The 57,526-nt window shown below is 53.8% G+C and carries 55 protein-coding genes, 1 pseudogene and 1 other annotated feature (2 of these 57 cut by a window edge); of the genes and pseudogenes, 14 read left to right on the forward strand and 42 right to left on the reverse strand.

Features of this window, described 5'->3' with window-relative positions; translation table 11 throughout:
• The 5 genes from ispH to ribF form a co-directional block, all read right to left on the reverse strand.
• Positions 1-682: the 5' portion of a 4-hydroxy-3-methylbut-2-enyl diphosphate reductase gene (gene ispH / locus O3S68_RS19465; protein ID WP_045509993.1), read on the reverse strand. The gene continues 269 nt to the left of window position 1, outside the view; the window shows 682 of its 951 coding nt (coding positions 1-682); it begins with the start codon at positions 680-682; the stop codon falls past the left edge of the window.
• Positions 663-1,133 (reverse strand): FKBP-type peptidyl-prolyl cis-trans isomerase, encoded by a 471-nt coding sequence (gene fkpB, locus O3S68_RS19470; RefSeq protein WP_017457878.1) that lies wholly within the window; start codon positions 1,131-1,133, stop codon positions 663-665. The genes ispH and fkpB overlap by 20 nt, the downstream gene beginning before the upstream one ends.
• A gap of 73 nt (positions 1,134-1,206) precedes the next feature.
• On the reverse strand, positions 1,207-1,707 hold the full coding sequence (lspA, locus tag O3S68_RS19475) for a signal peptidase II (protein WP_020456499.1): 501 nt from the start codon (positions 1,705-1,707) through the stop codon (positions 1,207-1,209).
• Entirely contained in the window at positions 1,707-4,523 is a 2,817-nt protein-coding gene (gene ileS / locus O3S68_RS19480) for an isoleucine--tRNA ligase (protein WP_097406959.1), read from the reverse strand. Before ileS ends, lspA begins: the two co-directional genes overlap by 1 nt.
• A gap of 45 nt (positions 4,524-4,568) precedes the next feature.
• A complete protein-coding gene (gene ribF / locus O3S68_RS19485; RefSeq protein WP_269232251.1) occupies positions 4,569-5,510 on the reverse strand; it encodes a bifunctional riboflavin kinase/FAD synthetase in 942 nt (313 codons plus the stop codon).
• A 326-nt stretch (positions 5,511-5,836) separates the two neighbouring features.
• Between ribF and rpsT the strand changes: the two genes are divergently transcribed.
• A complete protein-coding gene (gene rpsT / locus O3S68_RS19490; RefSeq protein WP_003856458.1) occupies positions 5,837-6,100 on the forward strand; it encodes a 30S ribosomal protein S20 in 264 nt (87 codons plus the stop codon).
• A gap of 47 nt (positions 6,101-6,147) precedes the next feature.
• On the opposite strand, the gene nhaR is transcribed toward rpsT, so the two are convergent.
• The 4 genes from nhaR to dnaK form a co-directional block, all read right to left on the reverse strand.
• On the reverse strand, positions 6,148-7,047 hold the full coding sequence (nhaR, locus tag O3S68_RS19495; protein ID WP_269232252.1) for a transcriptional activator NhaR: 900 nt from the start codon (positions 7,045-7,047) through the stop codon (positions 6,148-6,150).
• Positions 7,048-7,068: 21 nt separating this feature from the next.
• The gene (gene nhaA / locus O3S68_RS19500; RefSeq protein WP_269232253.1) at positions 7,069-8,232 is read right to left on the reverse strand and encodes a Na+/H+ antiporter NhaA; all 1,164 of its coding nucleotides are present in this window, start codon (positions 8,230-8,232) and stop codon (positions 7,069-7,071) included.
• A 165-nt stretch (positions 8,233-8,397) separates the two neighbouring features.
• On the reverse strand, positions 8,398-9,543 hold the full coding sequence (gene dnaJ / locus O3S68_RS19505; RefSeq protein ID WP_017457872.1) for a molecular chaperone DnaJ: 1,146 nt from the start codon (positions 9,541-9,543) through the stop codon (positions 8,398-8,400).
• Between the two features lie 85 nt (positions 9,544-9,628).
• The gene (dnaK, locus tag O3S68_RS19510) at positions 9,629-11,542 is read right to left on the reverse strand and encodes a molecular chaperone DnaK (RefSeq protein WP_097406957.1); all 1,914 of its coding nucleotides are present in this window, start codon (positions 11,540-11,542) and stop codon (positions 9,629-9,631) included.
• Positions 11,543-11,837: 295 nt separating this feature from the next.
• Between dnaK and satP the strand changes: the two genes are divergently transcribed.
• Positions 11,838-12,404 carry an acetate uptake transporter gene (satP, locus tag O3S68_RS19515; RefSeq protein WP_020456493.1) on the forward strand — a complete coding sequence of 189 codons (567 nt, stop codon included), beginning with the start codon at positions 11,838-11,840 and terminating at the stop codon, positions 12,402-12,404.
• 43 nt (positions 12,405-12,447) lie between these two features.
• Here the strand turns inward: satP and O3S68_RS19520 are convergent, their stop codons facing one another.
• The 3 genes from O3S68_RS19520 to tal all read right to left on the reverse strand — a co-directional run bounded on the left by O3S68_RS19520 (position 12,448) and on the right by tal (position 15,530).
• A complete protein-coding gene (locus tag O3S68_RS19520) occupies positions 12,448-13,755 on the reverse strand; it encodes an MFS transporter (protein WP_269232254.1) in 1,308 nt (435 codons plus the stop codon).
• Positions 13,756-13,881: 126 nt separating this feature from the next.
• Positions 13,882-14,469 carry a molybdopterin adenylyltransferase gene (gene mog, locus O3S68_RS19525; RefSeq protein WP_269232255.1) on the reverse strand — a complete coding sequence of 196 codons (588 nt, stop codon included), beginning with the start codon at positions 14,467-14,469 and terminating at the stop codon, positions 13,882-13,884.
• A 107-nt stretch (positions 14,470-14,576) separates the two neighbouring features.
• Positions 14,577-15,530 carry a transaldolase gene (gene tal / locus O3S68_RS19530; RefSeq protein WP_017457867.1) on the reverse strand — a complete coding sequence of 318 codons (954 nt, stop codon included), beginning with the start codon at positions 15,528-15,530 and terminating at the stop codon, positions 14,577-14,579.
• A 296-nt stretch (positions 15,531-15,826) separates the two neighbouring features.
• Between tal and O3S68_RS19535 the strand changes: the two genes are divergently transcribed.
• Positions 15,827-17,257, forward strand: coding sequence for an alanine/glycine:cation symporter family protein (locus O3S68_RS19535; protein WP_269232256.1), 1,431 nt, complete (start codon positions 15,827-15,829; stop codon positions 17,255-17,257).
• An 80-nt stretch (positions 17,258-17,337) separates the two neighbouring features.
• The gene (yaaA, locus tag O3S68_RS19540; protein WP_269232257.1) at positions 17,338-18,111 is read left to right on the forward strand and encodes a peroxide stress protein YaaA; all 774 of its coding nucleotides are present in this window, start codon (positions 17,338-17,340) and stop codon (positions 18,109-18,111) included.
• A gap of 42 nt (positions 18,112-18,153) precedes the next feature.
• Here the strand turns inward: yaaA and thrC are convergent, their stop codons facing one another.
• The 6 genes from thrC to yjjY all read right to left on the reverse strand — a co-directional run bounded on the left by thrC (position 18,154) and on the right by yjjY (position 24,422).
• Positions 18,154-19,440: a threonine synthase gene (gene thrC / locus O3S68_RS19545; RefSeq protein ID WP_269232258.1), complete on the reverse strand. Its 1,287-nt coding sequence runs from the start codon at positions 19,438-19,440 to the stop codon at positions 18,154-18,156.
• A gap of 3 nt (positions 19,441-19,443) precedes the next feature.
• Complete coding sequence (thrB, locus tag O3S68_RS19550) at positions 19,444-20,373, reverse strand: homoserine kinase (RefSeq protein ID WP_269232259.1); 930 nt, start codon at positions 20,371-20,373, stop codon at positions 19,444-19,446.
• A gap of 1 nt (position 20,374) precedes the next feature.
• Positions 20,375-22,837, reverse strand: coding sequence for a bifunctional aspartate kinase/homoserine dehydrogenase I (thrA, locus tag O3S68_RS19555; protein WP_020456486.1), 2,463 nt, complete (start codon positions 22,835-22,837; stop codon positions 20,375-20,377).
• Between the two features lie 23 nt (positions 22,838-22,860).
• Positions 22,861-22,978: a sequence feature (Thr leader region), on the reverse strand.
• Positions 22,917-22,985, reverse strand: coding sequence for a thr operon leader peptide (gene thrL / locus O3S68_RS19560; protein WP_110093700.1), 69 nt, complete (start codon positions 22,983-22,985; stop codon positions 22,917-22,919). It overlaps the preceding feature by 62 nt.
• Positions 22,986-23,196: 211 nt before the next feature.
• The gene (locus O3S68_RS19565) at positions 23,197-23,883 is read right to left on the reverse strand and encodes a tRNA/rRNA methyltransferase (RefSeq protein ID WP_097406953.1); all 687 of its coding nucleotides are present in this window, start codon (positions 23,881-23,883) and stop codon (positions 23,197-23,199) included.
• A 398-nt stretch (positions 23,884-24,281) separates the two neighbouring features.
• Positions 24,282-24,422, reverse strand: coding sequence for a protein YjjY (gene yjjY, locus O3S68_RS19570; protein WP_086870418.1), 141 nt, complete (start codon positions 24,420-24,422; stop codon positions 24,282-24,284).
• 94 nt (positions 24,423-24,516) lie between these two features.
• Between yjjY and arcA the strand changes: the two genes are divergently transcribed.
• Positions 24,517-25,233 carry a two-component system response regulator ArcA gene (gene arcA, locus O3S68_RS19575; RefSeq protein WP_003856501.1) on the forward strand — a complete coding sequence of 239 codons (717 nt, stop codon included), beginning with the start codon at positions 24,517-24,519 and terminating at the stop codon, positions 25,231-25,233.
• A gap of 41 nt (positions 25,234-25,274) precedes the next feature.
• On the opposite strand, the gene creD is transcribed toward arcA, so the two are convergent.
• From creD to creA, 4 genes are read right to left on the reverse strand one after another with little or no spacing between them, the layout of a single operon-like run.
• The gene (gene creD / locus O3S68_RS19580) at positions 25,275-26,648 is read right to left on the reverse strand and encodes a cell envelope integrity protein CreD (RefSeq protein ID WP_269232260.1); all 1,374 of its coding nucleotides are present in this window, start codon (positions 26,646-26,648) and stop codon (positions 25,275-25,277) included.
• A gap of 57 nt (positions 26,649-26,705) precedes the next feature.
• Entirely contained in the window at positions 26,706-28,130 is a 1,425-nt protein-coding gene (gene creC, locus O3S68_RS19585) for a two-component system sensor histidine kinase CreC (RefSeq protein ID WP_269232261.1), read from the reverse strand.
• Complete coding sequence (gene creB / locus O3S68_RS19590) at positions 28,130-28,825, reverse strand: two-component system response regulator CreB (RefSeq protein WP_020456482.1); 696 nt, start codon at positions 28,823-28,825, stop codon at positions 28,130-28,132. Before creB ends, creC begins: the two co-directional genes overlap by 1 nt.
• A gap of 5 nt (positions 28,826-28,830) precedes the next feature.
• Complete coding sequence (creA, locus tag O3S68_RS19595; protein WP_020456481.1) at positions 28,831-29,304, reverse strand: protein CreA; 474 nt, start codon at positions 29,302-29,304, stop codon at positions 28,831-28,833.
• 212 nt (positions 29,305-29,516) lie between these two features.
• Between creA and robA the strand changes: the two genes are divergently transcribed.
• Positions 29,517-30,392 carry an MDR efflux pump AcrAB transcriptional activator RobA gene (gene robA / locus O3S68_RS19600; RefSeq protein ID WP_097406950.1) on the forward strand — a complete coding sequence of 292 codons (876 nt, stop codon included), beginning with the start codon at positions 29,517-29,519 and terminating at the stop codon, positions 30,390-30,392.
• Here robA and gpmB read toward each other — a convergent pair.
• On the reverse strand, positions 30,389-31,036 hold the full coding sequence (gene gpmB, locus O3S68_RS19605; RefSeq protein WP_269232262.1) for a 2,3-diphosphoglycerate-dependent phosphoglycerate mutase GpmB: 648 nt from the start codon (positions 31,034-31,036) through the stop codon (positions 30,389-30,391). The genes robA and gpmB overlap by 4 nt on opposite strands.
• 98 nt (positions 31,037-31,134) lie before the next feature.
• Between gpmB and yjjX the strand changes: the two genes are divergently transcribed.
• A complete protein-coding gene (gene yjjX, locus O3S68_RS19610; RefSeq protein WP_269232263.1) occupies positions 31,135-31,650 on the forward strand; it encodes an inosine/xanthosine triphosphatase in 516 nt (171 codons plus the stop codon).
• Here yjjX and trpR read toward each other — a convergent pair.
• Positions 31,641-31,970 (reverse strand): trp operon repressor, encoded by a 330-nt coding sequence (gene trpR / locus O3S68_RS19615; RefSeq protein WP_017457853.1) that lies wholly within the window; start codon positions 31,968-31,970, stop codon positions 31,641-31,643. The genes yjjX and trpR overlap by 10 nt on opposite strands.
• A gap of 74 nt (positions 31,971-32,044) precedes the next feature.
• Positions 32,045-33,985, reverse strand: a complete 1,941-nt coding sequence (gene sltY / locus O3S68_RS19620) for a murein transglycosylase (RefSeq protein WP_045510038.1) — start codon at positions 33,983-33,985, stop codon at positions 32,045-32,047.
• A gap of 214 nt (positions 33,986-34,199) precedes the next feature.
• Between sltY and ettA the strand changes: the two genes are divergently transcribed.
• Both ettA and O3S68_RS19630 read left to right on the forward strand, forming a co-directional pair.
• A complete protein-coding gene (gene ettA, locus O3S68_RS19625) occupies positions 34,200-35,867 on the forward strand; it encodes an energy-dependent translational throttle protein EttA (RefSeq protein ID WP_071925297.1) in 1,668 nt (555 codons plus the stop codon).
• A 325-nt stretch (positions 35,868-36,192) separates the two neighbouring features.
• Positions 36,193-36,687: a hypothetical protein gene (locus O3S68_RS19630; RefSeq protein WP_097406946.1), complete on the forward strand. Its 495-nt coding sequence runs from the start codon at positions 36,193-36,195 to the stop codon at positions 36,685-36,687.
• 47 nt (positions 36,688-36,734) lie between these two features.
• Here the strand turns inward: O3S68_RS19630 and nadR are convergent, their stop codons facing one another.
• From nadR to serB, 3 genes are read right to left on the reverse strand one after another with little or no spacing between them, the layout of a single operon-like run.
• A complete protein-coding gene (nadR, locus tag O3S68_RS19635) occupies positions 36,735-37,961 on the reverse strand; it encodes a multifunctional transcriptional regulator/nicotinamide-nucleotide adenylyltransferase/ribosylnicotinamide kinase NadR (RefSeq protein ID WP_020456474.1) in 1,227 nt (408 codons plus the stop codon).
• Between the two features lie 30 nt (positions 37,962-37,991).
• Positions 37,992-39,374 carry a DNA repair protein RadA gene (gene radA, locus O3S68_RS19640; protein WP_020456473.1) on the reverse strand — a complete coding sequence of 461 codons (1,383 nt, stop codon included), beginning with the start codon at positions 39,372-39,374 and terminating at the stop codon, positions 37,992-37,994.
• Positions 39,375-39,382: 8 nt separating this feature from the next.
• Positions 39,383-40,354 (reverse strand): phosphoserine phosphatase, encoded by a 972-nt coding sequence (serB, locus tag O3S68_RS19645; RefSeq protein ID WP_017457847.1) that lies wholly within the window; start codon positions 40,352-40,354, stop codon positions 39,383-39,385.
• A 118-nt stretch (positions 40,355-40,472) separates the two neighbouring features.
• Here serB and O3S68_RS19650 point away from each other — a divergent pair, with 118 nt between their 5' ends.
• Together O3S68_RS19650 and lplA are read left to right on the forward strand one after the other, a co-directional pair.
• Positions 40,473-41,123, forward strand: a complete 651-nt coding sequence (locus O3S68_RS19650) for a YtjB family periplasmic protein (protein WP_020456472.1) — start codon at positions 40,473-40,475, stop codon at positions 41,121-41,123.
• Positions 41,124-41,166: 43 nt separating this feature from the next.
• A complete protein-coding gene (gene lplA / locus O3S68_RS19655) occupies positions 41,167-42,183 on the forward strand; it encodes a lipoate--protein ligase LplA (protein WP_269232264.1) in 1,017 nt (338 codons plus the stop codon).
• A 15-nt stretch (positions 42,184-42,198) separates the two neighbouring features.
• Here lplA and O3S68_RS19660 read toward each other — a convergent pair whose 3' ends face one another.
• The 6 genes and pseudogenes from O3S68_RS19660 to deoC all read right to left on the reverse strand — a co-directional run bounded on the left by O3S68_RS19660 (position 42,199) and on the right by deoC (position 47,193).
• The gene (locus tag O3S68_RS19660; RefSeq protein WP_269232265.1) at positions 42,199-42,441 is read right to left on the reverse strand and encodes a hypothetical protein; all 243 of its coding nucleotides are present in this window, start codon (positions 42,439-42,441) and stop codon (positions 42,199-42,201) included.
• Positions 42,434-42,778: pseudogene (locus O3S68_RS24225) on the reverse strand (type II toxin-antitoxin system HipA family toxin YjjJ); the annotation flags it as partial. The pseudogene O3S68_RS24225 and the gene O3S68_RS19660, both read right to left, overlap by 8 nt.
• Positions 42,779-42,959: 181 nt before the next feature.
• A complete protein-coding gene (gene deoD / locus O3S68_RS19665; protein WP_017457844.1) occupies positions 42,960-43,679 on the reverse strand; it encodes a purine-nucleoside phosphorylase in 720 nt (239 codons plus the stop codon).
• 63 nt (positions 43,680-43,742) lie between these two features.
• A complete protein-coding gene (gene deoB / locus O3S68_RS19670) occupies positions 43,743-44,966 on the reverse strand; it encodes a phosphopentomutase (RefSeq protein WP_020456469.1) in 1,224 nt (407 codons plus the stop codon).
• A 51-nt stretch (positions 44,967-45,017) separates the two neighbouring features.
• Positions 45,018-46,340: a thymidine phosphorylase gene (gene deoA / locus O3S68_RS19675; protein ID WP_097406942.1), complete on the reverse strand. Its 1,323-nt coding sequence runs from the start codon at positions 46,338-46,340 to the stop codon at positions 45,018-45,020.
• A gap of 73 nt (positions 46,341-46,413) precedes the next feature.
• A complete protein-coding gene (deoC, locus tag O3S68_RS19680) occupies positions 46,414-47,193 on the reverse strand; it encodes a deoxyribose-phosphate aldolase (RefSeq protein WP_269232266.1) in 780 nt (259 codons plus the stop codon).
• A 255-nt stretch (positions 47,194-47,448) separates the two neighbouring features.
• Between deoC and O3S68_RS19685 the strand changes: the two genes are divergently transcribed.
• On the forward strand, positions 47,449-48,999 hold the full coding sequence (locus O3S68_RS19685; RefSeq protein WP_269232332.1) for a YjjI family glycine radical enzyme: 1,551 nt from the start codon (positions 47,449-47,451) through the stop codon (positions 48,997-48,999).
• Positions 48,971-49,834: a YjjW family glycine radical enzyme activase gene (locus O3S68_RS19690; RefSeq protein ID WP_269232267.1), complete on the forward strand. Its 864-nt coding sequence runs from the start codon at positions 48,971-48,973 to the stop codon at positions 49,832-49,834. The genes O3S68_RS19685 and O3S68_RS19690 overlap by 29 nt, the downstream gene beginning before the upstream one ends.
• Here O3S68_RS19690 and O3S68_RS19695 read toward each other — a convergent pair.
• From O3S68_RS19695 to O3S68_RS19730, 8 genes are all read right to left on the reverse strand, one after another.
• The gene (locus O3S68_RS19695) at positions 49,823-50,605 is read right to left on the reverse strand and encodes a TatD family hydrolase (protein WP_269232268.1); all 783 of its coding nucleotides are present in this window, start codon (positions 50,603-50,605) and stop codon (positions 49,823-49,825) included. The two genes, O3S68_RS19690 and O3S68_RS19695, sit on opposite strands and share 12 nt — an antisense overlap.
• A complete protein-coding gene (locus O3S68_RS19700) occupies positions 50,602-51,672 on the reverse strand; it encodes a patatin-like phospholipase family protein (RefSeq protein WP_269232269.1) in 1,071 nt (356 codons plus the stop codon). Before O3S68_RS19700 ends, O3S68_RS19695 begins: the two co-directional genes overlap by 4 nt.
• A 121-nt stretch (positions 51,673-51,793) precedes the next feature.
• Positions 51,794-51,955, reverse strand: coding sequence for a DUF1328 domain-containing protein (locus O3S68_RS19705; RefSeq protein WP_007373037.1), 162 nt, complete (start codon positions 51,953-51,955; stop codon positions 51,794-51,796).
• Positions 51,956-52,085: 130 nt separating this feature from the next.
• Entirely contained in the window at positions 52,086-52,703 is a 618-nt protein-coding gene (osmY, locus tag O3S68_RS19710; protein ID WP_269232270.1) for a molecular chaperone OsmY, read from the reverse strand.
• A gap of 384 nt (positions 52,704-53,087) precedes the next feature.
• Positions 53,088-54,677, reverse strand: a complete 1,590-nt coding sequence (gene prfC / locus O3S68_RS19715) for a peptide chain release factor 3 (protein WP_020456461.1) — start codon at positions 54,675-54,677, stop codon at positions 53,088-53,090.
• A gap of 91 nt (positions 54,678-54,768) precedes the next feature.
• Entirely contained in the window at positions 54,769-55,446 is a 678-nt protein-coding gene (yjjG, locus tag O3S68_RS19720; RefSeq protein WP_269232271.1) for a pyrimidine 5'-nucleotidase, read from the reverse strand.
• 12 nt (positions 55,447-55,458) lie between these two features.
• Positions 55,459-55,899, reverse strand: coding sequence for a ribosomal protein S18-alanine N-acetyltransferase (rimI, locus tag O3S68_RS19725; RefSeq protein ID WP_020456459.1), 441 nt, complete (start codon positions 55,897-55,899; stop codon positions 55,459-55,461).
• Positions 55,868-56,281: a DNA polymerase III subunit psi gene (locus O3S68_RS19730; protein WP_269232272.1), complete on the reverse strand. Its 414-nt coding sequence runs from the start codon at positions 56,279-56,281 to the stop codon at positions 55,868-55,870. The genes rimI and O3S68_RS19730 overlap by 32 nt, the downstream gene beginning before the upstream one ends.
• A 245-nt stretch (positions 56,282-56,526) precedes the next feature.
• Here O3S68_RS19730 and rsmC point away from each other — a divergent pair, with 245 nt between their 5' ends.
• Positions 56,527-57,526: the 5' portion of a 16S rRNA (guanine(1207)-N(2))-methyltransferase RsmC gene (rsmC, locus tag O3S68_RS19735; RefSeq protein ID WP_097406935.1), read on the forward strand. Its footprint extends 29 nt past the window's final position; the window shows 1,000 of its 1,029 coding nt (coding positions 1-1,000); its start codon is at positions 56,527-56,529; the stop codon falls past the right edge of the window.

The raw sequence follows: 57,526 nt of genomic DNA on the forward strand, positions 1-57,526 counted from the left end.
AGTTAGAGGAATTTTTCGAACCGACCACCAGCACCACTTCCGCCTGCTCCGCCAGCGCACGCACAGCTTCCTGCCGGTTGGTAGTGGCGTAGCAAATATCGTCTTTGCGCGGGCCGACAATCTGCGGGAAGCGCGCGCGCAGCGCGTCAATCACATCTGACGTATCGTCCACGGAGAGCGTGGTTTGCGTCATAAACGACAGTTTACCCGCGTCTTTGATATCCAGCGTGTCGACATCTTCCGGCGATTCAACCAGGTACATTCCCCCTTTCGGGTTGCTGTACTGGCCCATGGTGCCTTCTACTTCCGGGTGACCGGCGTGACCAATCAGAATCGCTTCTTCGCCACGACGGCTGGCGCGTGCCACTTCCATATGCACTTTGGTGACCAGCGGGCAGGTAGCGTCAAAGACAGTCAAATCGCGGCTTTTCGCTTCGTTACGCACCGCCTGAGAGACGCCGTGGGCGGAGAAAATCAGGATCGCGCCATCCGGCACTTCGCTGATTTGCTCAATAAAGATTGCGCCACGTTCACGCAGGCTATCGACAACATAGCGGTTATGCACCACTTCATGGCGCACATAAATCGGTGCGCCGTAGAGAGCCAGCGCGTTTTCAACAATGCTGATAGCGCGGTCAACGCCGGCGCAAAAACCGCGCGGGTTAGCCAACAGGATCTGCATTTGTCTCCTCCAGTACCGGATCAACTTCCAGCACGTCGATATCAAAATGAACCGTTCTGCCCGCCAGCGGATGGTTGAAATCGACGGTAATCGAATCGCCGTTGACTTCACGGATCACGCCCGGCATTTCGCTGCCGTCCATTGCGGTAAAGAGCATAATCGCACCGACTTCCGGCTCACCGGCATCCATAAATTCACGGCGCGAGAAGTACTGAATCAGATCCGGGCTCGGCGTGCCGAATGCGGCGTCTGGCTCCAGAGAAAAGACTTTTTTCTCCCCGGCTTTCAGGCCAAGCAGATGTTGTTCCAGTCCTTCGGAGAGTGAACCGTCGCCAAGGCGAAACAGCGCCGGTTTGCCATTGTTGCGGGTTGACTCGGCAAGAGAGCCATCTTCGAGCTTAAGCGTGAAGTGCACCAGCACCGCGCTATCGCTCTGTACGGATTTAGACATGCAGGTTGCTCTTTATGTTTTCGTATTGTATTGCCCGGCAGCCTTAGCTTACCGGGCCTACAAAGCGGTTGGCTTATGCTTGTTTCTTCGCGACCGTTGAGGGCAGGAAACCTTCCAGCACAATCAGCGCCGCGCCAATACAAATTGCGGTATCGGCAAGGTTAAAGGTAGCAAAATGCCAGTCGCCCATATAAAAATCGATCATATCGACGACAAAGCCATGCCACAGACGATCAAACAGATTACCCAGCGCGCCGCCAATAATCAGCGCATAGGCGATATTGTTCAGTTTTTGCGAGGCTTTAGCGCGATACATCAGCACCGCCAGCACCACGCAGATACCGATAGCGATACCCGCGAAGAACCAGCGCTGCCAGCCGCCGCTGTCCGCCAGAAAACTGAATGCCGCGCCATAATTACGCGCGTAGTGCAAATTAAGCGACGGGAACAGCGACACCGTATCCCCCAGAGCAAAGTTCTGGAGGATCAGGTATTTGCTGCCCAGATCGATAATCAGCACGACCACCACCAGCCACAGCCAGCGCAGCCCTGTTGAAGAGATCGATTTACTCATCAGGCAAACTTACGTTTTTCGCCGTCACCGGCGACGTTGCTTACACAGCGTCCGCAAATATCTGCGTGTTCCGCCACCTGACCGACATCGGTGGTGTAATGCCAGCAGCGCGGGCATTTCTCACCTTCGGCTTTGCTCAATGCGACTTTCAGCCCTTTGAGCAGCTCGCTCTGCTGTGCATCCGCAGAAGCGCTGGCATAATCCGCAACTTTTGCGCCGGAGGTCAACAGGACAAATCGCAATTCCGTGCCCAACGCCGTCAGCTTCGCTGCCAGTTCCGGCTCGGCAAACAGCGTCACCGCCGCTTCCAGCGACCCACCAACTTTCTTGTCGGCGCGCGCCTGCTCGATAACCTTGTTCACTTCGCCACGCACTTTCAGCAGCTCATCCCAGAAGGCATCATTCATCGCTTCGCTGTCAGCCAGGCCAAACAAACCTTCATACCATTCACCGGTGAACACATATTTCTCGCGGGAACCTGGCAGATAACCCCAGATCTCATCAGCGGTGAAAGACATGATCGGCGCCATCCAGCGCACCAGTGCTTCACAGATGTGATACAGCGCGGTCTGGCAGCTACGGCGCGCCACGCTGTCCGCTTTCGCGGTGTACTGGCGGTCTTTGATGATGTCGAGATAGAACGAACCCATTTCGATAGAGCAGAAGCGCATCAGGCGCTGTACTACTTCATGGAAGTCATAGGATTCGTAGGCTTTAACGATGTCTTCTTGTGCTGCTTTCGCGCAGCCAACGGCCCAGCGATCCAGCACCACCATCTCTTCCGGTTTCACCATATCTTTTGCCGGATCGAAACCGTTCAGGTTCGCCAGCAGGAAACGCGCGGTGTTACGGATACGGCGATAGCTGTCGGCAGCACGTTTCAGGATCTCATCGGAAACCGCCATCTCACCGGTATAGTCAGTAGAGGCCACCCACAGACGCAGAATATCCGCGCCGAGTTTGTTCATCACTTCCTGCGGTGAAACGGTGTTGCCGATGGATTTGGACATTTTGCGTCCCTGACCATCAACGGTGAAGCCGTGCGTTAACACCTGGCGGTACGGCGCTTTGCCTTTCATCGCTGTGGAGATCATCAGCGAGGACATAAACCAGCCGCGATGCTGATCCGAACCTTCCAGATACATATCTGCTGCATGGCCGGCGAATTCCGGGCGCACATCGACAACAGAGGCGTGGGTTGAGCCGGAGTCAAACCAGACGTCCAGCGTATCCGGCACTTTCACATAATTGTCGGCATCGTCACCCATGATGTCGCGCGGGTCGAGATCCCACCATGCCTGAATACCGTCAACTTCAACGCGTTTGGCGACGGCTTCAATCAATTCCAGCGTGCGCGGGTGCAGCTCTTCGGTATCTTTATGCACGAACAGCGACATCGGTACACCCCAGGTGCGCTGGCGAGAAATACACCAGTCCGGGCGGTTAGCAACCATCGATTCGATACGCGCCTGGCCCCAGTCCGGGATCCACTGTACGCTTTTGATTTCACTCAGCGACTGCGCGCGCAGCCCTTTCTGATCCATGCTAACGAACCACTGCGGCGTCGCGCGGAAGATGATCGGCGACTTGTGACGCCAGCAGCACGGGTAGCTGTGCTGCATTTTTTCAACGTGCAGCAGCGCGCCTTTTTCAGTCAGCAGCGCCACGATGAGATCGTTCGCTTTAAAGACGTTAACGCCATCCAGCGTCGGATAAGTCCCCGGCAGATATGTACCATCCGGGCCAACCGGGTTGGCGATCTCCAGACCGTATTTCAGGCTAATGGTATAGTCATCCGGGCCGTGACCACCTGCGGTATGCACCGCGCCGGTACCGGCTTCCAGCGTGACGTGATCGCCAAGGATCGCCGGAACGTCGAAGTCGAGGAACGGGTGCTTAAAGCGCATCAGTTCCAGTTCGGAACCTTTTACCGTACCCAGCACCGAATAATCAGCAACGCCGATACGTTTCATCACGCTATCGACCAGATCTTTCGCCAGGATAAGCGCCTGACCGTCAATCTGCACCAGCGCATAGTCAAACTCCGGAGAAAGAGAAATGGCGCGGTTCGCAGGCAGCGTCCATGGCGTGGTGGTCCAGATAACCAGTGAGATTGGACCATTAACGGTAGCGGCACCAAATTTAGCTTTCACTGCGTCCTGGTCGACCGCGTGGAACGCGACATCAATAGACGGGGAGGTTTTGTCGTAGTACTCCACTTCCGCTTCCGCCAGTGCGGAACGGCAGTCGACGCACCAGTGCACCGGTTTGGCACCTTTCAGCAGATGACCGTTGCCGATGATTTTACCGAGCGCGCGAATGATATTGGCTTCGGTTTTGAAATCCATGGTCAGGTAAGGGTGCGACCAGTCGCCCAATACGCCAAGGCGGATAAAGTCTTTACGCTGGCCATCAACCTGCGTGGCGGCGTACTCGCGGCATTTAGCGCGGAATTCGGCGGCGGTAAACTTCTCACCCGGTTTGCCATATTCCTGCTCTACTTTCAGCTCGATCGGCAGACCGTGGCAATCCCACCCCGGAACATAAGGCGAGTCAAATCCTGCGAGTCCTTTGGACTTCACAATAATGTCTTTGAGAATTTTGTTAACCGAGTGACCAATATGAATGCTGCCATTCGCATATGGAGGGCCATCATGCAGAATGAAGGTTTTTTTGCCTTTTTTCGCCGCACGGATGATGCCGTACAGGTCATCATCAGTCCAACGCGCCAGCATTCCCGGTTCGCGCTTGGCGAGATCGCCGCGCATCGGGAACCCTGTTTCCGGCAAATTCAGGGTAGATTTATAGTCACTCATCAGATTCTCGGTTCCGTATTTCGGTTTGATTAATACCACCAGGCCTTAAGAAGCCGGTTTAGATAGCCCAAAAAAGTCGCGGGCCGCTACCTCATCTCGGGCGATTTGCGCTTTCAGTTCGTCAAGCGAGGCAAATCGCTGTTCGTTGCGTAATTTTTTACGCAGTACTACATCTATATGGCGCCCGTAGAGGTCCATTACAACGTCAAGCAAATGCACTTCCAGCTGCTGGCGCACACCCGCGACCGTTGGGCGAGTACCAATATTGGCAACGCCGGGAAGGACAGCATCGCCCAGTCCAGCCACTTCGACCGCATATACCCCTTTGACCGGGGAGACCTGACGGCGCAGCGGTAAATTCGCCGTCGGGAAACCAATGGTGCGCCCCAGTTCATCACCGTGCACAACGCGCCCGGAAATGGTAAAGGGGTGACCCAGTAAATTTGCAGCCAGTTCCAGGTTATCTTCCGCCAGCGCCTGACGCACTGCCGTGCTGCTAACACGCACGCCGCCCTGGCAGAAAGTTTGCGTGCTGGTGACGCTGAAACCATACTTTTCACCGGCCTTCTGTAATAACAAGAAATCCCCCTGGCGACCAGCGCCAAAACGGAAATCATCGCCGACTGCGAGGAATTTCACTCCAAGGCGTTCAACCAGCAAATCGCTGACAAACGTTTGTGCGGTGAGCGCCGCAAAACGGCGATCGAAGCGCACGCAGAGTACGTAGTCCACACCGCAATCGGCCAGCAAACGCAGCTTTTCACGCAGGCGGGTCAGCCGCGCAGGGGCTTTTTCCCCGGCGAACAATTCCAGCGGCTGCGGCTCAAAAATCATCACGACCACCGGCAGGCCAAGGGCGCGCCCTTCGGCGCCAAGCCCTTGCAATAGCGCCTGATGGCCACGATGCACACCATCGAAATTACCAATAGTCAGCACACACCCATGCGGTGCCTGGCTGAGATTATGTATGCCGCGTATCAGCTTCATGTCTGGCTCAAAACAGTGAAAATCGTCGGATTATACCTTGTACAGCGGGCGACGTTAACCGACGATTGCCTTAACAACGCAGAAAGGGGAAGGATTTCATCAGGCTGTCTACCTGTGCCATGAAAATCTGCCTTAGATAACGATTTTTCTGGCGGAAAAGCTGTATTCGCGACACGCAAGCTGTTAGAATCCTGCGCCATCAATACGTAACGAGCGTTGTACTTTAACGGCGCTTATTTGCACAAATCCATTGACAAAAGAAGGCGAAAAGGGCATATTCCCCGGCCTTTGAATTGTCCATATAGATCATATTTGGGAGTTGGACCTTGGCTAATATCAAATCAGCTAAGAAGCGCGCCGTTCAGTCTGAAAAGGCTCGCAAGCACAACGCTAGCCGCCGTTCAATGATGCGTACTTTCATCAAGAAAGTATACGCAGCAATTGAAGCTGGCGACAAAGCCGCTGCGCAGAATGCATTTAACGAAATGCAACCGATCGTGGATCGTCAGGCCGCTAAAGGTCTGATCCACAAAAACAAAGCAGCGCGTCATAAGGCTAACCTGACCGCGCAGATCAACAAACTGGCTTAATCGCTACGTTGTTGGCTTTGTGAAAAAACCCGCTTCGGCGGGTTTTTTTATTTCTGCGCTGGCGTAAAAAGCGCGGCGTAATCCCGATTGCAGATGCGTTGTACCGCCGGATGCTGAATCATCCGTTCTGCGAAAATGGCGTGGTACTCCTCCATCACGTTTTCCACCCGACCGATTTCTACCATGCGATCGTCAGCATAGAAGTCATCCGCATATAACGTCGGTGCAACAAAAATGGCGTTATGCGCCGCGCCAAAGGCTTTCATCAGGGCCGCATCATCAAACTCACCCAATATTTCTACCTGCAATCCCTGCGCGTTAAACCAATTCAGCAGCTTACGACCAAGCATTGAACGTCGACCAGGTATTAACAGGCGTCTTTCTTCCAGGCAAGCCGGAAACGGTTTTTTGAGCGTCGAATCACTGCACCAGAAACTGACGCTACACTCGCCAATTTTTACTGAAAACAGCCCTTCCTGCTGCGTGGAATCGATAGGACAGTCGGAGATAATCATATCAAGCTTATGCTGGCTCAACTGTTCCAGCAGCAATTCATGGGTAGATTCAAAACAGCGTAAGTGAATCTGCTCCCCTTCCTGTACAACCGCATCGAGAATACCGCTTACCAGCCTTTTCGAGAGCGCATCGGCGACGCCGACATCAAACAGCAGGTTCGACTCTTTGCGGTAGTTAATGATGTCGAGCATCTCCTGGCTCAGGGTAAACATTTTGTCGGCGTAACGGAAAACCAGCGCGCCCAGCTCGGTGGGTTCCAGTCCCCTTCCTTTACGCTTGAAAAGCTTGCCCTGTAAGCGATCTTCGAGCGCTTTGATCTGCCCGGTGATAGTTTGTGGCGTCAGGAAGAGCGCCTCCGCCGCACCAACGACGGAGCCTTCCCGATAGACATGCCAGAAGTAATAGAGATGATTGTAATTTATGTACGACATCGCCCTTTGTCCTGCTCGCCGTCAGGTACGGATAATGCGTGTACGCAGCAGACAATAACCGGTTACCGCAGAGAGAATCGAACCCGTCAGGATCCCAAGCTTGCTCCAGGCAACCATCTCCGCATGCGCGTCGCCAAAGGCCAGCGAAGAGATAAATATCGACATGGTAAAGCCGATACCGCACAGCACGCCGACCGCCATAATCTGTTTGAACACTGCGCCTTGCGGTAACCTCGCCAGTTTCAAACGCAGCGCCAGCCAGCAAAACAGCGAGATCCCAAGCGGTTTGCCAATAACAAGACCGGCAATAATGCCCAACGGCAACACATCTCCCAGCCCGGACAGCGACATTCCATGTAATGAAACACCCGCGTTCGCAAACGCGAACAACGGCAGGATCAGCCAGCCAACCCACGGGTTAATCGCGTCCACAAGTTGATGGAGCGGAGAGACACCTTTTTCTTCACGCAGTGGGACAAAGAAACCGACAACCACACCCGCGAGGGTCGCATGCACACCGGATTTCAGCACCGCTGTCCACAAGACAACGCCGACCAGCATGTAAAGGCCAATACGTCGGATATTCAACGCATTCATGATAGCAAGGACAACAATCGCGCCAGCGGCAACGCCCAGCGCCAGTGTTGAGAGGTCGCTGGTATAGAACAACGCGATAATAATAATCGCGCCCAGATCATCAATGATCGCCAGCGCCATCAAAAACACTTTCAGCACGGGCGGAACCTGGTTGCCTAATAACGCCAGCACCCCGAGAGCAAAGGCGATATCGGTTGCGGTTGGAATGGCCCAACCATGGCTCGCCAGGGGGTTATCGTGGTTAAACAGCAAAAAGATCAGCGCCGGAGCCACCATGCCGCCGAGTGCAGCAATTACCGGGAATACAGCCTGCTGGCGGCTGGCGAGCGTGCCCTGAACCAGTTCATATTTCACCTCCAGACCGACCATCAGGAAAAAGATTGCCATCAACGCATCGTTGATCCACAGCAGCATATCTTTTTTGATCTCCAGCGAGCCGACTTTCAGCTCAACAGGTGTTTGCAGAAAAGAGCTGTATAAATCCTGCGTAGCACCGAGGTTGGCGCAGAGCATCGCCAGCGCCGCCGCAATGATCAGCACAATGCCACCCGAGGCATCGCTGCTAAAGAAGCGTTGCAATAATTTCATCTTGTTCTCCGATCCCTGTAACGTCGTGGCGGCTATCTTACTCCGCTCTAATCCTCGACAAAATCAGATTATTGTTGCTGATAAACTCTCTTTTTCCGAGCAATTGAAAAGCGGATAAAAAAAGCCCGGCAGAAGCCGGGCCTGATAACGCATCATGAAGAAGGCTTAACGGGTTAAATCGTCAAAGAATTTCTTCACGCCGTCGAAGAAGCTCTTGGAGCGCGGGCTATTATTTTCGCCTGTCGGGCCGCCAAAGCTATCCTGCAGATCTTTCAGCAGCTGTTTCTGCTTGTCGTTCAGGCCGACCGGCGTTTCTACAACCACGCGACACAGCAAATCGCCCTGTGCGCCGCCGCGAACGGATTTCACCCCTTTGCCGCGCATACGGAACAGTTTGCCCGTCTGGGTTTCGGTCGGTACTTTCAGCTTCACGCGACCATCCAGCGTCGGCACTTCGATTTCACCGCCCAGCGCCGCCATGGCAAAGTTGATCGGCACTTCGCAGTACAAGTTGTTGCCTTCACGTTCAAAGATCGGGTGCTGTTTTACTTGCACCTGAACGTACAGATCACCTGCCGGTGCACCGTGTTCACCCGCTTCGCCTTCACCACTCAGACGAATGCGATCGCCGGTATCCACGCCTGCCGGGATTTTAACGGACAGGGTTTTGGATTTTTCGACGCGGCCATGACCGTGACATTTGTTGCATGGATCTTTAATCAGCGTACCCCGGCCCTGACAGTGCGGACAGGTCTGCTGCACGGCAAAAAAGCCCTGGCGCATCTGTACCTGGCCAGAACCGTGACAGGTCGGACAGGTCTGCGGCTGCGTACCCGCTTTCGCGCCGCTGCCGTGGCACACGTCGCACTCTTCAAGCGTAGGAATACGGATCTCTTTCGTGACGCCGCGAACGGCTTCTTCCAGCGTCAAATCCATGTTGTAGCGCAAATCCGCGCCGCGCGCCGCGCGCTGACGACCACGGCCACCGCCGAAAATATCGCCAAACACGTCGCCGAAAATATCGCTGAAGTCCGCGCCGCCGCCAAAACCGCCGCCGCCGAACCCACCACCGCCCATGCCGCCTTGTTCAAACGCCGCATGACCGTACTGATCGTAAGCCGCACGTTTTTGGGCATCGGTCAGGACTTCGTAGGCTTCTTTAATTTCTTTGAATTTGGCTTCGGCCTCTTTATCGCCCTGGTTGCGGTCCGGGTGATATTTCATGGCCAGGCGTTTGTACGCCTTTTTGATTTCACGCTCTTCCGCTGTTTTCGGAACGCCTAAAATCTCGTAATAGTCTTGCTTCGCCATCGGTTTATCTGCCCCTTAACATACGAGCACGGGCGTGGAGAAAACCCCGACGCCCGTGCTGGTTATCTACCCTGCATCAGGGCGATTATTTTTTGTCTTTTACTTCTTCAAACTCGGCATCAACAACATCGTCGTCTTTCGCGTTGTTCGCAGAAGCATCAGCCCCCGCCTGCTGTTGCGCGTGCTGTTGCTGTGCGATTTCCAGCAGTTTCTGGGAAGCCTGCGCCAGCGCCTGCATTTTCGCTTCGATGTCAGCCTTGTCTTCGCCTTTCAGCGCCGTTTCCAGCTCGCTCAGCGCAGCGTCGATAGCAGTTTTGTCTTCCGCCGGCAGTTTATCGCCTGCTTCTTCAACCTGCTTACGGGTGCTGTGCAGCAGATGGTCTGCCTGGTTACGGGTCTGCACCAGTTCTTCAAATTTACGGTCAGCTTCAGCGTTTGCTTCAGCATCGCGTACCATTTTCTGGATTTCATCTTCGTTCAGACCAGAAGAAGCCTTGATGGTGATCTTCTGCTCGCGGTTGGTATTTTTGTCTTTTGCAGACACGTGCAAAATACCATCGGCGTCGATGTCGAAGGTAACTTCAATCTGCGGCATACCGCGCGGTGCCGGGTTGATACCATCGAGGTTGAACTGACCCAGCGATTTGTTATCAGACGCACGTTTACGCTCACCCTGCAGCACATGGATGGTTACCGCAGACTGGTTGTCTTCCGCAGTAGAGAACACCTGGCTGTGCTTGGTCGGGATAGTGGTGTTTTTGTTGATCAGCGCAGTCATCACGCCGCCCATGGTTTCGATACCCAGCGACAGCGGGGTAACGTCCAGCAGCAGAACGTCTTTCACTTCACCAGTCAGAACACCGCCCTGCACCGCAGCACCGATAGCAACGGCTTCGTCCGGGTTAACGTCTTTACGCGGCTCTTTACCGAAGAACTCGGCCACTTTTTTCTGCACCATCGGCATACGCGTCTGGCCACCGACCAGGATCACGTCGTTGATGTCAGATACGGACAGACCCGCATCCTGCAGCGCAACTTTCAGCGGCTCGATGGAACGGTTAACCAGGTCTTCAACCAGGCTTTCCAGTTTCGCGCGAGTCACTTTGATGTTCATGTGTTTCGGGCCGGTCGCATCTGCAGTGATATACGGCAGGTTCACGTCAGTCTGCTGCGCGGAAGAGAGCTCAATTTTCGCTTTTTCTGCCGCTTCTTTCAGACGCTGCATCGCCAGCGGATCGTTACGCAGATCAATACCCTGATCTTTCTTGAACTCTTCTACCAGGTAGTTGATCAGACGGCTGTCGAAGTCTTCACCACCCAGGTGGGTATCACCGTTGGTTGCCAGAACTTCGAAGGTTTTTTCGCCATCAACTTCATCGATTTCGATGATAGAGATATCGAAAGTACCGCCACCCAGGTCATATACCGCGATAGTACGGTTGCCGGTTTCTTTATCCAGACCGTACGCCAGCGCTGCCGCTGTCGGTTCGTTGATAATACGTTTAACTTCCAGACCTGCGATACGACCGGCGTCTTTGGTTGCCTGACGCTGCGCATCGTTAAAGTAAGCCGGAACGGTGATAACAGCTTCAGTTACCGGTTCACCCAGGTAATCTTCAGCGGTTTTCTTCATTTTTTTCAGCACTTCCGCAGAAATCTGCGGCGGCGCCATTTTGGTGCCTTTTACATCAATCCACGCATCGCCGTTGTCGGCTGCGATGATTTTGTACGGCATGATAGATTCGTCACGCTGGACTTCCTCGTCCTGGAAGCGACGGCCAATCAGGCGTTTGATCGCAAACAAAGTGTTTTGCGGGTTCGTCACTGCCTGACGTTTAGCCGGCTGACCTACCAGAGTTTCGCCATCCTGTGTATAAGCGATAATAGAAGGCGTGGTGCGATCGCCTTCGGCGTTCTCCAGCACACGAGCCTGAGCGCCATCCATAATGGCTACACAAGAGTTGGTTGTCCCAAGGTCGATACCAATAATTTTACCCATCTAAACGTCTCCACTAAAAATTCGTCATCATGTGGTTGTGAACCTGTAATAAGGGCGAAACGTGCGGTTTCAACTACCCTGTATTGTTTTTTTTCAGGCTCACACACTGCGGTTGACTACAAGATGGGGTCGCAAGCTCGCGCATCAAGGGGGAGCGGTAAAAAATTTTTTAATTTACACCTGTTCAGATCATAGACAGGTTCAATGGCGCTATTTATGATGCCGCGCCCCGCCTCCTCAATACCGACGCGGGGCTTTCATTTTCCCTTTTCATATTGATTTATTTTGAGGAATTATGGGCAACACTAAGTTGGCTAATCCGGCTCCGCTGGGCTTAATGGGCTTCGGCATGACCACTATTCTGCTTAACCTGCACAATATTGGTTTGTTCCCGATGGATGTCATTATCCTGGCGATGGGCATTTTCTATGGTGGTATCGCACAAATTTTTGCCGGTCTGCTTGAGTATAAAAAAGGCAACACCTTCGGTTTAACTGCGTTCACCTCCTACGGCTCTTTCTGGTTGACGCTGGTAGCGATTCTGCTGTTCCCGAAAATGGGGCTGGCAGAAGCAACCAACGGCCATTTCCTGGGCGTTTATTTAGGCATCTGGGGCGTATTCACACTGTTTATGTTCTTCGGCACGCTGAAAGGCGCACGCGCACTGCAATTCGTCTTCCTGAGTCTGACGGTGCTGTTCGCGCTGCTGGCAATTGGCCACCTGGCTGATAACGAAGGCATTGTTCACGTTGCAGGCTGGATCGGTCTGGTATGTGGTGCCAGCGCAATCTATCTGGCGATGGGCGAAGTGCTGAACGAACAGTTCGAACGCACTGTGCTGCCAATTGGCGAGAAGCACTAATTTCTATGGATAAAACAAAACGGAGCCATTTGGCTCCGTTTTTTTATGATTGCTGTACCGCGCCTTCAGTCACGTTATCCTGGTAATGAAGATCCTGACGCAGCAAAATCCCCAATCCCAGGCCAAGCAGCGACAGCGCCAGCACATACCATGCGGGAGCCATCGGCGAAACGCCCATCAGCATCGTAACGGCAATCGGCGTCAGTCCACCGAAAATGGCATACGACACGTTATACGAGAATGAAATACCGGTGAAACGCACCTCTGCCGGGAAGGCGCGCACCATTACGTAGGGCACCGCGCCCACCACGCCAACGCACAGCCCCACTACGCCATACAAAAGAAACAGCTGCTCAGGGTGGCTGCCGACCAGGTGATAGAAAAACCAGCTGGAACAGGCCAGCAGAATGCTGCCAACAATAAAAGTACGACTGGCACCAAATTTGTCCACCAGCAGTCCGGCAGCAAGACAACCCAAACAGAGCATCACAGTGGCGATACTGTTCGCCTGCAGCGTCAGCGCTGGCGCGAAACCATACTGTTTTTGTAGCCAAACCGGCGACATCAGGATCACCACCACAATCCCGGCGGACAACAGCCAGGTCAGCAGCATCGAAACCACCACCGCTTTTTTATGTTTCATTACCACGGATTTGACCGGCAACTCCTGCGCCAACGCTTTTCGCTGCTGGAGCTCAAGGAAAATCGGCGTTTCCTCTAACCAGCGACGCAAGTACATGGCCACCAGACCAAACGCCCCGCCCAACAGGAACGGAATACGCCAGCCGCCATCGTGAATAGCCTGCTGCGTCATGCTGGTGTTCACCAGCGTGGCGACTACAGAGCCGAGCAAAATGCCTACCGTCAGCCCCGCGGTTAACGTCCCACAGGCAATACCAATGCGGCGAGCCGGAACATGTTCGGCCACAAAAACCCAGGCGCCAGGCACTTCACCACCAATCGCCGCGCCTTGCAGCACACGCATTAACAGCAGCAGCAACGGCGCAACAATGCCCATCGAGGCATAGGTCGGCAGCAAACCAATCGCCAGCGTCGGCAGCGCCATTAGCAGGATACTGAGCGTAAACATCTTCTTGCGCCCGACCAAATCGCCAAAGTGCGCCATCACAATGCCGCCGAGCGGACGAGCCAAGTAACCTGCGGCAAAAATGCCAAAGGTCTGCACCTGGCGCAGCCATTCCGGGATATCAGCAGGGAAAAAGAGTTCACCGACAACGGCGGCAAAGAAGACGAAAATGATGAAATCATAAAACTCCAGCGCGCCACCCAGCGCGGCTAGCGTCAGCGTTTTATAGTCTTGTCTGTTCAGAGGGCGTGTATAAGTTGACATAGCAAACCGTTTGTAAAGAGGAAGTGTTAATTTAATTATTACGGATACTGTAAATTAAAAATTACTATACCGTAAATAAATTAACACTCCATAGACGGCACTGCTTATCTCAGAAAAGAATCTTTTTTAGGATAAAACTTCACGCCTCGCGCTCTTAGGCCTAAAAGATGCTACAACTTGCGGATCTGTCTCGACGTATGGGCCGTCCAGCAACTGTACACAATACGGTACACTGGCAAAAATACCCGGCACTTTCACTGTACCATCTTCATCTTTAAGCCCTTCCAGTGTCTCTTTTATCGATTTCGGCTGGCCGGGCAAATTGAGGATCAGCGCCTGCTTGCGGATCACACCGACCTGGCGGGAAAGGATCGCGGTCGGCACAAAATTGAGGCTGATTTGCCGCATCTGTTCGCCAAACCCGGGCATTTCGCGATCGGCTACCGCCAGCGTTGCATCCGGCGTTACATCGCGGCGCGCAGGCCCGGTTCCGCCAGTGGTCAGCACCAGATGGCAACTCATTTCATCCACCAGCTCGCACAGGGTTTGTTCGATAATGCTTTGCTCATCCGGGATCAGGCGAGTTTCAATCTGAAAAGGGGTTGTCAGGGCGCTCGCCAGCCACGCTTCCAGTGCGGGCAAACCTTTGTCCTGATAAACGCCGCTGGAGGCGCGATCGGAAACCGAAACTAAACCAATGCGTAGTGTGTCCATATTCATTCCGTGCAAAAAAACAATTTAACGAAATGATACACGCTGAGGGGAAAGGCAAACAGAGCAGAGAGAAGAAGCGTGACCGGGAACCCGGCCACGCCTTGTGATTACAGCAGATCGCCGATCATTTTTTCCAGTTTTTCCTGGTCAACGGCAAACTTACGGATACCGTCCGCCAGTTTATCAACCGCCATCGGATCCTGGTTGTGCTGCCACAGGAATTCCGCTTCGGTGATGCGCTCAGGACGCGCTTTCACTTCGCCGGTGTAAGCGAGTTTACGTTCAATGGTGCCCGCGCTTTCAGACAGCTCTTTCAGCAGTGCCGGCGCGATGGTCAGACGGTCGCAGCCCGCCAGTTCAATAATTTCGCCGGTGTTACGGAAACTTGCGCCCATTACCACGGTTTCGTAACCGTGCTGTTTGTAGTACTGGTATATTTCCGTAACGGAAACCACACCCGGATCTTCTGCCGGTGCGTACTCTTTCTTGTCGGTATTGGCTTTGTACCAGTCGAGAATACGGCCAACGAACGGAGAGATCAGGAACACGCCCGCTTCAGCACATGCGCGCGCCTGTGCAAAGGAGAACAGCAGCGTCAGGTTACAGTTGATACCTTCTTTTTCCAGCTGTTCTGCAGCGCGGATGCCCTGCCAGGTGGACGCCAGCTTGATCAGGATACGATCGTTGCTGATACCCGCATCGTTGTACATTTTGATCAGGCGTTTTGCTTTCGCGATAGACGCGTCGGTGTCGTAAGAGAGACGCGCATCCACTTCGGTGGAGATACGGCCAGGGATCAGTTTGAGGATTTCCAGACCGATATTCACTGCCAGTCGGTCTGTTGCATCAACAACCTGCTGCGCACGATCGCTGCTCTGGCTACGCGCCCAGGTCACGGCGTCGTCAATCAGTTTGCGGTATTCAGGGATTTGGGCAGCCCCAAGAATCAGAGAAGGGTTAGTTGTTGCATCCTGCGGCTGGTACAGCTTCATTGCCGCGATATCTCCGGTATCAGCCACGACTGTGGTGTACTGACGCAGGGAGGTCAATTTATCCGTCATGATAATATTTCTCTTTAAACGATACCCTAATACTCCACGCTAAGACCGACGACGCGTTGCTGCGCCTGGCGCATTAACGCAGCCAGCGCACCTGAACGAGAAGTATGACGAGTATACTTGTTAGGGGGATGTAACCGGTCTGCCCATGATGATAACACGACGCCTTGCCAGCGCAACCGCAGACAATGCTCTGAAAATTGTATGGTAAACTCACTTAATTAATTGCCTGCGAAGTGATGCATACACTCCTGTAGCCACGCCCCAGGCCCCCCCCGGCATCAACAAGAGGAATGTTAATGCCTGAATTTTTCTCATTCATCAGTGAAATCCTTTGGGGTTCATTGATGGTTTACCTGCTGGCGGCGGCAGGTATCTGGTTTGCTTTCCGCAGCCGGTTTGTCCCCTTCCGTTTCATTCGCGATTTTGGCCAAAGTCTGAAAAGCAGCCGAGTTGCACAGCCTGGTGCGCTCTCGTCGTATCAGGCGTTATGCCTGAGCCTTGCGACAAGGCTCGGCAGCGGTAACCTGGCGGGCGTGGCGTTTGCACTGACCACCGGCGGCCCTGGAGCGATTTTCTGGATGTGGGTTTCCGCCATTATTGGCATGGTCATTAGCTTTGCCGAATGTTCGCTGGCGCAATTGTACAAAGAGCGTGATGACAATCAGCAGCTGCGCGGCGGTCCGGCATGGTATATGGAACGCGGGCTGGGCATGCGCTGGATGGGTGTGCTGTTCTCCATCTTTCTGTTGCTCACCTACGGTCTGGTGTTTAACACCATTCAATCCACGGCGATGGCACAAGCCGCGCGTTATGCGTGGAACGTGCCCGGGTTTATCAGTGGGATCGTGCTTGCTGCGTGTGCTTTTCTGTTCATGCTCAAAGGGCTTAACAACGTTGCGCGCTTGATGCAGTGGATGGTGCCGGTAATGGCACTGGCCTGGATTGTCGTGAGTTTTGGCGTCAGCCTGTGGCATGCCAATCTGCTGCCTGCGGTTCTTGTGAACATTGTCAAAAGCGCTTTTGGCTGGCAGGAAGCGGCAACCGGAACCATGGCTTACACCCTTAGCCAGGCCATCACCAGCGGTTTTCAACGTAGCATGCTCGCGAATGAAGCGGGTATGGGATCGTCCCCCAACGCCGCCGCCACTGCCGCATCATGGCCACCACACCCTGTCGCCCAGGGTTTTGTGCAGATGATTGGCGTCGTGACAGATACTTTTCTGGTCTGTACCGCCAGCGCGTTTATTCTGCTGCTCGCGGGAAATGCGCCAGCTACAGGCGCGATCGGCGGAACACAATTGATGCAGCAGGCGATGGTGTCGCTGACAGGAAGCTGGGGCGCGGGGTTCGTTGCCGCCATCGTGGCGCTGTTTGCATTTACGTCGATTGTGGCGAACTACACCTACGCGGAAAACAACCTGATCTTTTTGCGCCGTAATAGCGCAAGGAATATCTGGTTACTGCGCACAGCTGTTTTGCTGATGGTGCTAATGGGCTCGTTTTTCAGCCTGCCGATAATCTGGCACGTCGCCGACGTGATGATGGCGTTGATGGCTATTACCAACCTGACCGCGATCCTGTTGCTTTCGCCAGTAGTGAGACTGCTGGCGCGTGATTACCAGCGCCAGCGTAAACTTGGCGTCATGCCGGTCTTTGATCCGAAGCGCTACCCGGAGATCAAACGCCAGCTGGCGCCGGGGAGCTGGGATGACATTCCCCGTTCGTAGCGCTAATCGCAACTATCGATCAAGTCTGTTGGTTTTTTTGCTAAAGTCAGCGGAAATTTCTCGCACAGCAAGGACTGAGTATGCTGATTTTGATTTCACCTGCTAAAACACTCGATTACCAAAGCCCGCTGGCGACCACGCGCTTCACCCAGCCGGAACTGCTGGATCACGCCCAGCAATTGATTAAGACCGCGCGAAAACTTTCTGCGCCGCAAATCAAAGCGCTGATGGGCATCAGCGATAAGCTCGCCGATCTTAACGCGACCCGCTTTCACGACTGGCAACCTGATTTCACCCCGGAAAATGCGCGCCAGGCGATTCTGGCCTTCAAAGGCGACGTCTACACCGGTCTGCAGGCGGAAACCTTCAGCGAGGCGGATTTCGACTTTGCGCAGCAGCATCTGCGCATGCTTTCCGGGTTATACGGCGTGCTGCGCCCGCTGGATCTGATGCAACCTTACCGGCTGGAGATGGGCATCCGGCTGGAGAACGCCAAAGGTAAGGATCTGTATCAATTCTGGGGCGATATCATTACCCACAAACTCAACGACGCCATTCCCGCCCAGGGCGACGATATTGTTATCAATCTGGCCTCCGACGAATATTTCCGCTCGGTCAAAACCCAGAAACTGAAAGCCAGGGTAATCAAACCTGTGTTCCTTGATGAGAAGAATGGCAAGTTTAAGGTCATCAGCTTCTACGCCAAAAAAGCGCGTGGGTTGATGAGCCGCTACATCATTGAGCAGCGTTTGACGAAACCGGAGCAGTTAGCGGGGTTTGATAGCGAAGGGTATTTCTTTGATGAAGAAGCGTCCGCGCAGGACGAAATGGTGTTTAAGCGTCACGAGCAGTAAGCGTTATGTTTCCCCTGCCAGCAGGCAGGGGAAACAGAGACATTACGCTTTGCTCATCATCAACTGACGCAGGGCGGAGAAATCCGCAGGCAACTGATGCGAAAGCAGTGGTAAGTCGGCGCGATCGGCCAGCTCTTTTGGCAGCGGCAAGGTTTCTCCCAGAATCTCCTCAACACTCTCTTTGAACTTCGCCGGATGCGCGGTGCCGAGGAACAGGCCGTACTCGCCCGGTTGCAGTTGATCGCGCAGCGCACGGTAAGCGATGGCAGCATGCGGTTCAGAAATGTAGCCCTTGCCTTTCAACTCGCGGATCGTGGCTTTCGTGGTTTCGTCATCCACCGCTGCATAACCCAACTCGTTTAAGCGCCAGATCTTACGACGGAACAACTCTTCAACACGCGGCCAGTTATTCGGCTGGCTCACATCCATCGCATTCGACAATGTCGCCTGCGTCGCTTTAGGCTGCCATTGCCCCTCTTTCAAGAAGCGCGGAACCGTGTCATTGGCGTTGGTGGCGGCGATAAAACGCTTGATCGGCAGCCCCAGAGATTTCGCCAGCAAACCGGCGGTCAGATCACCGAAGTTACCGCTCGGCACGGAAACCACCAGTTGATTGCGTGCTTCCTGCGGCAGTTGTGCAACCGCTTCAAAGTAATAACAAATCTGTGCCAGCAGACGGCTGATGTTGATCGAGTTTGCCGAGTTCAAGCCCAGTACCGTTTTCAGCTCTTCATCATCGAATGCCTGTTTAACCAGTGCCTGGCAGGCATCGAAATCCGCATCGATAGCGACAGTTTCGATATTACCGCCCAATGTACAGAACAGTTTTTCCTGCAGCGGGCTGATTTTGCCCTGCGGATAGAGGATCACCACACGCACGTTCTTCATTCCGTAGAAGGCATGTGCCACCGCAGCGCCCGTATCGCCAGACGTCGCCGTCAGAATGGTCACCGGTTTGTCGCCGCTGATAGCACTCAGCATTTGCGCCATAAAACGCCCGCCGAAATCTTTAAACGCCAGCGTAGGTCCGTGGAAAAGCTCCAGGCAGCCAACGTCGCTCTCCACCGGTTTTACCGGCGCAGGGAAAGCAAACGCGGCACGCACGCGGGCTTCCAGCGCATCCTCAGGAATTTCATCGCCAATAAACGCCGCAAGGATTTTCGCACTGCGGGTGACGAAATCCTGCGCCAGCATCTCATCGACCTCGGTCAGGTTAAATTCCGGCAGATCGTGCGGGAAGAACAGCCCCTGATTTTTGCCAAGCCCCTGGGTGACGGCCTGCGCAAAGCTGACCTGTTCGTTATGATCTTTTAAGTTGTAAAGTTTCATTGGTTATCCCACTACGCGAGCGCCCGCCGTGTCCAGCCGGCAAATATGAACGAAGCCTTCCTGATTTTGCAGATAGTGCTTGCCGAGCCAGTCGGCAACGCGCTGAGCGGTATCCGGCTTGTCGCACAAGGCAAACAGCGTTGGTCCGGAACCCGAGATCCCGCAGGCCAGCGCGCCAATATCCGCCACTGCTTTACGTGCTTCCGCAAACCCCGGCAGCAATTTCATGCGGTACGGTTCGGCAATCACATCTTTCATTAATTTTGCTGCCAGCGCAGGCTGACGGCTGTAGCAAGCATGGATAAAGCCCGCCAGGTGGCGACCATGAGCAATGCAATCCTGGCGGCGATATTGCGCTGGCAGGATCGCGCGCGCTTCGGCTGTCGAGACTTTAATGCCTGGATACGCCAAAACCCACAGCCACTCATCAAAGCCTGGCACCTGCTGGCTGATAATGCCGCTTTCCTCGATCATCAATTGCATGCCGCCGAGGTAGCAAGGCGCGACGTTATCGTAATGCACGCTACCGGAAATACGCCCTTCCAGCTCGCCCATCAGCGCCAGCATGCGTGTTTCGTTCAGCGGCTTACCGCAGAACTCATTCATGGCGACCAGCGCCGCGACCACCGAACAAGCGCTGGAGCCGAGCCCCGAGCCTATCGGCATGTTTTTTTCCAGCGTCATCGCGACGGGAACCTGCTTGCCGATCTCCTGACAAAACAGTTCCCAGCACTGATAAACGATATTTTCTTTCGGCTCAGTCGGTAATTTACTGGCGAAGCGGCCCACATTCTTCAGGCTGAAATGATCGGCTGCTTCCACACTGACATTATCGCCCAACAATGTGCCATCCACAGGCGTAACCGCCGCGCCGAGCACATCAAAACCCACGCTCATATTGGCACTGGAGGCCGGAGCATACACCTTCACCATCTCAGACTCCTAACTTCCAGGACAGGGTGCGCAGCAGGTCGGCGAACACGCCCGCTGCCGTCACATCATTACCCGCGCCATATCCGCGCAGCACCAGCGGTAACGGCTGGTAATAGTGGCTGTAGAACGCCAGCGCGTTCTCGCCGTTTTTCACTTTGAACAGCGGATCGTTGCCATCAACAGCCGCGATTTTCACCCGGCAAGTGCCATCTTCTTCAATGTTGCCGACATAACGCAGCACCTTACCTTCATCGCGCGCTTTTGCGACTCGTGCGGCAAAATCATCATCCAGCTCCGGCAGACGCGCCATAAAACTCTCAACATCGCCTGAATCGTCAAAACTCGCCGGCAACACCGGTTCGATGACGATATCCGACAACTCCAGTTCACGACCGGTTTCGCGCGCCAGAATCAGCAGCTTACGCGCCACATCCATACCGGAGAGATCATCCCGCGGATCCGGCTCGGTGTAGCCCATTTCACGAGCAAGATGCGTTGCCGCCGACAGGCTCACCCCTTCATCCAGCTTGCCGAAAATAAACGACAAGGAACCGGAAAGAATACCGGAGAAATGCTGCAGCTCGTCCCCGGCGTTCAGCAGGTTTTGCAGGTTTTCAATCACCGGCAAGCCCGCACCAACGTTAGTGTCGTACAGGAATTTACGCCGCGATTTTTCCGCCGCGCGACGCAACTGGTGGTAATAATCCAGCGATGAGGTGTTGGCTTTTTTGTTCGGCGTCACAACGTGGAAACCTTCCCGCAGGAAATCCGCATACTGGTCAGCCACCGCCTGGCTGGAAGTACAGTCAACAATCACCGGGTTCAGCAGGTGATACTCTTTCACCAGGCGAATCAGGCGGCCCAGGTTAAACGGCTCTTTGGCTTGTGCCATTTCCGCTTGCCAGTTATCCAGATTCAGGCCGTGAACATTAGTCAGCAGCGCTTTCGAGTTCGCCACACCACAAACACGCAGATCAATATGTTTGTTTTTCAGCCATGTTTGCTGGCGCTTAAGCTGTTCCAGCAGCGCACCGCCGACACCGCCGACGCCAATCACAAACACCTCTATCACCTGGTCGGTGTTAAACAGCATCTGGTGCGTGACGCGCACGCCAGTGGTGGCATCATCGTTGCTAACGACTACGGAGATCGAGCGTTCGGAGGAGCCCTGAGCAATCGCCACAATATTAATATTTGCGCGCGCCAGCGCCGCAAAAAACTTCGCCGAAATCCCGCGCAATGTGCGCATACCGTCGCCGACAACAGAGATGATCGCCAGACGCTCCATTACCGCCAGCGGTTCCAGCAGGCCTTCTTTCAATTCCAGATAGAACTCTTCGCTCATGGCACGCTGGGCACGGGCGCAATCGGATTGCGGCACACAGAAGCTGATGCTGTATTCCGAGGACGACTGGGTGATCAGCACAACGGAAATGCCGTTGCGCGACATCGCGGCAAACACACGTGCCGCCATGCCGACCATGCCCTTCATCCCCGGACCGGAGACGCTGAACATCGCCATGTTATTCAGATTCGAAATGCCTTTTACCGGCAGACCATCTTCATCAGAGGTCGCGCCAATCAGCGTACCCGGTGCTTGCGGGTTGCCGGTGTTTTTGATCAGGCAAGGAATTTGAAACTGTGCGATGGGGGTGATGGTACGGGGGTGAAGAACTTTGGCGCCGAAGTAGGAAAGCTCCATGGCTTCCTGGTACGACATCGACTTGAGCAACCTGGCGTCTGGCACCTGGCGCGGGTCGCAAGTATAAACGCCGTCGACATCGGTCCAGATCTCACAACAATCTGCGCGCAGACAGGCCGCGAGTACGGCAGCAGAATAGTCGGAACCGTTACGCCCAAGCACCACCAGTTCACCCTTTTCATTCCCGGCGGTGAAACCAGCCATCAGCACCATATGATCCGCAGGAATACGGCTGGCGGCGATACGGCGAGTAGATTCAGCGATATCGACCGTTGATTCAAGGTAATGGCCGACCGCGAGCAATTTCTCAACCGGATCGATAACGCTGACTTTATGACCGCGCGCTTCCAGTAACCCCGCCATGATGGCGATGGAGAGTTTCTCACCACGGCAAATTAACGCCGCGTTAATGCTGTCCGGGCACTGGCCGAGCAGGCTGATACCATGCAGAACGTGTTTGATCTGCGCGAACTCTTGTTCAACAAAAGCTTTTAATTGTGCGAGTGGAAAGCCCGGTTGCGCATCCGCCAGCCCTTGCAGCAGGTCGGCGAAGATACGCTCGGCGTCGCTAATGTTCGGAATCGCATCCTGGCCGCCGATCGTTTTTTCGATCATTGCCACCAGATGGTTAGTAATTTTCGCCGGGGCAGAAAGCACGGTGGCCACCTGCCCCTGCCTGGCATTACTTTCCAGGATATCGGCAACACGCAGAAAACGCTCCGCATTTGCCACTGATGTACCGCCGAACTTCAACACTCGCATGGTTTACCCCTTAATCTCCGGTCGAAAAAAAAGCCCGCACTGTTCAGGTGCGGGCTTTTTTCTGTGTTTCCTGTACGCGTCAGCCCGCACCGTTACCTGTGGTAATGGTGATGGTTGTAATTGTGGTAATGGTGCTGATGCGTTTCATGGATGTTGTGTGCTCTGTAATCATTATCTGTCTGTGCTGTATGCCTATATTGGTTAAAGTATCTGCCTGCTCAAGTCAATTTATTTTTATTTTTCGCCCTTTTGCCGTTATTCCCGGCTGCGCTGGAACAGACGTCACTTTCAACCTATTAGGATCATTCTCGTCATATATCGCAGTGACTTTAACTATAAAAAAACGTTATGTCAGCGATTTACTCGGCGAGTTTTTTTTCGATATCGTGCAGCAAACGATGCAACATTGCAGTGTCACGCTGTTCCAGCAGACCAAGACGCTGATCGAGCCAGTCGGCCATTTTAATGTCATCCGCCACGCCTAATTTTTCCAGTAATCCGCGAGTTCGCAAACGCAGCGCCTGCAACTGATTACCGTCAACCGGGGCTGCCTCTTTCGGAGTATGTTGCATTAAAGATGCTAATTGATAGCAGAAAACCATCACCGCCTGGCCGAGATTAAGTGAAGGATAATCCGCTACCATCGGAACACCCGTTAAAATATCTGCCAACGCCAGCTCTTCATTGGTAAGCCCGGAATCCTCACGGCCAAACACCAGCGCAGCACTACTCAACCACGTGCTTTTCTCTTGTAACAAGGGAACCAGTTCCGCTGGTGTCGCGTAGTAATGGAATTTCGCCCGGCTGCGCGCCGTGGTGGCGATGGTAAAGGGGATATCCACCAGCGCATCGGCAAGGGTTGCATAAGTTTTAATATTATCAAGGATATCGCCCGAACCGTGCGCCACGCGGCGCGCGCCTTCTTGCAAGTGCGCTTCGCTATCAACGATACGCAAATCACTAAACCCCATGGTCTTCATAGCGCGGGCAGCGGCACCGACATTTTCCGCTCGCGCGGGGGACACAAGAACAACAGCCAATTGCATTTTACTTTCTCTTCTTCCTGAGACCACGGGGAAATGTGACCTTTGTCATCATACTACGCGGTGCGAATTTACAATTGTGTAACACAAATCACTGATTTAGCCCTTGTCTACGATTAAAAAAAGCTAAACTATTTATCAGCGATATTACCTGCTAAGATGTTAACAGAAGGGACTTATCCCTATGTTTATTCATGGCATTTTAATACAGAATTTCCCACTTGTATTGGATTCGCCCTGTTTATCAATTAATATGCGCAACTAGTTGGTTTATTGAAAAATTGTAAGAAACGCTAGCATTTGGCTATCAAGATTTCTCCAAACTGTTAACGTGCTACAATTGAACTTGATATATGTCAACGAAGCGTAGTTTTATTGGGTGTCATTTACGTCTTAGCCTGTTATGTTGCTGTTAAAATGGTTAGGATGACAGCCGTTTTTGACACTGTCGGGTTCAGAGGGAAAGTGCCCACGACCAAGCTAATGATGTTGTTGACGTTGATGGAAAGTGCATCAAGAACGCAATTACGTACTTTAGTCATGTTACGCCGTCATGTTAATTTTCGACATGCACCAGGCTGGTCAGGGACTTTTGTACTTCCTGTTTCGATTTAGTTGGCAATTTAGGTAGCAAACATGCAGACCCCGCACATTCTTATTGTTGAAGACGAGTTGGTAACACGCAACACGTTAAAAAGCATTTTCGAAGCAGAAGGCTACGATGTATTTGAAGCGACAGATGGCGCTGAAATGCATCAAATTCTTTCTGAAAATGATATCAACCTGGTGATCATGGATATCAATCTGCCGGGTAAAAACGGTCTTTTGCTGGCGCGTGAATTACGTGAGCAGGCGAATGTCGCGCTGATGTTCCTGACGGGCCGTGATAACGAAGTCGATAAGATTCTGGGCCTTGAAATTGGTGCCGACGACTACATCACCAAACCGTTTAACCCACGCGAACTGACTATCCGCGCGCGCAACCTGCTGTCCCGTACCATGAATCTGGGCACGGTCAGCGAAGAACGCCGCAGCGTTGACAGCTACAAATTCAACGGCTGGGAACTGGATATCAATAGCCGTTCACTGATTAGCCCGAACGGCGAGCAGTATAAGCTGCCGCGCAGCGAATTCCGCGCGATGCTGCACTTCTGCGAAAATCCAGGCAAAATCCAGTCTCGTGCGGAGTTGCTGAAAAAAATGACCGGCCGTGAACTGAAGCCACACGATCGTACGGTCGATGTGACTATCCGCCGTATTCGTAAACATTTCGAATCGACGCCGGATACCCCGGAAATCATCGCCACCATTCACGGTGAAGGTTACCGCTTCTGCGGTGATTTGCAGGAATAAGCCAGAATAATGATGAAAAAGCGGCGCAAAGCGCCGCTTTTTTATTTCCAGATGCGTAATTCTTCGTCACGCACTGATTGCGGTATTTTCTTCACCGAACCAGAAAGCGCATACCAGTCGATCTTGCGCGTCAGCATCATCACAGCGCTCAAGGCGATAAACAGAACACCGGTGCCGAGCAACAGCGCATTATCTTCGGAGTTCAACAGGCTCCACATCACCGCATCAAGCACTAACAGCGCGATACTAAACGACAAACCCGCACGCCAGCTTTTCAATACGCCCTGTAAATAGACACCGTTCAGCAGTGCACCGAGCAGGCTGGCAACCCCCCAGGCAATGGTGAAGCCGGTATGTTCAGAAAGCGCCAGCAACACCAGGTAGAACATCACCAGCGATAACCCCACCAGCAAATATTGCATCGGATGCATCTGCCGCGCAGTTAAACTCTCAAAAACGAAAAACGCCAGATAAGTCAGTACGATCAGCAAAATCGCGTATTTAACCGCTCTGTCGGTCAACTGGTACTGATCGGCAGGTGTGGCGATGTTGACGCTGAAAGCAGGCAATTCCCAACTTTTGCTGGCAGACAGCACCCCGGCAGTACGCATTTTGCTGTCCAGATTGTTGGCAAACCAGCTACTTTGCCAGTGCGCCTGAAAACCACTGGCACTCACCGTGCGTTTTTCCGGCAGAAAATCGCCCATAAAACCCGGATGCGGCCAGTCGCCATTCAGTGTCATCTCGCTATTCCGCCCCAGCGGCACCACGGAAAAATCACCCGTTCCGCTCAAACTAAACGCCATAGTCAGCTTTAGCGATTGCTGCAAATTCGCCGTCGACAACGGCATATGCACACCCTGTAGATCGCTTGCCAGTCCGGTTCCTGGTTCAACGCTGAGTGTCTCGCCATTCAACCTGGTGGTACGCAACTGGCCAATACCGCGCGAATCACTCAACGCTAAAACTAGAAATGGCTCGCCAAGGGAGATATTTTCATCGGCTTTGATATCCAGCCGCTTTGGGTCGAATTCCGCGTTGATCTCAATGTCGTTGTGCCAGATTTGTCCATCATAAATGCCGATCTTGCGGGTTTCGACCTGCTGTTTGCCGTTAACCATCAGTGATTCTGGTAACCAAAAACGAAGATAACTTTGTTTACGCCGCACCTCTTTGGGGGCCTCGTTGTCGTTGGCTTTTTCCAGGGAAACCACCGTTTCAGTCACCGGGATGGCGATCAACGGCCCGACCAATTTTTGACTGCCAGCGCTGCTCTGGCGCAGCGTATCCGTCACATCGTTACGATAATTCGCGCGTTCGCCAATTAAGCCGCTCAGCAGCGTCAGCGGGATAAGCAGAACACAAAGACAACCTGACAGCGTTACCATTTTCCAGAACAGGGGGGATTTCAACATAGCCTTCTCCTTAGTGATACGCGCAGAGTAGTGAGGCTATGTGTGAAGGATTTGAAGTTATGTGAAGTGTGGGTGAAGTGTCAGCCGGGCTTCGCAACCCCCTTGCGGGCGGTTCAGAACGCGAATATCACCATGATGCAACCGCGCGACTTCCTGGACAAACGCCAGCCCCAGCCCACTGCTTTTTTGCCCGTCGGCTCGCGGCAGCGAGTAGAAGCGTTCAAAAACGCGCTGCAGTGCATAATCCGGGATACCTGAACCGCTGTCGCTGACCGTTAACACCAGCGCGTCAGCTTCCTGGCTGGCGCATAACGCCACCACACCGCCAGGCGGCGTAAAATCAATGGCGTTATCGAGTAAATTACCCAACGCCTGGGTCAGCAGTTCACTATCCCCTGCTGCCACAGCATCAGCAGCGTCAATCTGCAGAGTTAAGCCTTTCGCCGACAACACCACACTGCGTTGCTCCTGTAGCTGGCGAAAAAGCATACCGACATCCACTGCCGCAAACGCAATTTCCAGCCGGTTTTCCAGTTTCGCCTGGTGTAACAACTTCTCAACCAGATTCTGCATGCGGCTATTTTGCGTAAGAATGTTGTCGGTAAAACGCGCCACGGCCTCTGGCGGCGGCCCTTCACGCAGGATCTCCGCCGCGCCGCGAATGGCTGCCAGCGGGCTTTTCAGTTCATGCGTCAGGGCGTAAACATACTGTTCGATATAATTTTTGCCTTCCAGTTTCACACGCATACTTTCCAGCGCCTGCGCCAGTTTACGCAGCTCACTGCTTCCTAAATCGGGTAAAGGAACCGGACGGTTTTCGGTAACGGAATCAGCGTAGCGCGCCAGCTTGCCAATGGAGCGATTGATCCACCAGACCATGACTGCACCAATGAGCAACGCAATGCCCAGCAGCGCGCCGCCGGCCCATAAGATGCGTCGCTCGCTGCGTTTAATCACCGGATCCATCGCGCTGTTTGGCTTACCCACGCTGATTACACCGATAATGCGGCCTTGATCGGTCACCGGGGCGGCAACATACATCACCGTACTCTGGGGGTTACTGGCATCCGCCAGCGAGCTACGTGCACCGTAATTCCCGCGCAGTGTCAGCCAGACATCATTCCAGCGTGAGTAATCCTGACCCAGCGCCTTTCCTGACGAATCAAACACCACGCGCCCGGTGCTGTCGGTCATGTAGACGTGATACTCATTGCGAACTTTATGGATCCCGCTGATATGCGCATTGATTGGCTGGTGATTTAATGTCGAGAAAGCCTGCGCCAGGCGCCCATCCTGCGCGTGACCAGAGCGTAAATCTTCGCGAGCCAGCTCCGCCAGCAGCGTCGCGGTATCAATAAGTGTCCCTTCGGTGGCGCGTCGTACACCGGGTTTGATCTCCTGAACAAAGATCGACAGCACGAACCATGCGGCAACCGCCACGATCAGGAAATACCCCAGCAACAGGCGCATGCCAATGCGCATCAGCGGATCCCCAGGCTGTAGCCCATACCGCGATGCGTATTGATAGGAGTAAGTTCAGCATTGATGGCGCGTAGCTTGGCGCGCAAGGTCTTGATATGAGTATCGACGGTGCGGTCGAAACTCTCCTGAGCATCGCTCCAGACTTGATCCATCAATTGCTGGCGAGAAAAAACACGTCCTGGCGCCAACAGTAAGGTTTTCAACAACAGAAATTCGTAGCGGGTCAGCAGCAGCGTTTCGCCGCACCAGCGAATAATCGCGGCATCCTCGTCCAACTCAAACTGGCCGATTCGCCGCATCTCGTTGTGAAGAGATGCCTTTTGCAACCTGCGCAACACCGTGCGCACCCTGGCGCATACTTCACGCGGTGAGAAGGGCTTGGCAATGTAATCATCCGCGCCCATCTCCAGCCCCAGCAGCTTGTCGACTTCATCGCTGCGCGCGGTAAGAAACAGCACCGGCAACGCGGGCGCGCGCGCCAGTAGCCGACGACAAAGTTCAAAACCGCTGATATCCGGCAGGCCGACGTCCAGAATCGCCAGCTCAGGCAGACGATGCTGCGCCGCATCCAGCACCGGCAACCCCCGCTCAAACGCGGTGACGGCAAAGCCGTCTTGCTGCAACATGTAAATCAACGTTTCAGCGATGCTGGCTTCATCCTCTACCAGCCAGATCTGCGGTTGCGGCGTAGACATTGGGCTTATTTACTCCAGGGAATAATGGGTACCGCGCTTAAGGCGTTTTTCGGCGATCCTTCGACCACTTTATCGGAATAAGCTAAATATGCCAGTGTGTTACGTTTCGCGTCATAGAAACGCACCACCTGCAATTTCTTGAAGACTAATGAGGTTCGTTTCTGAAAAACCACATCGCCCTGCGCCTTACCGTTTTTGATTTTATCGCTCAACTCAACCGGACCAACCTGCTGGCAAGAGATAGCCGCATCAGACGTATCTTCCGCCAGCCCCAGCCCACCCTTGATACCACCGGTTTTCGCCCGGCTGATGTAACAGGTGACATTTTTCACATCAGGATCATCAAACGCTTCGACCACAATTTTGTGATCCGGCCCAAACATTTTAAACACGGTATCCACGGAACCAATTTGTTCTGCATGTGCAGAGCCCAGCGTGGCCAACACTAATGCAGGAAGGATTAACTTTGTATATTTCATATTGTTACCATTTTTGAATATTACGTTGAGCAACTATTCAGCTTTCAAATGAGAAACTGTTTGCAGATCACTAATTTACAAAATTTATGATGAAAATCAGTCACAATGCGTATTTGTGCAAAAAAAACACCGAATGCTAAACACCTCAAAACCCGTTATTATCCGTTGCCTGGTATCAGGCGTTAATGCTGTTTTAAGGAAGAGGATATTGTATGGATCAGGCTGGGATCATTCGCGACTTACTTTCCTGGCTGGAAAGCCATCTGGATCAGCCGCTCGCTTTGGATAATGTGGCGGCAAAAGCGGGCTATTCCAAGTGGCACCTGCAAAGGATGTTTAAAGACGTGACCGGTCATGCCATCGGCGCTTACATTCGCGCGCGTCGTCTGTCAAAATCCGCCGTTGCTCTGCGCCTGACTGCCCGTCCCATTCTGGATATTGCACTGCAATACCGCTTTGATTCGCAACAGACCTTCACCCGCGCTTTCAAAAAACAGTTTGCTGTCACCCCTGCGCTCTATCGCCGTTCACCAGACTGGAGCGCGTTTGGCATTCGCCCGCCGATGCGTCTTGGCGAATTTACCATGCCAAAACATGATTTTGTCACCCTGCCACCAATGCATCTTATTGGCACCACCCAGAGCTACACCTGTGCGCTGGAGGAGATCTCCGATTTCCGTAATCAAATGCGCATTCAGTTCTGGCGGGAATTTTTGAGCAATTCACCGAAAATTCCACCGGAAATGTATGGCCTACACGAGCCGCGTCCGAGTCTGGAAAAAGATGACGAACAGGAAGTGTTTTACACCACAGCGCTAACGCCGGAGATGGCGAACGGCTATCTGAGCAACGCGCAGCCGGTGTTGCTGGAAGGCGGCGACTACATCTCCTTCGCCTATGAAGGTTCACCGCACGGTTTTCAGGATTTCATCCTGACCGTTTACGGAACGTGCATGCCGATGCTTAATCTCACGCGCCGTAAAGGCCAGGATATTGAGCATTTTTACCCGCAGCATGAAGAGCCGCGCGAAGACGGCGAGCCGCCAGCGCACATCCGCTGCGAGTATCTGGTGCCCATTCGCCGTTAACGCTGCAACTCATCCAGCGCTGGGGCGTCCAGATGCGAGACGTCTCCTGCGGTTTCCACCACCCAGCCGGAAGCCAGCCACGGACTTTGTTGATAATCAATACGGGAAATGGAGCAGTTGCGCAGGCGCAGGCGGCGTTCAGCATAAGCCGGCAGCCCAAGGATCGTGCTCACCAGGCAGCCCAGCGCCATACCGTGGCTAACCAGCAACGGGCGGCTTCCTTCGGGAAGCTCCAGGCAGGTTGCCAGCGCCGCGTGCATACGGTCGCTTAACTCCTGCATCGATTCACCATCGGGAATGCGGCCATCGGCCGTGCCATTCACCAGTTGGCGACGCCAGCTCTCTTCTTCTTCAGTCAGGGAATCGATATGACGGCGTTCCAGCACGCCCATGTCCAGCTCGCGTAAACGCGGCTCAAAGGTGATATCGCAACCGCAGACTTCAGCGATGATCTCAGCCGTCCGGCGGGTTCGGCCCAGGTCGCTGGCAATAACGTGGGTAATGCCCAGCGCTTTTGCGCGCTCAGCCACCTGCCACGCCTGCCTCTCCCCTTTTTCGGTTAACGGACTGTCTGACTGGCCTTGAATACGACGCTCGGCGTTCCACTGCGTTTCACCGTGGCGAACAAGGTATACCTGTAACATGCTTTTTTATCCATTATACTGCGATGAATTTATTATCTGAGGAAGGTCTCTGTCCGGGGTAAAGAACGCGTCTCATTCCGAACATACCGTTATTGATTATGCACCATGTTGTCTCAGCTACCACCAATCCCGCGAAAATTCGGGCGATTCTGCACGCTTTTAACGAGATCTTCGGCGAAGGATCCTGCCATATAGACGCCGTTTCCGTCGATAGCGGCGTACCGGAACAGCCGTTTGGCAGTGAAGAAACGCGTACTGGCGCACGAAATCGCGTGGCCAATGCCCGCCATGTGCGTCCCGAAGCGGATTTCTGGGTAGCTATCGAAGCCGGGATCGACGAGGGCAGTACGTTTAGTTGGGTGGTTATTGAAAGCAATCATCAGAAAGGTGAAGCCCGCTCGGCAACGCTGCCGCTACCGGAGATCATTTTGCAGAAAGTGCGCGCCGGTGAAGCGCTCGGGCCAGTAATGTCGCGGTATAGCGGAATTGATGAGATTGGCCGCAAAGAGGGTGCCATCGGCGTTTTCACTGCCGGTAAACTCACGCGCGAAAGCGTTTACCACCAGGCGGTGATTCTGGCGCTCAGCCCCTTTCACAACGCGATTTATCGCTGAGTATTCAGCAGCGTCTGCTCCAGCCATAAACGTAAATCAGCAGGCGCAGCTTTCAGGCTGTTTGAACCACGAGTAATGGTCGCGATACCTGCCCCCAGCTCGCTTTTCAGCTCGCGCTGGCTCATCTCGCCGCGCAACAGTTCTTCAATGATCCGCACTCTTGTGCCCAACGACTCGCGCTCATCTGGCGTAAGCATCAGATTAAGCAACGGAATGTGCAGATCCTTTTCATAAGATTGCCGAACCAGATCAACGAAGCGTTGCCACTCCTGATCGCGCTGTTCGGCCATCGCTGCGGAATAGGGTGATTGCTGAGTCATAATTTGCCGCCATGTTAAAGGTTTACTGATGCGTACTCTTTAGCGAGTACACATCATAGCATAAACCACGGAAATCAATAACGGCGCTGCCATTCAGCATCATTAAAGACAACCGGCTTATCTCCGCTCAGGAAATAGCGGTAATAGGCATCATAAGCCAGCACGTTTTTCACATAGCTGCGCGTTTCCGAGAACGGGATGCTCTCAATAAACGCCACCGCATCCAGTTTGCCGCCGCTGTTGTTCAGCCAGCTGCGCACCCTTCCCGGCCCGGCGTTATAGGCTGCCGACGAGAAAATACGATTATTGCCAAACTGCTGATAAACATATTGCAGATAGCTGGTGCCGATGTTGATATTCGTTTCCGGATCAAACAGTTGTCCCGAGTTGCTGTAGCCGGGAATATTAAACATCTTCACCGTGTGCGTGGCGGTACCCGGCATAATCTGCATTAAACCTGCCGCGCCAACCGGGGAGCGCGCCGTTGGGTTCCAGGCACTCTCCTGGCGCGATATCGCCATCGCATAGCTTTGCGAAATCCCTTTTCCACTGGTGTAGCGGGCATAAAGATCGCTATACGCCAGCGGGAAACGCTCTTCAAGCTGATCCCACAGTTTGCCGGCAATCGTGGCCTGCACGCTCAGATCCCACCAGTGCTGATTAAAGGCATAACGCGCCAGCTGCGCCTGCTCTTGCTGGGTGCGGCTGGTCACCAGATTCGCCCACTCACTGCGCGCGGTGTTATCAAGCCCCCAGTACATCAGCTCACGAACACGCGCCATTTCTGCACCCTGCGTTAGCGTTGGGGAGACATTTCCCTGCGCTTTGTCTATCTGCATCGAGTAATCTTCCCCCAACCGCTGGGCGGCGGCCATCGGGTAAAAACCGCGCTGCTTCATCAGGGCGTGGAGGATCTCTTTAGCTTCATCCTCACGTCCGCGCTCCAGCAACAAATCCGCCTGCCAGTAGCGCCACTCGTCTTTCTCTTTTGCGTCCATCGGCAAACGCGAAAGCCAGGTATTCAGCCCACGACGATCGCCGTTACCAATCGCCATACGCACGCGGCGCTCCAGCAAAGAGACCGATTGCGAGCGCATAATTGCATCATCACGCCAGCGCGCCTGATCGCTGGTGACGTCATTGCCCATCAATCGCCATGCGACAATATCGCGCAGCGTCTGGGTTTGTTCCTCATTCAACTGTTGTGCTTGCACCAGCGACGGGATCATTAAGCGAGCATTTTCGACATCCTGACGCGCAACGCTTTCAAAGGCTTCCGCGGCCATCTGACGGGTAAAATCCGTTGCACCGGTGGTGGTAGCAAAGGACATTACGCTCAATGGATTATTGGCAAGGTTAATGATAGCCGCCGAAATGGTTTGATAATCAGGCGGCATCTGTCCGGCCAGCAGTGTCACCAGTTTGGTATTACCCGCTTTCATCGCCAGGCGAATACGCTCCAGAAACGCCAGCGGATCCTGTTTCCCGGAAGCGCGCCATGCGCCAAACAACTGATCGCACGCGTTGGGCTGGCTTTTACCACTTAACCACAGCTCTTTCGCACCTGCCCAGGCTTCGTCTGCCTGACCGGTATTCCACTTGGCAAAGTAGTAGTTACATTGTGCTTCGGTAGTCGCAGGTTTCTCCGGACTGAACGCCAGCAGCCCGCGCCAGTCTTGCCGCCGGGCCAGTTCATTAACAAAGCGAGATTTCAGCGTGCGCGCCGCCGGAAGCGTCGGGTTGGCCTGCACAAAGTTGGTCACCGTAATTGCGGGTTGATTCATCAGATCGTCGGTAATCTGACGATATTGCAGATACGGGTAAAGCGGATACGTTTGTAGCGTGGGCAGCAATTGCTGCACCACGTCCATCTGTTTGTTGTCCCACGCGGTTTTTATCTGCGCGTAACGGTTACGTTGTTCATCCAGTGAATCTGCTCGCGCCACATTGCTGAGGGACAGCAAACAAACGCAGGCCGCCGCGAATCGCAAGGCGACATGTTTAGCTCTCTGCACAGCTCTTTCCTCTTATCTGTCACGTTTTTGCAGCGTCATGCCGCGTAATGCGTTAATGCTAACCGCGCAACTCGTAACGCGCCACGTTGCGCACACTTTTTTACCTTTCTGGCGTGATTTAACACACCTGGCGCGGCTGGCTGGGATTAAGCAACGAAAACGGCTACACTCCGCTGTTGAATACCACTCTCATTACAAAGAGGCGAAGTCCAACGTGGCTCAATTCGTATATACCATGCATCGTGTCGGCAAAGTTGTCCCGCCGAAACGTCATATTCTGAAAAATATCTCGCTAAGCTTCTTCCCGGGCGCAAAAATCGGCGTGCTGGGTCTTAACGGTGCCGGTAAGTCTACCCTGCTGCGCATCATGGCCGGCATCGATAAAGACATCGAAGGTGAAGCCCGCCCACAGCCTGGCATTAAGATCGGTTACCTGCCGCAGGAACCGCAGTTGAACCCGGAGCAGACCGTACGTGAATCGGTTGAAGAAGCCGTATCCGAAGTGGTCGGAGCCCTGAAACGTCTGGATGAAGTGTATGCGCTGTATGCCGATCCAGAAGCGGATTTCGACAAGCTGGCGGCAGAACAAGGCAAGCTGGAAGAGATTATCCAGGCGCATGACGGTCATAACCTGAATGTGCAACTGGAACGCGCCGCCGACGCGCTGCGCCTGCCAGACTGGGACGCGAAGATTGCCAATCTTTCTGGTGGTGAACGCCGCCGCGTCGCGCTGTGCCGTCTGCTGCTGGAAAAGCCAGATATGCTGCTGCTCGACGAACCGACCAACCACCTGGACGCCGAATCCGTTGCCTGGCTGGAGCGCTTCCTGCACGACTTCGAAGGCACCGTGGTAGCGATTACCCACGACCGTTACTTCCTCGATAACGTCGCCGGTTGGATCCTCGAACTTGACCGCGGTGAAGGTATTCCGTGGGAAGGCAACTACTCTTCCTGGCTGGAACAGAAAGATCAGCGTCTGGCGCAGGAAGCCTCTCAGGAAGCGGCGCGTCGTAAATCCATTGAGAAAGAGCTGGAGTGGGTGCGTCAGGGCGCGAAAGGCCGTCAATCTAAGGGCAAAGCCCGTCTGGCGCGCTTTGAAGAGCTCAACAGCACTGAATACCAGAAACGTAACGAAACCAACGAACTGTTTATTCCACCGGGACCTCGCCTGGGCGATAAAGTGGTTGAAGTCAGCAACCTTAGCAAGTCTTACGGCGATCGCCAGCTGATTGATGGCCTGTCCTTCTCCGTGCCGAAAGGCGCGATTGTCGGCATTATCGGGCCGAACGGCGCCGGTAAATCGACGCTGTTCCGCATGATGTCTGGTCAGGAGCAGCCTGATGGCGGCACCATTACACTGGGTGAAACCGTCAAACTGGCCTCGGTTGATCAGTTCCGCGACGCGATGGATAACAGCAAAACCGTGTGGGAAGAAGTTTCCGGCGGGCTGGACATTATGCGCATCGGTAACACCGAAATGCCGAGCCGGGCGTACGTTGGCCGCTTCAACTTTAAAGGCACCGACCAGGGTAAACGCGTGGGCGAGTTGTCCGGCGGTGAGCGCGGTCGTCTGCATCTGGCAAAACTGTTACAGGTTGGCGGCAACATGCTGTTGCTTGATGAACCGACCAACGACCTGGATATCGAGACCCTGCGCGCGCTGGAAAACGCCCTGCTTGAATTCCCGGGCTGCGCGATGGTTATCTCGCACGACCGCTGGTTCCTTGACCGTATCGCCACCCACATTCTGGATTACCAGGATGAGGGCAAAGTGGAGTTTTTCGAAGGCAACTTCACCGAATACGAAGAGTATAAGAAACGCACGCTGGGCGCAGATGCGCTGGAGCCGAAGCGTATTAAGTACAAACGTATCGCCAAATAAGCCGACACAAAAGCGAATGGGGAAACCCATTCGCTTCACTCCCAAATGCTCAGTGAATTCCTCTACAATAAACGCATAAAAAAGTTTTTTTGTTTTTATACTATCTTGGCCGCGATTCAGAGGCAGATGCATTCATTGCAGAAATAATCTAAAACTAAAATCCTGAATAAAAGTCACATCAAAGAATAAATCTCCAGCAATCTCATCGCCATAGATTAATGCTTTTAGCATTCGCCATTTTGTCCCTGGATTGCTTAACGCTAAGACCAGACGCTAACATGATACGCACTACCTTAGTTAATAAATGAACGCATGGTTATAATTAATGCATATCATCACGGAAGATGTTTTTCTTAAAAACGGATTACAAACATTTATTAAGCAAAAAGAAATAACACTGGATAATAATGATGTTATTTTAGACTTTGATAACAACTTTATTATCATCACGACATTATCGACACTAAACAGAATAATAAAAAGCGACAATCCATTTGAATGTTACTTATTACATTCATTTTTAAAAATTAAGAAAAACACAAAACTAACCGAAATATTCCGCATATTAAATTATAAATCCTGGCGGAAGAAGCAAGACCACGAGTGCAGAATAACGCTAACGCGAAAAGAGAGACTGCTGCTTAGCCATATCATTAGCGCAGGTAAAAAGAAAAGTATGCTAATCCACAGCGGGCTGGATATAAAAACGGTCAGTACGCATAAATATAATATGTTGAGAAAGGTGAATCAGCCATCAATCGCTACGCTGACGCAGGTACATAATCGCTGGAAAAATTTTCGCAATCAACCTGCAAACTAACCGATATACAGGCCGCGGAATATACCAGACCGGCCTGCCATTTCAGACTACGGCCCCATTAACTGTTTAACCAGTTCGACGCACTGTAAAAAACGCGAGTCATAATCTGCGGCTTCAACACGTACATACTCGATATTATTTTCCCGCAGCATCGACACCAATAAATCCTGAAACTCCTTGCGATCGACTGAACTGCCGAGGCTTCTCAGGCCATCATTCACCCACGGCGTATTATTTTCCAGCAGGATCACCAGATCAAAACGATATTCATCAATCAAAGCCTGAACAAAAGGATGCTCGCGGCCTTCATATTTTTTGCAGAACGCCTGCGTGGTGACAAAATCCGTATCGATAAACGCTACTTTATTGGCGTACTTCACGGCAAAATCGATGTACTGCGCATGTCCGAGGGCAATTTTGTCATAATCGGAATATTGCAGCGCAATTTCGTCACCACCCAGATGAGAAAAGACGTAATCGCGGCCATATTCCCATGCGCTGGTGGTATTGAAGATATTGGCGAGCTTATTTACCAATGTTGATTTACCGCTGGATTCTCCGCCCAGAATCGCCACCGTGCGCACAAAAAAGGGCTTTACCTCAGTCGGAATATAATCCCAGTAACGGAAGGGGTTCTCGCGGATTTGCGAACCGCTGATATTCATAAAGGTGCGCTTTGGATCGACCAGCACCGCTTCAATTCCCAGATGTTGCCGATACTGCGGCGCATCAGCCTCTTCGGAGGTGTAAATCCAGTTTGGCGTGATGCCTTTTTCGGTCATAAACGCTTTGATGCCTTTACTCCAGACATCCCAGCCGTGCGGATACGGCTCCATCCCCTCTTCGTTAAAGGCATGAATACGGATATTTTTCTGGTACTTAAAGGTCTGTAGCAGCCAACGCAAGCGATCACTTACCGTCGGCTGTTGGGACATCGCGCTGTCTTCAAACAACTCGCGATCGCGGGTTTCGTCATAACCAAGGATGATATGCAGTTCATCCACCTGGCTACAGGCGCGCTGGATCAAGTAGATATGACCAGTGTGCAGCGGGTAAAACTTGCCGAAAACCACGCCAATGCTTTTCTGCCGACGGGGAAACTCAAGATCGAGAAAGCGGTGCAGAGCCTCAAGTTTTTGCGCACTGGGGCTCTTAATTTTGGCATTCAGCAGCTGGCTCAAATAGCCTTTGGTCATACCGCTGGCATCGGCTACCTGCTGTAACGTGCAGCCTTTCTGGCGAATCGCGGTTTTTAAGTAGTCGAATGACGACATTGTTGCCTCCTGCAAAAAAACATTAGCCAATTATAAGTCGTCAAAGACACTTAGCGCATCCGCGAGCTTCTTCACGCCGAAAATTTGCATTCCTTCAGGCACTTTTTTCGGCACATTCGCTGCCGGAACAATCGCGCGACGGAAGCCATGCTTCGCGGCCTCCGAAATGCGCTCCTGGCCGCTGGGCACCGGGCGAATTTCGCCCGCCAGCCCGACTTCGCCAAACACCACTAAATCCTGCGGTAACGGCCGGTCACGCAGGCTGGAAACCATCGCCAGCAACAGCGCTAAATCGGCGCTGGTTTCGGTCACTTTGACCCCGCCGACCACGTTGACGAACACATCCTGATCCGCCATCTGCAAGCCGCCGTGGCGATGCAGCACCGCCAACAGAATCGCCAGACGGTTTTGCTCCAGTCCCACCGCCACACGGCGCGGGTTTGACATCATCGAATGATCCACCAGCGCCTGAATTTCAACTAACAGCGGGCGTGTGCCTTCCCACACCACCATCACCGAACTGCCGGAGGTGACTTCATCGCCGCGACTTAAGAAAATCGCCGAGGGGTTGCTGACTTCACGCAGCCCCTGCTCGGTCATGGCGAATACGCCGAGTTCGTTAACCGCGCCGAAACGGTTTTTATGGCTGCGCAAGGTGCGAAAACGCGAATCCGCATCGCCGTCGAGCAGCACCGAGCAGTCAATACAATGTTCAAGCACCTTTGGTCCCGCCAGCGAGCCATCTTTGGTGACGTGGCCGACCATCACAATCGCCACACCGCGCGTTTTCGCAAAGCGCGTCAGATAGGCCGCCGTTTCACGCACCTGCGCCACACTGCCGGGCGACGACTGAATGTCGGCCATGTGCATGACCTGAATCGAGTCGATCACCATCAGCTTCGGTTGTTCCTCTTCGGCGATCATGCAGATTTGTTCGATGCTGGTTTCCGACAGCATATTGAGATTGCCGGTCGGCAGCCCCAGACGGTGCGCGCGCATCGCCACCTGCTGTAATGACTCTTCCCCGGTGACATACAACGTTTTCATCTGCTCGGCGAGCTTACACAACGTCTGCAACAGCAACGTGGATTTCCCCGCGCCGGGGTTGCCGCCAATCAGAATCGCGCTACCGGGCACAACACCGCCACCGAGCACGCGGTCAAACTCTTTAAAACCGGTGGAAAAACGCGGTAGCTCTTCGAGGCTGATATCCGCCAGCTTCTGCACTTTTGATACGCCAGCGCTCCCCGCATAGCCGGAAAGACGCTCATTACGCGCCACGGTGGGCGAAGCGGCAACACGCACTTCCGTAATGGTGTTCCATGCGTGACAGGCGCTGCACTGCCCCTGCCAGCGCGGATAATCCGCACCGCATTCATTACAGACAAACGCGCGTTTGGGAGCTTTCGCCACAATAACCTCTACTTCTTATTAATGCTGCCGGAAAGAATACAAAATACGCCCATCAGATCGGCGTGGCGAATGGTGACTTCCGCCTTCTCATTCACTTTGGGTTTGGCATGAAACGCGATGCCAAGCCCGGCGGCTTTGATCATCGGCAAATCGTTCGCGCCATCGCCAATCGCCACCGTTTGCTCCGGCGCGATTTCATATTTTTCAGCCAGTTGCTTCAGCGTGTTGGCTTTGAACTGCGCATCCACGATATCGCCCAATACCTGGCCGGTGAATTTACCGTCCATGATCTCAAGTTCGTTGGCAACTGCCGCCGTCAAATGCAGCTTGTCGCGCAGGTAATCGGCAAAGAAAGTAAAGCCGCCCGAGGCGATGGCTACTTTCCAGCCCAATGTTTCCAGCTTCAACACCAGTTGCACAAGGCCTGGCATTAACGGCAGTTTTTCGCGTACTTGCAGCAGAATATTGGCGTCCGCGCCTTTCAGCGTCGCCACACGGCTGCGCAGGCTGGCGGCAAAATCGAGTTCGCCGCGCATCGCCCGTTCGGTCACTTCCGCCACCATTTCGCCGGTGCCGGCAAGTTTAGCGATTTCATCAATGCACTCGATTTGAATGGCGGTGGAGTCCATGTCCATCACCAGCAGCCCTGGCGAGCGCAGATGCGGGATTTTCCCCAGCGGGGCGACGTCCATACCTTCGTCGTGCGCCAGGCGAGTCGCGCGCGGCGTCAACGAACCCGCCAGACGAAGAACCTGATAATCGTCAACGCTCCACGCGGCAACAATCACCATTGCTGCCCCCAATTTGCGCTGATAGGTCGTCAGACGTTGCTTATCCAGATTACGTGCGTACAGTAGCCAGCCGCTGCGACCAGCGTGATAGTCCAGAGGCATTACCTCATCACCACTTAAAGAGAGCGGCAATCCCGGCCACTGAGAAACATCATCGGGCAGATCGCACCAGGTCAAACTATTAGGCATTAAAGCTCCTGTAAAAACGTTCGCGCCAGAAAGCATCGGAGGGGAAAATAACGCATGAGGCTACCTTGTAACCAGCGCTTCTGGCAACATTAAGCCTCAAATTTTCAACAGGTGGAATATGGCTCGCGCAAAACTTAAATTTCGGCTGCATCGCGCCGTAATCGTCCTCATCTGTCTGGCACTGCTGGTCGCGCTGATGCAAGGCGCATCCTGGTTCAGCCAAAGCCATCAGCGTCAGCGCAATCCGCAGTTTGAAGAGCTGGCGAGAACGCTGGCGCGCCAGGTGACGCTGAATCTCACGCCGCTGATGCGCACAGAAACCCCGGACGAAAAGCGGATCAACGTCGTGCTGCGCCAGCTCACCGAAGAGAGCCGCATTCTGGATGCAGGGGTGTACGATGCGCAAGGGGATCTGATCGCGCGCTCCGGCGAAAGTATTGATGTGCGCGACAGGCTGGCGCTGGACGGCAAAAAAGCAGGCGGCTATTTCAACCAGCAAATTGTTGAGCCGATTCAGGGAAAGAGCGGCCCGCTGGGCTACCTGCGCCTTACGCTGGATACGCACACGCTGGCGACAGAAGCCAAACAGGTGGATAACACCACCAATATTCTGCGCCTGATGTTGCTGCTGTCGCTGGCCATTGGCGTAGTGCTGACGCGCACCCTGTTGCAGGGCAAACGCACGCGCTGGCAGCAGTCGCCGTTTTTGCTGACGGCCAACAAATCCGTACCGGAAGAAGAAGAGCAGCAAAAGAAAGAGTCGCTCTGACCGCTACCGGTAAAAATTACAGGTTACAGAAAGGAAATCTGCTATGTCGACGCTTCGTCTGCTTATCTCTGACTCGTACGATCCCTGGTTCAACCTGGCGGTGGAAGAGTGCATTTTCCGCCAGATGCCCGCCACGCAACGCGTACTGTTCTTATGGCGCAACGCGGACACGGTGGTGATTGGCCGGGCGCAAAACCCGTGGAAAGAGTGTAATACCCGCCGCATGGAAGAAGATAACGTGCGGCTGGCAAGGCGCAGTAGCGGCGGCGGCGCGGTGTTCCACGACCTCGGCAATACCTGTTTCACTTTCATGGCGGGAAAGCCGGAATACGACAAAACCATCTCCACGTCGATTGTGCTTAATGCCCTGAATTCACTAGGCGTTACCGCAGAAGCTTCCGGGCGCAACGACCTGGTGGTGAAAACGGCGGAAGGCGATCGTAAGGTGTCCGGTTCTGCCTACCGGGAAACCAAAGATCGTGGCTTCCACCATGGCACGTTGCTGCTGAATGCCGATCTCAGCCGCCTGGCCAATTACCTCAATCCGGACAAGAAAAAGCTGCAAGCCAAAGGCATTACGTCGGTGCGTGGGCGCGTGGCGAATCTGGTGGAGTTGCTGCCGGGCATTACCCATCAGCAAATCTGTGAAGCGATCACCGAAGCCTTCTTCGCCCACTATGGCGAACGGGTTACGGCGGAGGTTATCTCGCCGGATAAAACCCCGGACTTGCCCAATTTTGCCGAAACCTTTGCCCGCCAGAGCAGCTGGGAGTGGAACTTCGGCCAGGCCCCGGCGTTCAGCCATCTGTTGGATGAACGGTTTACCTGGGGCGGCGTGGAGCTCCATTTTGATGTGGAAAAAGGTCACATCACCCGCACACAGGTGTTTACCGACAGCCTGAACCCCGAGCCATTAGAAGCGCTGGCGGCACGTTTGCAGGGCTGCCTCTACCGCGCGGATATGCTGGCGCAGGAGTGTGATGCACTGTTAGTCGATTTTCCGGAGCAGGAACAAGAACTTCGCGAGCTTTCCGCATGGATTGCAAGCGCAGTACGTTAGCCTCTGAGTGGCCGACTACGCCATCCGTTGCGCTATCTGTTCCAGTTGGGCGACTTTATCACCCATTTGTCGGGCGATATGGCGAAACGCCTCACTTATGCGATCATCTGCCGCCACTGTCTGCCTGAATGTTTGCGCCGGTGGGATGGCGAAATTCCACGCAGCCTTGCTGACCGAGGTATCCCGCGCCAGTTCAATAGCGTTGCTCCCGAACTGACGGGGGCAAAAACCATCGGCAACATATCGTAGGCAGGCCAAACTGGCGCGCGATGTTTCGTCCCCATGACCGTCCTAAAAAACGCTGAGGTCGCAGATCGGTGAGATACCATGGCAGACCGTCAAACCACTGCCAGCCCCCTTCTTCTAATGTGACCAGACAGCGGCCTTGGGGCCAACATGTGTGTAATTCGCCCCACTTGTAAACATGACGTTGTTCATTAATTCGGCGTAGTACAAACCGTTCAACACTGCGTACAGGGCGTAACAAGGCATAGCGCGTTGCACGTGCTTTACCAAATTGCAGCACCTGTGGCTCGGTGGCAACCAGCCGTGAAAACGTGGCCTGACTAATCTTTAATGCCGTACGCAACGCCATCGCGGGCTGGGGCCCTTGTTACAGAAGATCGGTAAGCGAACTCATCAGTGAATAGATTTATGAATAGATACTTGAATAAATTCATAGCTCTATTCCTCTGAATTAAAAGGGAATAATAAAAACTATGGACATTAAAATGAATTGATAAAAAGGGCAGAGAACCTGCCCTTAGAAAAGATACTTACGCTTTATCGCCCAGCAGGACAGATTCCAGCGCAATTTTGATCATATCGTTGAACGTGGTCTGACGCTCAGCGGAAGTGGTCTGCTCGTGGGTACGAATATGGTCGGAAACGGTGCAGATGGTCAGCGCTTTCGCACCGAATTCCGCCGCTACGCCGTAAATGCCTGCCGCTTCCATTTCCACGCCCAGGATGCCGTATTTTTCCATCACGTCGAACATTTCACCGTCCGGGGAGTAGAACAGATCGGCGGAAAACAGATTACCCACGCGCGCGTCTACGCCCAGTGCTTTTGCCGCATCAACCGCGTTACGCACCATATCGAAATCAGCAATCGCTGCGAAATCGTGATCTTTGAAACGCATACGGTTCACTTTGGAGTCGGTGCAGGCACCCATCCCAATCACGATGTCACGCAGTTGCACGTCCATACGCACCGCGCCGCAGGAGCCGACACGAATGATTTTTTTCACGCCGAAATCGGTGATCAGCTCTTTGGTGTAGATGGAGCAGGACGGGATCCCCATACCGTGTCCCATAACAGAAATTTTGCGGCCTTTGTAGGTGCCGGTGTAACCCAGCATGCCGCGCACGTTGTTCACTTCGCGGTAGTCTTCGAGGAAAGTTTCCGCAATATGTTTTGCACGCAGCGGGTCGCCCGGCATCAACACTACGTCAGCGAAATCGCCCATTTCGGCATTAATATGTGGGGTAGCCATCGTCAATTCCTTTATGTCGTTGTCGTTGAAACAGAAAGGGCGGGAAGCTCCCGCCCAAAATCATCAGAACATGGCCTTGCCATATTCCATATCAGAGACGCCGAAGTACTTCGCAATCGTCTGACCAATATCCGCAAAGGTGTCACGGTGACCCAGCGAGCCCGGTTTCACTTTCGGGCCGTAGACCAGCACCGGAATATGCTCGCGGGTGTGGTCAGTGCCTTTCCAGGTCGGATCGCAGCCGTGATCGGCGGTAAGGATCAGGATGTCGTCTTCGCCAACCAATTCCATCAGTTCCGGCAGGCGACGGTCAAACAACTCAAGCCCGGCCGCATAACCCGCCACATCGCGACGATGGCCCCATGATGAGTCAAAATCGACGAAGTTAGTAAAGACGATGGTCTTATCACCGGCTTCTTTCATCTCTTTGATGGTGGCGTCAAACAGCGCATCCAGGCCGGTGGCTTTCACTTTTTTGGTGATGCCGCAGTTGGCATAGATATCGGCAATTTTACCGACCGAAACCACGTGGCCATCTTTCTCTTCGACCAGCTTTTGCAGCACGGTGGCTGACGGTGGTTCAACGGCCAGGTCATGGCGGTTACCGGTACGCTGGAAATTACCTGCTTTATCGCCAACAAATGGACGCGCAATCACGCGGCCAATGTTGTAGCCGCCTTCGGTCAGCTCTTCACGTGCAATTTCGCACAGCTCATACAGCTTATCCAGACCAAAGGTCTCTTCGTGGCAGGCAATCTGGAACACCGAGTCGGCAGAGGTGTAGAAAATCGGTTTGCCGGTTTTCATGTGCTCTTCGCCGAGCTGATCAAGGATCACCGTACCGGACGAGTGGCAGTTGCCAAGATAACCCGGCAGATTAGCGCGTTTCACCAGCTTATCCAGCAGTTCCTGCGGGAAGCTGTTCTCGGTGTCACTAAAGTAGCCCCAGTCGAACAGCACCGGCACACCGGCGATTTCCCAGTGTCCTGACGGCGTATCTTTCCCGGAAGAGAGCTCATGCGCCCATGCGTAAGCACCGGTGATTTCCGCGTTAGCGTCCATCCCGGCAGGAATAAAACCTGTTGCGCCTTCGTGCGCCTTCGCCAGACCCAGACGGGTCAGATTGGGTAAATTCAGCGGGCCTTTGCGCCCGGTGTCGGCTTCACCTTTCGCGCAAACTTCAGCGATGTGACCGAGGGTATCGGAACCCACGTCGCCAAAGCGCTCCGCGTCTTCGGTCGCGCCGATGCCGAAAGAGTCCAGCACCATAATAAATGCACGTTTCATATGTTCTCCGTACCTTGTGCTTTGTAAAAAAGCGATCAGATCAGTATACCGCTATTCAGTAATGCGGCGATAGACCGTCGGTGTCTCTTTTGGTGCGCTGTCGCCCATCGCAATGGCCGCTTTCACCGCCTGCGCAGCCTCTTGCCAGCTGGCTTCGTCTTTAGCGTGGATAACCGCCAGCGGGCGCTGACCATCAACGCGTTCGCCCAGACGCACCATCTCGGTAAAGCCCACGCTGTAATCAATAGTGTCCGACGCCTGGCGACGACCACCGCCCATCGACACCACCGCCATGCCCAGCGCGCGCGTATCCATCGCCGTGATAAAGCCTTCATCATCGGCGTACACCGCTTTACTCAGCGTCGCGGTAGGCAGGTATTTGGCATAGTTTTCCACAAAATCGTGCGGCCCTTTTTGCGCCGCAACCATACGACCAAAAACCTCAGCCGCTTTACCGTTATCCAGCACCGCTTGCAGCTTCGCTCGCGCGTCGGCGTCATCTTTCGCCAGTTTGCCGGAGATCAGCATCTCCACGCACAGCGCCATGGTGACGTCAAACAAGCGCGGATTGCGGTATTCACCAGTCAGGAACTGCACCGCTTCGCGTACTTCCACTGCGTTGCCCGCGCTGGAAGCCAGCACCTGGTTCATATCGGTCAGCAGCGCGGTAGTCCGCACGCCCGCGCCGTTGGCAACGCCAACAATCGCTTCCGCCAGTTGTTCAGAGAGGGCGTAAGTCGGCATAAATGCCCCGCTCCCCACTTTGACGTCCATCACCAGCGCATCAAGCCCCTCGGCCAGTTTTTTGGCGAGGATAGAAGCGGTGATTAACGGAATAGAGTCCACCGTCGCGGTGATATCGCGGGTGGCGTAGAAACGTTTATCCGCCGGTGCCAGCGAATTGGTCTGGCCGATAATCGCCACACCAACATCCTTAATAATCTCGCGAAAACGGTTATCTTCCGGGAAGATATCAAACCCCGGGATCGCTTCCAGTTTGTCGAGCGTGCCGCCAGTATGGCCAAGGCCACGCCCGGAAATCATCGGAATATAACCGCCGCAGGCCGCCACCATCGGGCCAAGCATCAACGAGGTAACATCGCCCACGCCGCCGGTCGAGTGTTTGTCCACCACCGGTCCGTTAAGATCGAGCGGTTTCCAGTCCAGAACAGTGCCTGAATCTCGCATCGCCATGGTCAGCGAAACACGCTCCGGCATCGTCATGTCGTGGAAGAAAATGGTCATTGCCAGAGCAGCAATCTGCCCTTCAGAAACGGTGTTATCGCGTATTCCGTTGATAAAGAAACGGATTTCTTCATCACTCAGCGCGAGACCATCGCGTTTTTTTCGAATAATTTCTTGAGCGAGAAACAAGGTAACCCCCTGAGGAATAAAGCCGGAAAATCCATTGAGGCCGGGTAACAATGCGCTACCCGGCAATGACAAATTAATAGCTGCTTGCGCTCTTACCGTCGCCGTGGCCCAACGCTTTCAGCAGGCTTGCCAGCAGGCTGGAGGCACCAAATCGGTAATGACGGGCATCGGCCCAATCGGCACCAAACAGGTCGTCAGCAATGGCGAGATACTGCTGCGCATCTTCCGCGCTACGTACGCCACCAGCCGGTTTAAAACCAACGGTTTTCTCAACGCCCATATCGCGAATCACTTCCATCATGATACGTGCGCTTTCCGGGGTCGCGTTTACCGGCACTTTACCGGTCGACGTTTTAATGAAATCTGCACCGGCTTTAATGGCGATTTCAGACGCTTTACGGATCAATGCTTCCGTTTTCAGCTCACCGGTTTCAATAATCACTTTCAGCAGCACGTTCGCCGCCGCGCAAGCCTCTTTACAGGCTTTCACCAGCTCGAAACCTACCTGCTCGTTACCGGCGATCAGCGCACGGTACGGGAACACCACATCAACTTCATCCGCGCCGTAAGCAATGGCGGCGCGTGTTTCAGCCAGCGCGATGTCGATATCGTCGTTACCATGCGGGAAGTTGGTCACGGTTGCGATACGCACATCCGGCGTACCTTGTGCGTTCAGGGTTTTGCGCGCAATCGGGATAAAACGCGGGTAGATACAGATGGCGGCGGTGTTGCCCACCGGGGTTTTTGCCTGATGACACAGGGCGATGACTTTCTCGTTGGTGTCATCGTCGTTCAGGGTGGTCAGGTCCATCAGTTTCAGCGCACGCAGGCTGCTTGCCGTTAAATCACTCATAATTCTCTCCGACGGCGTAATGCCGGTTTTCTGTTCGGGTTTGTTAGTATTTTAACATCAACCCACATTCACACTTCGACACCCATCACAGTTAATGAAAGTTAAATTCACGTTTGCAAAACCATAATGGGACATTGATCAAACTTTTAAATTCACATCAGTAATGATTGCGCTGACAGGGGGCGGGATCAAAAGCGACAAACAACTGGCTCCGTACACTCATCGCCATCACTCAAGGAAATAAGAGGAACGATGATGTCCCCGTCTGTTGATCCTTTATTGCTGTCACGCTGCCAGCAGATTGTTACCAGCCCAACACTCACACCGGAACAAAAACGCCACTTCCTGGCGCTGGAAGCGGAAAACGCCCTGCCCTATCCGGCGTTGCCGCAAGCGGCACGCGCAGCACTTGATGAGGGCGCCATCTGCGATATGTTTGAAGGCCACGCCCCTTACAAACCGCGTTATGTGCTGCCGGATTACGCTAAATTTCTTGCTAACGGTTCCGCCTGGCTCGAGCTGGAAGGGGCAAAAGATCTTGATGACGCCCTCTCGTTGCTGACGATCCTCTACCACCATGTTCCATCAGTGACATCAATGCCTGTTTATCTCGGCCAGCTTGATGCCCTGCTACAACCATATGTGAGAATTCTAACACAACAGGAAGTCGATATCCGCATAAAACGTTTCTGGCGCTACCTCGACAGAACGCTGCCAGACGCCTTTATGCATGCCAATATTGGCCCATTCGACACTCCGATTACGCGTGCTATTTTACGCGCTGATGCAGAACTGAAGCAGGTTGCGCCAAACTTAACCTTTATCTATGACCCGGATATTACGCCGGATGATCTGCTACTGGAGGTGGCGCGTAATATCTGCGAGTGCAGCAAACCGCACATCGCCAACGGCCCGGTGCATGATAATATTTTCACAAAAGGCGGTTATGGCATTGTGAGTTGCTATAACTCTCTGCCGCTGGGCGGCGGCGGCAGTACGCTGGTACGCCTCAATCTGAAAGTGATCGCGGAACGCAGCGTGTCGCTGGAGGATTTCTTCACCCATCAATTGCCACACTATTGCCAGCAGCAAATGGCAATTATTGATGCCCGCTGCGACTTTCTGTATCAGCAATCCGGCTTCTTTGAGCATAGCTTCCTTGTGCAGGAAGGGCTGATTTCTGCCGACCGTTTTGTGCCCATGTTTGGTATGTATGGGCTGGCCGAAGCGGTCAATATGCTTTGTGAAAAAGCCGGTCTCGCCGCACGCTACGGCAAAGATGAACAAGCCAACGCACTTGGTTATCGCATCAGTGAACAACTGGCGAACTTTGTGGCAAACACGCCGGTAAAACACGGCTGGCGGCAGCGCGCCATGCTCCATGCGCAATCGGGTATTAGCTCCGACACCGACACCACGCCAGGCGCGCGGCTGCCTTATGGCGACGAGCCGGATCCGATTACCCATCTGCTCGCCGTCGCACCGCATCATGCGTGGTATCAGGCCGGGATCAGCGATATTTTGACCCTCGATGAAACGGTGAAACGCAACCCGCAAGCCGTTGTCCAGCTCTGCCTTGGTGCGTTTAAAGCTGGCATGCGCGAGTTCACCGCTAACGTAGCCGGTAACGATCTGGTTCGCGTCACCGGTTACATGGTGCGCCTGTCAGATCTCAGGAAATTCCGTGCCGAAGGCTCACGCACCAATACCACCTGGCTGGGTGAAGAGGCAGCGCGTAACACGCATATTCTGGAACGACAACCCCGCGTGGTCAGCCATGAACAGCAGATGCGCTTTCGTCAGTAAAATCCTCCCTTTCTCCTGCGTGGACGGGCCAGGCAGCCGGGTGGCACTGTTTTTACAGGGCTGCAATATGCGCTGTAAAAACTGCCATAACCCGTGGACCATTGGCCACTGCAACCACTGCGGCGATTGTGTCGCAGGTTGCCCACAGCACGCGCTCTCCATAAATGGAGGGCAAGTGGAATGGAACGCTGCGCGTTGCGAGCAGTGCGACACTTGCCTGCGCATGTGCCCGCAGCACGCCACGCCGATGGCGCAGAGCATGACGGTTGAACAGGTTGTGGCGCAGATTCGCAAAGTGGCGCTGTTTATTGAAGGCATCACCGTCAGCGGCGGCGAAGCAACGCTGCAACTGCCCTTTTTGCATGCGCTGTTCTCCGCATTACGCGATGACGCACAACTGCGCCATCTGAATTATCTGGTGGACAGTAACGGGTTACTCAGCGAAACCGGCTGGCGCAAGCTGTTGCCGGTCTGCGACGGCGCGATGATCGATCTCAAAGCCTGGGGCAATGCGCGGCACCGTTTTCTCACCGGACGGGATAACGTGCAGGTGAAAGCCAGCCTGCGGCTACTGGCAGCAGAGAAGAAATTAGCGGAGCTGCGCCTGCTGGTGATCCCGGAACAAAGCGATTATCTGGTACATATCGATGCGCTGGCCGCCTTTATTCATCAACTCGGCGAGGTGCCAGTGCGGCTTAATGCCTTTCATGCGCATGGCGTGTACGGTGAGGCGCAGACATGGCGCAGCGCCACGCCAGAAGATGTGGAGCCGCTGGCGCAGGCGCTACTGGAGCGCGGTGTGAAAACCGTGCTGCGCCCGGCGCTATATCTGTAGCGCAAAGAGCCGCTGCGTGTTTTCCAGCAGTGCGTGCGCGATGACATCCGGCGCTTCGCGGCGTAGCTCGCACAACGTATCGAACACCTGCGCGGCACGCTCTGGCCGATTGGGCTGGCCCTGAAAACCATTGAGCGGCATATCCGGCGCATCCGTTTCCAGCAGTAATGCAGAAAGCGGCAACTGCGCCATTACGTCACGGGTTTTACTGGCGCGCGGGTAGGTAATGGTGCCGCCCACGCCGATGCAATAGCCCAGTTCAACAAAGCGCTGCGCCTGTTGCAGGCTACCGGCGAAACCATGCACCACGCCACGGCGAGGTAAATCATGTTTTTTTAAATGCATCGCCAGCTTGTCATGCGTGCGGCGTGAATGGAGGATCACCGGCAGATCAAAGCGTTTTGCCAATTTTAGTTGCGCGTCTAACACCTGCTGCTGGCGCTCAAACTGCGGATCGTCGCGGTAAAGATCGAGGCCAATTTCCCCTATCGCCACCACTTTCTCGGGCTTTGCCGCGAGCATCTGTTCAAGCCGTTGCAGGCTTTCCTCGCTGTGCTCTTCAATCACAATCGGGTGTAGCCCCAGCGCGGCATAGAGTGCGGTATGCTGGCGTGCTAAGTGGCAAACGCGATCAAAATAACGGGCGGCGATCGCCGGAACAATAATGCGCTCCACGCCGGCGTCGCCCGCACGGGCGATACTCGCTGCTTCATCGCCGGCAAACGGCGGGAAATCGAAATGACAGTGGGTATCGGTAAAGCGGAAACTCACGCCGTATCCTCTTTATTGATGGGTAAATCGTTGGCCTGCACGACGCTGACCAGCGGCGTATCCAGCGCGTCGTTGGCCACCGCAGCCGGTGGAACAACACGCGTCGCAGGCGCGATAATCGGCGAGTGGCGCACCAGCGGCGCGGTTTCCGCCAGCAATTTGCCCACCGTCGCCAGGAAATAGCGCCCGCACAAACGCCCGATTTTATAATCCTCGCGCAGCGCCGGTAAACGGCTGCCCAGCGCCATGCTCTTCAACAACTTAGGTGGATAAATTTCAAAAATACGCAGTTTACCCGGCGGTGCTTCGATAAAGCGTTGGATCGCCAGGTAACTTTTCTCATGGTGCTGCACCAGATTGATTAAGGATTGCAGGCTGCTCTCTCCCAGCCAGCGTTCCATCCGTTTGAACCACTGGGGCGTATAGTACATTTGTGACGGTACGGTACGGATCACCACAATCGTGTTCGCGCCGCGTTTTGCCGCCTCCTGCACCGGAATGGCATCGCTGACACCGCCGTCGAGATAATTAATGCCATCAAGCATCACGCCCGGACGATAAAAGCCGGGGATCGCGCTGGAAGCACGAATCAAATCGAGCCATGTCTGATGAGTAGGGGAGAAATAGGCTGCGGAGTAATCATCCTGCCGACAGGCGCACATGTAAAACTCTTTGCCCGCATCGAAAATCCGCGCGGCGTAGTCCATGGCCAGCGGCATCTGGCTTGAGGTCGATTCAACCAGCCAGTCGAGATCGATAAGATTGCCGCCGCGCACAAAGCGCACCGGATTGAAAAATTCCCGCGACGTGGTGTAGCGCATGATCACTTTGCGTGCGTAGCCAGGTTGATTGCAGACATAAGCGGAAAGGTTTTGCGCACCGGCAGAGCTGCCGAAATAGAGATCGAAAGGATTAAATTCCGCACGCATAAACTCGTCCAGAACGCCAGCGGTAAAAATACCCCGCTGTCCACCGCCCTCGCATACGAGCGCGAGCCGACCCGGACGAAAGGGTTTTAACGCCAGCGGCGCGATGTTGCCGAGCGTAACGGGAATATGCTGGCCCACTCTGCTTTCCTTAATTGATGCGCTGAATATCTCAAAGTAGCGCACTTTTCCCGCAGCCGAAACAGCAAAGCCAGCCACAAGGACTGGCTTTAATGTAACCGAAATTTAAGCGTGTAATACGCTATGGACGCCGACGACCCATAAACAGGCTGACGAGGAACAGGATAATACCGACGATAAAGACAATTTTCGCGGCCCCTGCTGCCGTACCCGCAAGACCACCAAAGCCCAGTGCGGCGGCAATTAACGCGATAACCAGAAATATAATGCCCCAACGAAACATAAAACTCTCCTTTACCATAGTTAATTTCAACCGCTTAAGATGAGCGCTCAGGATGCCCACCGGCGATGTTTTTCCTGGTACGTGCTTGTCATACCCGGCTTGCACCGGGTAGTGACGTTTTCAGGATTAGTTACTTCACTTTGAGATCGTTCTTCACGCTTTTAACGCCGTCGATTGCTTTGGCGATACTTTCAGCGCGTTCACTTTGTGCCTGTGAATCTACGGTACCGGACAACTGCACCACGCCATCGGTGGTTTCAACCTTCACCTTACGGGAAGGGACAACATCGTCGGCCAGCAGTTTTGCTTTGATTTCACTGGTGGTAGCGGTATCACCCGCATAACCTTTCATGGTCTTGTTTTTGCCGTCACGCACATGCAGCTTATCGCTCACAGAAGCCACGCCCTCGACGCCTTTTGCGACGGAGACGGCTTTTTCTGCCTGCGCCTGGCTTTCAACGAAGCCGCTCAGCGTAACCACGTTTTTGTCCGTTTTAACGGAGATGTCCGTACTTTTAATGTCTTCATGATCCACCAGCGCCGCTTTGACTTTCGCGGTGATGGTGCTGTCATCCATGAAACCACCGACTTTATTCATTGAGCTATCGATTGATTCCCCTGCACTGGAAGCAGCATTTTGCGCTTTGTCGGTGGTAGTCTCCGCAGCGAATGCGGAACCACTTGCCAGAACAGAGCCCAGCATTACGGCCAGCAGAGTTTTGGAAATAGTCAGTTTTTTCATAGTCATCGATGTTCTTCCTGTTGGTTTGCCCACTATTTGGGCCACAAGCAGCAACGTGTGCCGCTCTACTGCTGTGGTGAAAACCACCCAATTCAGCAACTGATGGCGCGTTTACAATCCTGTCGCACATCGTGCTAAAGCAGTTGTTAATATTCCTTTGTGAAGAAATGAGTGGATAAAAGACTCTACCTCACGCATTGAACAGGACTTTTATCCACCCGATTTGTCATCACTTTGTTAAATATAGATCACAATCGACAAAAATCATGGCCAGGTGGGTAAAAAACGAACAAATGGAGGCGAAATGACGGGTTTTAAGAACAATCCGCAAGGGGCTAATTAGACAGGAGAAGTGACAGAGCACGGCGTCTACCGTGCTCTGCAGAAGGATTAATGCTCGCGAGTTTTGTGGAAAGTCACTTCCGGATAGCGTTCCTGTGTCAGATTCAGGTTTACCATCGTTGGGGCGATGTAGGTCAGGTTATCACCGCCATCGAGCGCAAGCTGGATTTCGTTCTTGCGTTTGAATTCCTCGAATTTCTTCACGTCAGTGCTTTCAACCCAGCGCGCTGTCGCCACGTTCACAGACTCGTACACCGCTTCCACGTTGTATTCGCTCTTCAGACGGGAAACCACCACGTCAAACTGCAGGACACCCACCGCGCCGACAATCAGATCGTTGTTGGCGATAGGACGGAACACCTGCACCGCGCCCTCTTCTGAAAGCTGAACCAGACCTTTGAGGAGCTGTTTCTGCTTCAGCGGGTCACGCAGGCGAATACGGCGGAACAACTCCGGTGCGAAGTTCGGAATACCGGTGAACTTCATCATTTCGCCCTGGGTGAAGGTGTCACCAATCTGGATCGTCCCGTGGTTATGCAGACCAATAATGTCACCCGGGTAGGCTTCTTCTACATGCGAGCGATCTCCAGCCATAAAGGTTAAGGCATCCGAGATAATCACATCTTTGCCGGTGCGCACCTGGCGCAGCTTCATGCCCTTTTCATAACGGCCAGAAACCACGCGCATAAACGCCACGCGGTCGCGGTGTTTCGGGTCCATGTTGGCCTGAATTTTAAAGACAAAGCCAGTGAATTTGTCATCATCTGCTTTCACTTCGCGGGTGTCGGTTTTACGTGGCATTGGCGCAGGCGCCCATTCCACCAGACCATCCAGCATATGATCGACGCCGAAGTTACCCAGCGCTGTACCAAAGAAGACCGGCGTGATTTCGCCGCTCAGGAACAGCTCTTTATCGAACTCGTTCGATGCGCCCTGCACCAGCTCCAGCTCATCACGCAGCTGCTGTGCCAGATCTTCGCCCACGGCTTTATCCAGATCCGGGTTGTTCAGGCCTTTAACGATGCGCACTTCCTGAATGGTGTGCCCCTGCCCTGTCTGATACAGGTAGGTTTCATCTTTATAAAGGTGATAAACGCCCTTGAACAACTTACCGCAGCCAATCGGCCAGGTAATCGGCGCACAGGCGATCTTCAGCTCGTTTTCCACTTCATCCAGCAGCTCCATCGGATCGCGGATGTCACGGTCGAGTTTGTTCATAAAGGTCAGGATCGGCGTATCGCGCAGACGGGTGACTTCCATCAGCTTACGGGTCCGATCTTCAACCCCTTTTGCCGCATCGATAACCATCAGGCAGCAGTCCACCGCCGTCAGTGTGCGGTAGGTATCTTCGGAGAAGTCTTCGTGCCCCGGGGTATCCAGCAGATTGACCAGGCTGGTTTTATACGGGAACTGCATCACGGAGGTGGTAATAGAGATACCACGCTGCTTTTCCATCTCCATCCAGTCGGATTTTGCGTGCTGGCTGGAGCCGCGGCCTTTTACCGTACCGGCGGTTTGAATCGCCTGTCCGAACAGCAACACCTTTTCAGTGATGGTGGTTTTACCGGCATCGGGGTGCGAGATGATAGCGAACGTGCGGCGCTTTGCTACCTCTTGTAAATAAGGAGACAACGTCATAATGAAATCTTCTGTGTAATTGCGCGGCCTGAGGCCTCGCGATGAAATACGAAAAATGCGGCTATTGTACTCAACGGCGGAGTGCAGACAATCAATGTTTACACAGGAGTTGCTCCAGTTCGTTCAGGGACGTGACGGTCCAGGTCGGGTTGATACCTTCAGGCAGCGCGCGATCGTGCGCATTCAACCAGCAGGTCGAAAGCCCGGCGTTAATGCCGCCGAGGATGTCGGATTCCGCCGTATCGCCAACCATCAACACGCGGGCGCGATCCGGATTACCCGCTTTTTGCAGCGCGTAATCAAAAATCTTCGTATCGGGCTTCGCCACACCGACTTCTTCGGAAATCACTAATAAATCAAAATAGTCGCGAAGACCGGTACGTTCCAGGCGAATTTGCTGCAAGGCGGTGAAACCGTTAGTGATGATGCCGAGTTTCGCTTTGCCTTTCAGGCTGTTCAGTAATGATACTGCGCCTGGCAGTGGTGCGCAGATTTCGGCCATCGCATTCAGAAATGCGTCGTTAAGCGAACCAGCAGGGACGTTCAGGCGTTCAGACCAGCTCTGAAAGCGCTGGGTCTGCAACTGCAATGCGCTGATAGCACCGTTCTGGTAATCCACCCATAGCGGTTTGTTAACAGCTTGATATTCTGCAAAATCCTGATCGGTGAATGTCACGCTATAGTCAAGAAACATCCGTTGTAAGCCGCCAAACGCATCAAAGCTAAACAGCGTTTCGTCAGCATCAAAGAGTATCCAGTCCCATTTCATTACATCACCTTTTTAAATTGCTAAAGCCATCACTATCGCGTCTTCACGCCCATTGGCAGTGGGGTAATAGTTACGGCGAATGGTCGCTTCGTTAAAACCTAAACTTTCGTACAGTGCGATAGCACCAACGTTAGAGGCGCGGACTTCCAGCCACAGCGTCAGCACGTCGCGAGCTTCCAGTTCATGAATCAGATGTTCCAGCAACTGACGCCCCAACCCTTTACGCTGCCAGGCCGGATCAACGGCGATGTTAAACAGCGTGGCTTCATCAAGCACCACCTGGGTAATGGCAAATGCGGCCATTTCATTCCCGACCATCAACCGGTAGTTGAGATAGCGTTCGCCCTGATTACTGGCCAGCGTTTTTTCGCTCCAGGGGAAGGCATGCGCCCGTGTTTCTATTTGGTATGCGCGGGCTAAATCAGCCGTGCTGAGGGAAGAAATCGTGTTCATGTTCGCAGATTTGTTGCCATAACGCGGCGCGAGCCGCAGGGTTTGTGCGTAGCTCATCAACCGTCGGCGTCACAACCTGAACACCCGCCAACGTCTGCTGCGCTTCAACACCCAACCACCAGCTGTTGCACTGGCTTTCGGGCGGTAGCATGGCGACACGATCGGGCGTCAACTGGAGGACTTGATCTTCTGTCACGGTTAGCGCACGCAGCACATCGCTGACCAACGGATCGCTCAGCGTCGGCAAAGTTGGTGAAACCATCACCAACCGGATATGCGCGGGCAGCGAAATAGCAATTTCCCCCTGCAGCGCCGCCGGGCGTCGCAAGGTCCACTGGGTAATGCCCAGTTGCTGTAATTGCCAGTCGCGTCGGGAAGTCATGGTGAAACACTCCTGTATCAGGCGCGCAAATATAACAAACTCGACGAAATTGCGCCATCAACACGCAGCCAGTAAAGACGCAACGCGTAAGATAACGGGCATACACAAAATCATTCATACTGCGCCGAGGCGGCAAGAATGAGGCTCCCGTGGAGATTAACCGGGGGATGAAGACGCAGCCAACAAAGAGGCAGTTTGAAGGATAACGTGTATAATCGCCGCCTGAATTTAAAGAGGAACCATTCATGTCTGCTTATACCCCGGCAAGTGAAGTCTTGCTGCGCCACAGTGACGATTTCGAACCAAGCCGTATTTTATTTGCCGGCGATTTGCAGGATGACCTGCCCGCTCGCCTGGACACCGCTGAAAGCCGTGCCTGGACGCAACAATTCCATCAGTGGCAGACCTTAAGCCCGCAGATGGGTGAACACGCCCGTTATAGCCTGGTCGCCGATAGCGAGACCGTCGGTAACAGCGACACGCTTATTTACTACTGGCCGAAAAATAAACCGGAAGCCCTGTTTCAGTTGATGAACCTGCTGTCGCTACTGCCAGTGGGCAGCGACATTTTTGTGGTGGGCGAAAATCGTAGCGGTGTGCGCAGTGCCGAACAGATGCTGGCCGAGTTTTGTCCACTGAATAAAGTCGATAGCGCCCGTCGCTGTGGGCTGTACCACGGTCGTCTTGAGAAGCAGCCGCAGTTCGATGCGAACAGTTTCTGGGGCGAATACATGCTGGATAACCTGACGATTAAAACCCTGCCGGGCGTATTCAGTCGCGACGGTCTGGATGTCGGTAGCCAGCTTCTGCTGTCGACGCTTACGCCGCATACCAAGGGGAAAGTGTTGGATGTGGGCTGTGGCGCGGGTGTGCTCGCAACGGTCCTGGCCAGCCATTCGCCGAAAGTGCGCCTGACGCTGTGCGATGTTTCCGCCCCGGCGGTAGAAGCCAGCCGCGCAACGCTTGCGGCGAACGGTTTTGAAGGTGACGTTTTCGCCAGCAATGTCTTCTCGGAAGTCACGGGTCGCTTTGACATGATCATCTCCAATCCTCCATTCCACGATGGTTTGCAAACCAGCCAGGAAGCCGCGCAAACGCTGATTCGCGGTGCGGTACGCCATCTGAACAGCGGTGGCGAGCTGCGAATTGTTGCAAACGCCTTCCTGCCTTACCCGGATGTGCTGGATCAAACGTTTGGTTTCCATGAAGTCATTGCGCAGACCGGCCGATTCAAAGTGTACCGTA

Source organism: Kosakonia sp. SOY2, from assembly GCF_027109175.1.
Lineage (GTDB): Bacteria > Pseudomonadota > Gammaproteobacteria > Enterobacterales > Enterobacteriaceae > Kosakonia.

What these genes read in the sequence shown, in the direction of transcription:
- gpmB (WP_269232262.1), bottom strand. Translation starts at nt 31,036, where the DNA reads ATGTTACAGGTATACCTTGTTCGCCACGGTGAAACGCAGTGGAACGCC.
- deoB (WP_020456469.1), bottom strand. Translation starts at nt 44,966, where the DNA reads ATGAAACGTGCATTTATTATGGTGCTGGACTCTTTCGGCATCGGCGCG.
- robA (WP_097406950.1), top strand. Translation starts at nt 29,517, where the DNA reads ATGGATCAGGCTGGGATCATTCGCGACTTACTTTCCTGGCTGGAAAGC.
- O3S68_RS19690 (WP_269232267.1), top strand. Translation starts at nt 48,971, where the DNA reads ATGAACAGCAGATGCGCTTTCGTCAGTAAAATCCTCCCTTTCTCCTGC.
- tal (WP_017457867.1), bottom strand. Translation starts at nt 15,530, where the DNA reads ATGACGGATAAATTGACCTCCCTGCGTCAGTACACCACAGTCGTGGCT.
- O3S68_RS19630 (WP_097406946.1), top strand. Translation starts at nt 36,193, where the DNA reads ATGCATATCATCACGGAAGATGTTTTTCTTAAAAACGGATTACAAACA.
- yjjY (WP_086870418.1), bottom strand. Translation starts at nt 24,422, where the DNA reads ATGACTAAAGTACGTAATTGCGTTCTTGATGCACTTTCCATCAACGTC.
- lplA (WP_269232264.1), top strand. Translation starts at nt 41,167, where the DNA reads ATGTCGACGCTTCGTCTGCTTATCTCTGACTCGTACGATCCCTGGTTC.
- osmY (WP_269232270.1), bottom strand. Translation starts at nt 52,703, where the DNA reads ATGACTATGAAAAAACTGACTATTTCCAAAACTCTGCTGGCCGTAATG.
- creA (WP_020456481.1), bottom strand. Translation starts at nt 29,304, where the DNA reads ATGAAATATACAAAGTTAATCCTTCCTGCATTAGTGTTGGCCACGCTG.
- O3S68_RS19685 (WP_269232332.1), top strand. Translation starts at nt 47,449, where the DNA reads ATGTCCCCGTCTGTTGATCCTTTATTGCTGTCACGCTGCCAGCAGATT.
- yaaA (WP_269232257.1), top strand. Translation starts at nt 17,338, where the DNA reads ATGCTGATTTTGATTTCACCTGCTAAAACACTCGATTACCAAAGCCCG.
- dnaK (WP_097406957.1), bottom strand. Translation starts at nt 11,542, where the DNA reads ATGGGTAAAATTATTGGTATCGACCTTGGGACAACCAACTCTTGTGTA.
- nhaA (WP_269232253.1), bottom strand. Translation starts at nt 8,232, where the DNA reads ATGAAATTATTGCAACGCTTCTTTAGCAGCGATGCCTCGGGTGGCATT.
- O3S68_RS19650 (WP_020456472.1), top strand. Translation starts at nt 40,473, where the DNA reads ATGGCTCGCGCAAAACTTAAATTTCGGCTGCATCGCGCCGTAATCGTC.
- fkpB (WP_017457878.1), bottom strand. Translation starts at nt 1,133, where the DNA reads ATGTCTAAATCCGTACAGAGCGATAGCGCGGTGCTGGTGCACTTCACG.
- prfC (WP_020456461.1), bottom strand. Translation starts at nt 54,677, where the DNA reads ATGACGTTGTCTCCTTATTTACAAGAGGTAGCAAAGCGCCGCACGTTC.
- yjjG (WP_269232271.1), bottom strand. Translation starts at nt 55,446, where the DNA reads ATGAAATGGGACTGGATACTCTTTGATGCTGACGAAACGCTGTTTAGC.
- creB (WP_020456482.1), bottom strand. Translation starts at nt 28,825, where the DNA reads ATGTCTACGCCGCAACCGCAGATCTGGCTGGTAGAGGATGAAGCCAGC.
- nadR (WP_020456474.1), bottom strand. Translation starts at nt 37,961, where the DNA reads ATGTCGTCATTCGACTACTTAAAAACCGCGATTCGCCAGAAAGGCTGC.
- dnaJ (WP_017457872.1), bottom strand. Translation starts at nt 9,543, where the DNA reads ATGGCGAAGCAAGACTATTACGAGATTTTAGGCGTTCCGAAAACAGCG.
- lspA (WP_020456499.1), bottom strand. Translation starts at nt 1,707, where the DNA reads ATGAGTAAATCGATCTCTTCAACAGGGCTGCGCTGGCTGTGGCTGGTG.
- rimI (WP_020456459.1), bottom strand. Translation starts at nt 55,899, where the DNA reads ATGAACACGATTTCTTCCCTCAGCACGGCTGATTTAGCCCGCGCATAC.
- thrC (WP_269232258.1), bottom strand. Translation starts at nt 19,440, where the DNA reads ATGAAACTTTACAACTTAAAAGATCATAACGAACAGGTCAGCTTTGCG.
- ileS (WP_097406959.1), bottom strand. Translation starts at nt 4,523, where the DNA reads ATGAGTGACTATAAATCTACCCTGAATTTGCCGGAAACAGGGTTCCCG.
- nhaR (WP_269232252.1), bottom strand. Translation starts at nt 7,047, where the DNA reads ATGTCGTACATAAATTACAATCATCTCTATTACTTCTGGCATGTCTAT.
- deoC (WP_269232266.1), bottom strand. Translation starts at nt 47,193, where the DNA reads ATGAGTGATTTAACGGCAAGCAGCCTGCGTGCGCTGAAACTGATGGAC.
- serB (WP_017457847.1), bottom strand. Translation starts at nt 40,354, where the DNA reads ATGCCTAATAGTTTGACCTGGTGCGATCTGCCCGATGATGTTTCTCAG.
- trpR (WP_017457853.1), bottom strand. Translation starts at nt 31,970, where the DNA reads ATGACTCAGCAATCACCCTATTCCGCAGCGATGGCCGAACAGCGCGAT.
- O3S68_RS19535 (WP_269232256.1), top strand. Translation starts at nt 15,827, where the DNA reads ATGCCTGAATTTTTCTCATTCATCAGTGAAATCCTTTGGGGTTCATTG.
- thrB (WP_269232259.1), bottom strand. Translation starts at nt 20,373, where the DNA reads ATGGTGAAGGTGTATGCTCCGGCCTCCAGTGCCAATATGAGCGTGGGT.
- deoD (WP_017457844.1), bottom strand. Translation starts at nt 43,679, where the DNA reads ATGGCTACCCCACATATTAATGCCGAAATGGGCGATTTCGCTGACGTA.
- creD (WP_269232260.1), bottom strand. Translation starts at nt 26,648, where the DNA reads ATGTTGAAATCCCCCCTGTTCTGGAAAATGGTAACGCTGTCAGGTTGT.
- O3S68_RS19520 (WP_269232254.1), bottom strand. Translation starts at nt 13,755, where the DNA reads ATGTCAACTTATACACGCCCTCTGAACAGACAAGACTATAAAACGCTG.
- yjjX (WP_269232263.1), top strand. Translation starts at nt 31,135, where the DNA reads ATGCACCATGTTGTCTCAGCTACCACCAATCCCGCGAAAATTCGGGCG.
- arcA (WP_003856501.1), top strand. Translation starts at nt 24,517, where the DNA reads ATGCAGACCCCGCACATTCTTATTGTTGAAGACGAGTTGGTAACACGC.
- O3S68_RS19705 (WP_007373037.1), bottom strand. Translation starts at nt 51,955, where the DNA reads ATGTTTCGTTGGGGCATTATATTTCTGGTTATCGCGTTAATTGCCGCC.
- mog (WP_269232255.1), bottom strand. Translation starts at nt 14,469, where the DNA reads ATGGACACACTACGCATTGGTTTAGTTTCGGTTTCCGATCGCGCCTCC.
- satP (WP_020456493.1), top strand. Translation starts at nt 11,838, where the DNA reads ATGGGCAACACTAAGTTGGCTAATCCGGCTCCGCTGGGCTTAATGGGC.
- creC (WP_269232261.1), bottom strand. Translation starts at nt 28,130, where the DNA reads ATGCGCATTGGCATGCGCCTGTTGCTGGGGTATTTCCTGATCGTGGCG.
- O3S68_RS19730 (WP_269232272.1), bottom strand. Translation starts at nt 56,281, where the DNA reads ATGACTTCCCGACGCGACTGGCAATTACAGCAACTGGGCATTACCCAG.
- O3S68_RS19565 (WP_097406953.1), bottom strand. Translation starts at nt 23,883, where the DNA reads ATGCAATTGGCTGTTGTTCTTGTGTCCCCCGCGCGAGCGGAAAATGTC.
- thrA (WP_020456486.1), bottom strand. Translation starts at nt 22,837, where the DNA reads ATGCGAGTGTTGAAGTTCGGCGGTACATCAGTGGCAAATGCGGAGCGT.
- ribF (WP_269232251.1), bottom strand. Translation starts at nt 5,510, where the DNA reads ATGAAGCTGATACGCGGCATACATAATCTCAGCCAGGCACCGCATGGG.